We start from the raw sequence: 57,671 nt of genomic DNA, 5'->3' as shown, positions 1-57,671 counted from the left end.
GAGTCTCTCCATATTCAGATAAGCCTCCATAACATCCGTTCCCCAAGTAAGTGCTCCGTGATTTTCGAGCAGGACTGCTGTTTTTTTGCCAAGGAAAGGCATCAGTGAGTCCGGGATTTCTTCTGTTGAAGGTGTTCCGTATTCCGCCAAAGGAATATCCCCGATCATGATAACCGACTCTGGCATCATCATTTTATCGAGCGCCTCACCTTTAATGGCAAAAGCGGTAGCATACGGGGGATGTGCATGAACCACACCATTCATCTCAGGTAGCTCATTATAAATTCTCAAATGCATTTTGGTTTCCGTTGAAGGTCTGTATCCTTCCGCCGCTTCAAGAACTTCACCTTGCAAGTTTACTTTTACAATCATATGTGGCTCTAAATATCCCTTGCTAACCGCTCTGGGGGTAGTGAGAATTTCATACTCTGATAACCGTGCTGAAATATTCCCATCATTGGCGGCAATGAAATCTTTATTAAACAAATTTCTGCCAATATCACAAATCTGCGAACGTAGTTTTTGTTCCAAGTTATCCATAAGTTCTCTCCTCGTATCCTATTTTTTAGAGTTTTTCACCAAAGAAGGCTGGTATGTCTTAAAGGTAAAAGATCGTGCCACGAACTCTTTCGCCTTAGAAACTTCCAATTTCCCCAGGGCAGCCAGCTGGACAATGATATTGCCAATTCCGCTGGCCTCCACTGGCCCTGCAACGACTTCTCTACCCGTAGCATCAGCGGTGAGCTGGCATAATAGCTCATTTTGAATCCCACCGCCAACCATATGAATGATAGTGATGGTCTTGCCGGTGATCTCTTCCATTTCTTCAATCGTTCTACAGTATGATTGCGCAAGGCTCTCAAGGATAACGCGTATAAACTCAGCTTTCGTATTAGGCGACTGTTGCCCCGTTCGCTCACAATATTCCTGAATCCGCTGCATCATCACACCAGGTGTGCTGAAAAGCTGGTCATTCGGGTCAATGATCGCTGGCGCCCCATTAATCGTTTGGGCTAATTCAACCATTTCACTTTGACTAAAATTCTCTCCTGCTTTCGCCCAATTCCTTTGGAGCTCCTGTAGAATCCATAGTCCCGTTGTGTTTTTTAGCAAACGATTAGAATTACCGTAGCAACGTTCATTTGTGAAACCATATTCATAGCTTTTCTCTGAAATGACCGGCTCAGGCGTCTCCATACCAACCAACGACCACGTACCACAGCTTAAAAATGCTGCTTCATCCTTACGAGTATAAGGGATCGAAGCTACTGCTGAAGCCGTGTCATGTGAAGCGCCGGCTATCACTTTCATCGGGCCTATATTAAGCTCCTCTTGAATAATCGGAAGGATAGATCCAATAACTGTTCCCGCATGAACCTGTTGTGGAACTAGACTACTCGGAATCCCAAGCCTGTTAAATAATTCAGAGGAGAGCTCTCCCGTTACATCCACTAAGCCGCTTGTACTCCAGATCGTGCTTTCTGCTGCTTTTATACCAGAAAACAGGTAATGAAATAGATCTGGCATCATTAAAATCGTATCCGCGGTCTCCATAAGAGAATCATTATCCTGAAAATCAGAGAACAGCTGATAAAGTGTATTAATCACACTTGGCTGAAGACCGGTCATACGGAATTGCTCTGCCGGTGACAGTAACGCTTCCAATTTGAGACGGTGAACCTCCATCCTCCGGTCCCTGTAATGATGGGGGGGATAGAGCATCATTCCTCTTTTATCAATAAACCCGTAGTCAACTCCCCATGTATCCACACTTAATGACGTCAATTCTCCATGTTGCCTAAAGGCTTTTTGAACCCCTTGCTTCATTTCATGGAAGAGCCTTAGAGTATCCCAATATAAATGCCCGTTGACCTGTACCGGCGTATTCTCAAACCGATGAATTTCTTCCATTTGCAGCTTATCGCCATCATATATCCCCAGCATAACTCTTCCGGAACTGGCGCCGAGATCTATGGCTAGAAGCTTAATCGTATCATCCATTGTTCACCTCACCTGCTTCACAGGAAGATTTTAATAGAGGGGTCCAAAGTTCTGACATGCTCTGTAATCTGCTCCTTCCAGATCTTCGGTACCAAATAACGACCATACCCGAGGTCTAAAAATACGTGATTCCTCAACGTTATGCATGCTGACCGGAATGCGTAGAATAGACGCCAGCGTAATCAAATCCGCTCCAATATGCCCATAACTGATCGCTCCATGATTTGCGCCCCAATTATTCATGACATCATACACTGATTGGAAAGAACCACTATTGGTTAACTTAGGCGCAAACCAGGTAGTTGGCCAAGTCGGATCTGTTCTTTGATCCAGTGTATGATGAACATCTTCAGGCAGCTCAACCGTGTGACCCTCTACAAGCTGAAGAACAGGTCCAAGCCCTTTAACCAAGTTCATCCGTGCCATAGTAACTGGCATCCCGCCTTTAGTTAAATAATCCGTAGAGAAGCCGCCCCCGCGGAAATATTCTTGAGAAGCCGGGCGGAATTGGGTATGGCTCAAACATGCTTCTACCTCATCCTCCGAAATTTCCCAAAAAGGTTTAATCGCAGGTTTACCGTCTATCGTCTGCTCACCCGTGCCATCCAGAGCAGCCGAACCCGAGTTGATCAAGTGAAGTATTCCGTGTGCTGCCTCACCTTCCAATTGATGACCCGTTACTCGCTTAACTGCATCTGGACTCCAAAAGGTTCGAACATCCGCAAAAATTTGTGCAGTATTCGTAAGCAAATAATTGAACAGCATCGTTACTCCGTTCAGGCTATCATTCTCTGTCGCTACGATATAAGGTGTACGTTTGCCATTCCAGTCAAAAGAGGAGTTCAGTATCGTTTCCATGAAATCCCCATTAGGAAAATGATCTGTCCATTGGCGCTGACCTTGGAACCCACCCACAATCGCATTATGACCGTTGGCCTCTTCCTCAAAGCCCAGCTCAGCGAGAACAGGATTTCCGATCATCAGATCACGGGCGATCAATGTCATTTTCACACAAGTCTCCCACTGCTTCTCTTTCTCATCATCACTTATTTGCAGATGCTTCGGATTATTATCGGCACCAACTTGGCAGTTTTCTTTGGTCCACGCGAGTGCTCGCTTATATTCCTCTTTATCATAAATTTCCTCTTCAAAGCGGCGTACATATTCTGACATATCTATATATTCATTACGCATTCCCAGATACTCTTGGAAGAACTGTTCATTCACAATCGATCCAGCAATCCCCATCGAAACAGAACCCATTGATAAATAGGATTTCCCTCTCATTTGAGCGACAGCCAACCCAGCTTTGGCGAACTGCAGCAATTTAGTCTGCACATCCGCTGGAATCTCCTCACTGCTAGACTCCTGAACATCCTCACCATAGATACCAAACGCCGGAATTCCTTTTTGTGCATAAGCAGAGAGAACAGCAGCTAGATATACCGCACCTGGGCGTTCCGTTCCGTTAAATCCCCAAACCGCATGTGGGATTGAGGCATCCATATCCATCGTTTCAGAACCATAACACCAGCAAGGGGTCACAGTAATCGATACGCCAACATTAGCCCCAGCAAATTTCTGAGCCGCAGCAGCAGCTTCTTTAACACCACCAATCGTAGAATCGGCAATGATGCACTCTACGGGGCGGCCATCCGGATAAAATAAGTTCTCTTCAATAAACTTAGCTACCCGCTGAGCCATACCCATGGTTTGAGCTTCTAACGATTCGCGAACCCCTCTTCTTCTGCCATCAATGGTCGGGCGGATGCCAATTTTCGGATAGTTTTCTATCACTGCTGTTCCTCCTCAAGATCATCTTAGTATCATCGGTAATGGACCTATTTCTCCTTCATCATAAAATATGGAAACGCTTTAGTCAACATAAAACAACATATTTATAGATAAATTATGTGGTTTTATGTGGTATTAATATTATTATACTGTGGTATTATGTGAATATGAGGTTATTTCTTTGATTTATACAACAATGTAGTAAACTAGGAAGTAGATGATGATAGAGGTGAGTGAACGGATGAAAGCATTTGAACGGCGGGATCTAATCATTAATGAGCTGTATAGACAAAAGAAAGTCCATGTCGCTCAGCTGGCGCAACAATTCAATGTCTCGGAAGAGACCATTCGGCGGGATCTGGATAAACTGGACAAGGAAGGACTTGCCAAGAAAAATTATGGCGGGGCAATCCTTAATGCCCACACGAATGAGGACCCTCCCTATGTGAGTAGACATCAGGTAAATATAGAGGCCAAACGTACGATAGCTGATCATGTCCTCCAATTAATTAATGATGGGGACAGTTTGGTGACGGATACGAGTTCAACAGTTTTTGAGGCTTTACGGAGAATTATAGAGGAGAAAAACAATCTGACGATTATTACGAATTCTTTGGTTGTATTATCCGAATTTCAACATTCTGGGCAAAAGCTAATTTCTACTGGTGGAATACTAGGCCCCGAGACTAGCTCCTTCGTTGGACATACCGCCTCACAGACTATTCAAAAATATAATGTGGACGTAGCCATATTCAGCTGTAAAGCGTTGTCTATGACTGGTGGGCTCAGCGATTCGAATGAAGAAGAAAGTGAATTGAAGATTCTCATGCAACAGCAGGCGAATAAAGTAGTTCTGCTCGCAGATCACTCTAAGTTCGACAGGACTGCGTTCATTAAATTATTTAGTTTCGATCGAGTGGATTATATCGTTACAGACGAGAAGCCTTCTGAGGAATGGATCGAGTTTCTGAATAACTATCATATATCTCTTATCTATGCACCCGCTGAGTAATCAGTAGGTGCATAAATAAAGATAAGGGGGCATCTTTATTTCACTAGTCGTTTAAAAGACCACTTTTCTCTACGATCTTCAGCCACTCCCCAGCAATCAGATCATGCCCAGCCGCTGTCGGGTGAACGCCGTCCCACAGCCAGTAGGCTGCATCTATTCTACGAGTACCTGCATCAAATGCTTCCTGTAAAGGAACAAACACAGCATTAAATTCCTCTGCAAGCTGCTTAACAACACCCTGATAATGAGTAATCCGCTCTTTCCATTCGTCCCATTGTTCTGCCGGAGCTCCGGTATTTAGAATAAAAGGCTCACACAAGACCAGCTTCGTTTGCGGAAGTACTTCCCCAGTTTCTTCAAGCACATGACGGTACGCACGTTCAAAACGGTCCGTTATACCACTTGGTTCCCCTTTCATTGTTCTCCAAAGATCATTAACACCAATTAAAATACTGATGATATTCGGCTGAAGGTAAATCGCATCCTCATTCCAGCGTGCATATAAATCGGAGATCCGATCCCCACTAATTCCACGGTTATAGAACACGAGATTCTGCTCAGCCCGTTCGTTGCCTAGCTTACCGCCAATGATATATGCATAGCTATGTCCTAGAATATGATTGGGATCTTCATCACGACCACGGTTTCCATCCGTAATAGAATCACCCTGAAACAAAATCACTTTTTTAGCTTTAGAAGTTGGAATAGTCATTACTACGATTCATCTCCTTGATCTCGTCTTTTACATGAAACATTCAAGTTGAATGTTCCATAGGATACAAGTAAAGTTAACATATACAACTCAAGGAGGGAAGAAAATAATGAAATACAGAAGACTAGGCAATTCAGGACTAAAAGTCAGTGAAATCGGCTTAGGCAGCTGGCTTACATATGGAACAGCAGCAGAGCAAAAGGCAGCAGACGCCTGCATCAGCAAAGCTTTTGAATGCGGTATCAATTTCTTTGATACTGCTAATGCTTATAACCGTGGTGAAGGCGAAAAAGCAATGGGCGCTGCTCTTCGCGCCTATGAAAGATCATCTTATGTGCTGAGTACAAAGGTATTCTTCCCCATGGGGGATGATGTGAATAATCGCGGTTTGTCACGCAAGCACATCATGGAGCAATGCGAAGCTAGCCTTCGCCGTTTAGGAACCGATTATATTGATGTTTATTTTTGTCATCGCTTTGACAGAGAGACGCCTGTGGAGGAAACTTTACGCGCGCTGGACGACCTAACTGCACAAGGTAAAATTCTGTATTCAGCAGTGAGCGAATGGAGCGCAGCTCAAATTTCTGACGCCACCGGCATTTCACGCAGACTAAATTTGCGTCCGCTTATTTCCAATCAGCCTATCTATAACATGTTCGAACGTTACATTGAAGATGAGGTACTTGAGGTCTCTCAGCGTGAGGGCCTGGGACAAGTGGTCTTTTCCCCACTCGCCCAAGGCATTCTGACAGGTAAATACAAACCTGGACAACAGCCTCCGTCAGGAACCCGCGCAGCTGATGATTCGGTAAATGGCGTCATTCGCAGCTACTTCCGCGATGATGTACTGACTGTTGTCGGACAGCTGGATGAACTAGCTAACAGTCTTGATTTGAAGCTGTCGCAACTAGCGTTAGCTTGGACCCTACGGCAACCTGGTGTAAGTTCTGCAATTATTGGGGCCAGTAAGCCGGCGCAGGTGGAAGAGAACGCCCAAGCTGTTGATGCCGTTCTATCTCTAGATACATTGGAGAGAATTGAAGAGATTCTAAAGCCGGTAGCCGATTTCGCTCCAGCGAGATAATCTAAAAGAGGTTGTACCAAAAGCCACAGCAATTGGCTTAGGTACAACCTCTTTTTTTCTTAAGAAATCAATTTGGATTCTTCGGCTTGTTCAGCCGCCTTTTCGATATAACGCTCCAGCGGCTTCTTGAGCGTTAGCGCCAGTAAGAGTGCTATTACACCGAATAGGATCAAATAAAGACAATCGCGAATCGCCACTTCCGGCAGAATCCCCCCTACCGCCTCCCGCATCAAACTAATCGCATAAGTAAATGGCATAAACGGATTCAATATTTGAAAGAAATGACCTGTTGTACTGATTGGAAACGTACCGCCAGAGCTTGAGAATTGAAGCACCATGAATACGATTGCTATCCCCTTCCCAACATTGCCGAATACGGAGACAAGGGTAAAAACAATCGTCACGAATACGATACTAATTAATACTGCAAAAAGGACAAACCACACCTTGCCCACCACATAACATTTCAGAATAAAGATATTACCAAGTACAGCCACCAACGCTTGCAGAATCCCAACCGTAAGAAACGTCAGCAAACGTCCAAAATACAATTGATACCGTTTGTACACAATTCCCTCAGTATCCACTCCCGTTCGGAGAAGTGAGATTAGGAGTGTGCCACCTACCCATAAGGAAAGTACAACATAAAAAGGAGTCATAGCCGAACCATAATTCGGAATAGGATATAACTTATTCTCTTTTAATACTACCGGATTGGCTAAAAAATCACTTTTGCTCTTAATATCCCCTCCGATCAGCTCAGCAATCTCTCCCAGATCCACCTCATCTTTGATCTGACGGATGGTAGCTGCCGCTTTACGAATCGAATCTTCCAGTATCGGAAGATCATTTCGCACCATATCCGCTGCGACCGCTACTCCCTTATCCGCACGGGGGAGACCTGTACGTATCAGATCAGAAATCTGGTGCACCCGTTCCTCGACAGCCGGCAGATCCTGACGGACGAAATTTGCAGCTTGTTGTATTTTTTCTCCTGCAACAGGCAAGCTGCTCTGAATTAGTGGAAGTGTATCGCGAACAAAAGTACCAAAGCTCTGTGTCTTATCTGCGACACCGCTAGCTGCTGTATATACCGCTTCACGAATAGCTGGTAAGTCCTGCTGTAGACTAGCCAAGCTTGATTGTCCGAACTCAATTGCTGCCATAGTCTCCTCAAGCAGGGTACCCAGCGCCGATAGACGATCCGGAACTTGATCCAGGGCAGTGGCTGTAGTCTCAGCAGCAGTGGATATTTGCTCTAATGTATTTTTTATAGCAGGGATAGTTGCCGCTTCATATTCGGAAATAAGCTTCGAAATGGCTACGTTCCCTTCGCCAGATTTAAGACCCAATTGCTTAACATTACTCGGATCAGGCTGACCCTCATTTTGTAGATCCGTCGCCAGTGAGTTTACCAAAGAAGTCTGTCTGCTCAAGGCATTGTTTACAGCCTTCAAGGTGCCAATCTCAGCATTAGTTACTGTTCCTGGTGAGAATGTATTCAGTGCCGATAACAAAGAAAGCGTATGATCCATCACGTTACTTCCCGACACCAGCTGAGCGGAAACTGACTCAAGTTGCTCGCGTACCGCTTGCGGGTCAAGATCTTCTCCCTGCAGCAGTTCAGCAAGCTGAACTACTGCGTTCTCCGTATTTTGCAGCAGGTATATATTTTGTTTGAGGGCGGCAGGTACCGCTTCAAATGCAGCATTACTCTTCTCTAAGAACTGTTGAAGCTCTAGAACAAAATCATTTCCAGCAGTTACAATTTTGTCGGCCTTAGGTAGCGCAGTTAGAGCAGTGTTAACAACTTTATTTGCTTCCGCAAGACCTTCCGACGCCTTGTCCATGATTTGTTCCACTTCTCCAAAATGATTATCAAGTTGAACGATTAGCTGTGCTGCTTGTTCAATTTTGGGTAGCTTATCCTGCAGCTCCCCTAAATGATCTGCAACATTGGCAATTTGAGGCCAATGTTCAGCTATTTTTTCTAAAGCCAATCCCGCCTTTTCCACCTCAGGCAGCTTATTCTCCAGCTTAGAGATACGCGTTGCCGATGCATGAATTTGCGGCCATTGCTCCTCAATTTTCAATACATATTGGCCTGCCGTTTCAATCTCGGGGAGACTTGCCTCTAACTTAAACAACCCTTTTTCAACCTTGCGTATAATAGGCAATTCAGATTGGAATTTTGAATCAATTTGCTTTAAAGCCGTAAATACGGTTTCGCTAATGGTTTCCGTAAAATTCTCACTGATCTGTGTTGTAATTGAAGAGGCACCTTTATCTGTGATTTTAGGGGCAATCGCATTTATCTTCTCATTGACGGTATATTCAATCTCTGGTTTCACGATCCTGCCTTCGAGGATTCCTGTCATTCTTTTGGAGAAATCAGCAGGGATAACAATACTAGCATAATAATCTCCACGCTTCACACCGTTATGCGCAGCTTCTGCATCTACGAAGGTCCAGCCTAAGCTTTTATTATTCCGAAGACTTTCCATGACATCATTGCCGATATTGAAGCTCTTATCCTTCACAGTGGTCCCTTCATCCAAACTGGTTACAGCAATCTTAATACCAGAGGTATTACTGTAGGGATCCCACACCGCCGCAACGTTAAACCAATCATACACAGAAGGTAACACCACCAAAGCAGCGATCAGGAACACGGCCACAGGAACCTTAAATACGTTGCGCCAGTCGTTCCTATAAATCCGTAGTATTCCACCCATTCGTTGCTCCCCCTAATCTGTATGTTTTGACATTTTAATATGCCCGAGGAGACAAACTTTTACTATCATTTTTAGTGGATTCATGACCGGCATCGTTTTTCAGAAATATTTTAAAAAAATTGCAACAAAACCTGCTCGTTTAACGTAATAGAAGTATATAGCCCGTTTAGGAAAAAACGTAGCGGGTAATAAGATATATACAACCTTTTTACATATCTCAAGGGGGAGATTTCTAATGTTTAAGAAAAAGTCAGCGTATGTGTTACCGGTTGTTGTTCTATTGTTTCTTTCCCTAATTACTACTGCTAGTACCGTTGGAACACGAGTAGATGCGCAAGATAGTGGCAAGACTCAGCAACAGACGGTATATATCCATACTATTCAATCCGAGAATGGCAAGCTTTCCATTACAGCCGATGAAATAAACTGGTATCAGGGTGCTGATGCTGACCGAATCTTTGCTGAGAGAGACCCAGAAGGTGCAGCAGAAATTGGCGGAGCTCCAGACGGATATTATGTTGTTAATGATGTTGATACACTGACAACCTATCCGATCGCGGATAACGCAAAAGTCACCATGCAGATCTTTGATCACACTGGTAACATTGAGGACTTAGACATTCAGTGGAACGAAGCCGTTACCTTACAGCAATTTATCGATCAATTTAATAAAACGGATATTTTCGATCTAAGCCAGTTCCCTTATCACCTTACGATTCAGGACGGCGTAATCACCTCCATCGTGCAACAATATATACCTTAAGCAGCAACACGTAACATATGAAAAAGAGGGTTACCCAGCGGCCATTTACGTGGCTAATGAGTAACCCTCTTTTTTTTGCAAAACGGATTGTTTTTATTGCGCATCCCTAACAGGAACTCCAAAATTCGGCGTGCCATCTTCATTCCAATGGAAGACCTGAGCACGAGTATGACGGTTTGGATCATAAAGAGGATCGCCAGTAATTTCTTTATAATTGCGGCAGTGGTAGATGAGCACATCTTCCCCATTTTCATTGACTGTAAAGCTATTATGACCTGGACCGAATTGTCCATTTTCTTCATTCGTTTGGAATACTGGATTTGGTAGTTTAGTCCATGAAGCTGCCTCCAGAAGTTCGCTGTCTTCATCCGCTACTAAAAGTCCCATGCAATAATTGAAGTCTGTAGCACTCGCCGAGAAGCTGATAAAGATACGACCATTTCGTTTCAGTACTGCTGCGCCTTCGTTTACTTTGTACCCAATAATTTCCCAGTCATGCTCTGGAGTAGCAATCATAGTCTGAGGACCTGTGAGTGTCCACGGATTGCTCATTTCAGAAATATACAGATTAGAATTACCCTCAATATTCAGGTCCTTCTGAGCCCATACGTAGTACAGTTTTCCTTTATGCTGAAACGTTGTCGCATCCAAAGCGAACGATTCCCAAGCAGTCTTCACTTGACCTTTTTCTACCCATGTTCCTTCTAAGGGATCAGCAGATGCATTCTCGAGCGCAAACATACGGTGATCGAACAAACCATCCGTCGTCTCCGTAGTCCGTGCTGCAGCAAAGTAAATGTACCATTTTCCGTCTATGTAATGAATTTCCGGCGCCCAAATGTTAGCACTAAGTGGCCCCGTCTCATACTTGCGCCATGCTACAACTGGTTCTGCAGTAGTTAATCCTTCGATGGTTGTCGATCTTCTTACTTCGATCCGGTCGTATTCTGGAACAGAAGCTGTGAAATAATAATATCCATCCGTATGTTTATATACCCATGGATCAGCACGTTGCTCCACCAATGGGTTGTTGTACTCTCTACTCGTATCCATAATCTCTCTCCTCTATAAAAGCTTTAACAATGCAGAACCATGCGGTGGAAGAACCTGCGCAACCCCTTCATTAGTAACTTCCAGGTCATGGCTTTGCCACAGATTACGTATCGTTTTTGGAACTGAAACATTTAGCTTTTGGAACGATACCTGGAGTGTCGACTCTTTGTCACTGAGATTAAACAACGCTACATAGTGGTTACCTTGTTCATCCTCAGAAGTCCAGATCGCATACTCTTCGTTCCGCTCTACTTGTCTACCACCCTTACCAAAATGATGCAGATGAAGCACTTCCCTATTGGTTAACAAAGATAATGTCCACTCATCATTGTCTCTAAGCTCTCCCCCGAACATTAAAGGCGAACGGAAAATAGTCCAGAGCGTCATCATGGTAACCTGTTCGTCAGGAGTAAACCTTGTAAATCGGTCTCCCCCGCCATCAACGGAACGAATCCCAAGATGACCTAGCGGGAGCATATCACAGTCTGGCCAATGGCCTGGCTGAACGTAAGGAGCCCATTTTTCGCAGCGCTCGAACATTCCACGCAGCAAATGCCAATGATCCCAATAATCGTCGGTCATTCTCCACAGGTTAGCATGTTCAGCTAAGTGTTCAGCCTCTTCTACCGGAGCAGGTCCAGGTGAAAGACTAAGCACCATTTCACGACCACAGCGGTCGATAGCCTTACGGATCATGGCAACTTCGTCTTTGTGGTATCCATAAATACGTGAAGCGGCAATATCATCCACCTTCACATAATCTACACCCCAACTGGAATACAGCTGGAAGAGAGAATCATAGTAAGCCTGACTGCCTTCTTTAGAAGCATTTACTCCATACATATCTGTATTCCACGGACATATAGAATTGGGATGTGCGATATCATGTGCGGTTTGTTCAGAATCTAGAATGGAACTTGCCGCATGAACGGCCTGTCGAGGGATTCCACGCATAATATGGATGCCGAATTTCAACCCTAATCCATGCACATATTCAGCGAGTGGGGCAAATCCTTTGCCTCCCTTTGCGGAAGGAAAACGATTTTCTGCTGGTTGAAGTCTGGAATACTCGTCCATGACCAACGGTACAAAGTTACGATATTGCGAAGAGTTCGCTCCAGGCTCATACCACTGAATATCCACAACAACATATTCCCAGCCAAATTCCTTCAAATGAGCAGCCATATATTCGGCGTTGCCTCTTACCTCTTCTTCATTAACACTAGCTCCGTAACAGTCCCAGCTATTCCAGCCCATTGGGGGCGTTGCAGCTAACATAATGATTTTCACGTCCTTTTCTAAGACTTTCAGTTTAAAAATAGCATAGACAAAAAGACTTGTAAACACATTTATTTAAACCTTTTAATACTTTTATAAAATAAATATTGAAAATAACATGATTCCGGTTTAAAACCATCTTATTTCGTGAATTAGTTTCATTAATTTTTAAATTAAATTAGATTAAATGCAAAAACAGGAAAAAAACTCCCTTATTTTTATCATTCTACAAAATAAGGAAGGATGCTTTATTTATATGCTATATTAGTTTATAATTTCATAAAACAGTATTCATTTATGACCATTTGGAAGAAGGTATTGATAAAATGATCTATATTAAAGATTTAATGAGTGGTCTTGAAATATTCAAGGCGCTTAGTTCTGAAATCAGAATCCTCATACTCGAACTTTTAGCTACCAATCAAGCACTGAATCTGAATGAAATTGCCAAGAAGCTGAACCTCAGCAATGGCGCAATCACGATGCATATTAAAAAGTTAGAAGAAAGCGGTCTCATCGAGATAAACACATCCGTGGGTAAACACGGTATTCAGAAGGTCTGCTATTTAAATAAGGATAAGCTTATTGTTGATCTTCGCAGCAAGGATGTTGATAATCTCTACGAAGTAGAAATCCAAGTAGGACATTATAGCAACTATCAGGCTGTTCCGACCTGCGGACTTGCTACCAAAGACAGCATTATCGGCGACTTCGACGAACCCCGTTATTTCGCTGATCCTCAGCGGATTGAATCCGAGATCATTTGGATGGCTGAAGGCTTTCTCGAGTATAGAATTCCGAACTATCTTAAAGCTAATCAAACGTTCCGCGAAATCCAATTCTCGATGGAGATTGGCTCTGAGGCCCCTGGATCTAACGATAACTATCCCTCCGATCTTTATTTCTACTTAAATGGAATTGAAATCGGCTACTGGACTAGTCCTGGAGATTTCGGAGACACGCGTGGAACGTTTAATCCAGACTGGTGGCCTCCACATTTAAACCAATATGGTATGCTCAAACTGATCCGTATCAATAATGAAGGTAGCTTTATTGACGGTTGCCGAATTTCTGACGTGACCCTGGATGATATTAAGCTTGATTACAAGAGCGAGCTTACTTTCCGGATAGCCGTAACGGACAAGCCTGTAAACAAACGCGGGCTCACCATTTACGGCAAACATTTCGGCAACTATAGCCAGGACTTACTGGCGCGTGTACTATATGATGTTCATGAAGTTGAAATTGGCGCTTCTCGTACTGCCGTTACCTTATCAGAGTAAAACATTCCCTAAACAAAAAGACCTTAGAACCAGCAATAACTGGTCTAAGGTCTTCTTTTTCTTTGTATATTTTTTTGAGTTTGACTCATAATAACCTTGTCTCCCAAACCACCGAGAAGGAGTGTTTCGAATGCGTGAAGGTCTAATTCCCGCTGTTCTTGGAACCGTCGTAACCGCTTCTAGCGCCGCTTTTCTTGGAAGCAAGTATAAGATGGCAGCAACAGGCGTACTTGGATTTGGTCTGGCTCATGTCGTATTGGGTGCCATTGATCTGTTTGAGCATCGGTAAGGATTGGAAGATGCCGGGTGGCATAAACACTACCCGGTTTTTTAGATATACATATTGGCGCAATTACAGCTACTTCTTCATACCCGAAGCATACGGACTCAGATGACGTTATTTGCTTATTTTTAGCCTCTCGTTTTCAATAGCAGGAACCACACCAAACTCATAAAAAGAAGGGCTGTCCCATCAGCTATTTTCATAGCTTTTGGGACAGCCCCTCTTAGTATGTTGAATATTTATTTTATAGCAATATAAAATAAACGTTCCGCATCATCATCCGCCTCTATCCACTCGAAATCGGCGTAGGTCTTCACATCACTAAATCCAGCCTTAAGCAGTTCATCCTTCATCCACTGGGGATCGTAGGCACGCTGAATATGCGTCTCTTCGAAACGGCGATATACATCACTCCGTCCCTCTTCGCGAGCGAAAATGGACAGATGATGTTCTATTTCGCGGCGTGGAACATCCATCTCACAAGTCCAAATATATGACACCGATGGTTCGTCCAGAATAAAGGGCTGCTCTTCTTCATAACGGATCAGTGTGTTTGGGTGATGCACATCGAACAGAAAGGTGCCACCTTGCTTTAGTCCTGCAAAGGTACTAGCAAAGACAGCTCTGATATCGTCTTCTTCCAGCACATAATTCAGACAATCACAGAAAGAAATCACAGAATCCACAAGCTCTGGAAGCTCCCATTCCTTCATGTTTTGTCTAATCCAACGAACACTACCTTCGCGCAAGAAACGCCGTCCCTGGGGATGCTCTTCCATTTTGCGCTGTGCCACTGAGAGCATATCTGAAGATAGATCGATTCCGGTCATATGATACCCTGAACCCGCCAAAGGAATAGTGATACTCCCGGTGCCGCAGCCAAGCTCAGCCACGGTTACAGGCTTACCGTATTTGCTCCATGCGGTTTCAGCAAAGGAGATCCAATCAGGATACGGCATATCTGCCATGAGCTCATCGTATACATAAGCAAATTTCCCATAGGAAGACACTAGTACACCGCTTTCTATTACAACATTTAATATGATTCTATTATTGACCCATCAAGCCTAAACGCTCTAGGCGTCCCCACAAGGTCTTTTATATTTTTAATTATTCGGTTGTTTCTTCATTTCCCTCGGTTGAACCTTCCTCTTCCTTAGGAGCAAGATACGTCCAATTCTCTTTTTGGGTAATATGGCCTTCCTTCATCAGCTTTCCAAGCGCACGCTTAAAGGCTGATTTGCTAATTCCGAAACGCTGCTTGATAATATCCGGTGGTGTAGCATCCGAATAAGGCATCGCTCCACCCGGACGGGCATGCAAGAATTCCAAAATCGTGGCAGAGTCTACATCCATGCCTACTTCTTTACGGAGACCCATAGAAAGGTTAACACGACCATCCTCGCGAATATGGGAGACACGTGCTTCGAACTGCTCTCCAAGACGTAGTAGACGACTCCGTTCAGAGGAATGGACCATACCGATAATACCAAAGCCTAAAACCCCAGCATCTACAAGAACAAAAGTCCCCATCTGCAGCGGTTTGTACACCCGGGCTGTCACAGTCTGTCCCATCCAGGATTCAGGCGCAGGAAGAGCTAGCGGAGCTAGTTCCTGTTCTCCAGCTAATTTAGCACGAAGACGCCCCTGTTTATCATGCTCCATAATCGCATACACATAGTCGCCGATCTGAGGGCGCAGCTCTGGAAGCTCTGGAAGCTCACGAATGGGCAGCAGCAGCTGCCGTCCGAGACCCATTTCCAAGAAGCAACCTAGACGCGGATGGATATCAGCCACTTCCAATAAGGCCATTTCGCCCAATGTCAGAAACGGTTTCTTCATCGTTGCTGCTAGACGATCCTCGGTATCGAAGAAGATAAAGACTTCAACTTTATCGCCTGTCTTAACCTTCTCGGTAAGCTCAGTATAATGCAGCATAACATCCTGATCTCCTGCATTCAGGAAAAATCCGTATGGGGATACCTCTCTTACTACATTAAGTGTAACTGTAGTTCCTGCAATCAGGCTCATACAGTCTCCACTACCTTCGCATCCGACCACAGACGCTCAATATTGTAGTATTCACGTTCATCGCGGTGGAAAATATGAACAATAACATCTCCAAGATCCATCAGCACCCAGCGTGCTGAATCCATTCCTTCGATCCCCTTAATTACTCCGCCGGCTTCATGGACCACTTTGCGGACTTCGGTGGCGATGGACTGAACTTGGGTATCCGAATTACCGTGACATACAACAAAGTAATCACTAATCGGTGAAACAGTACGCAGATCTAATGCCACTACGTTCATTGCTTTTTTATCTTCCACAGCCTTAAGGGCCAGTTCTAACAGCTTGCTTGGTTGTACACTCATATTTTATCCTCCAATATTCTAACTAAATCATTACGCGCCAATACCGTTAACGGAAAGATCACTCTGCGTTTTTCCAGTAGCAAACTAATCGTAGAATCAAATCCAGCGACTAGTCCTTCTTCCAAACTTACTTTAGCCAGCTTACGTATCTTATCAACCCCTGGAAAATCTCGGCCAGGCTCGATATAGTCGGCGAGACAGACAATTTTCTCAAGTAAACTCATGTCTTCACGACCTGAGGTGTGAAAACGGATCGCATTCAGAATATCTGGATCTGTGATCCCATAATCTTGCTCTGCTACAAAGGCACCTACTTCTGAATGCCACAGCTGCTTGTCATGCTTCAGAAGATTCAAGTTCAGATGATTCTGCTCGATAATCTCCTTCATTCTCTCCACAGGCCAATACTTGGCCACATCATGCAGAATTGCCGCTGTCTCCGCACGCTCAGGATCAGCGCCATATTGCTCCGCTAGTTGAATGGATGACTCCATGACGCCCAGTGTATGCTTCCAGCGTTTAGCAGGCATTTGTGTCGAGACCGCCTCAATCAGAGCTTCGCGGCTGTATGCCATACAATCCACTCCTTTGAACATAATCGAACACTGCCTCAGGTACCATATAACGAATGGATTTTCCAGTTGCAGCCCGTTCTCTTAACATCGTTGACGAAATATCAACCAGAGGCATATCTGCTAGCAATACCTTTTCTGCTATATAAGTTGGCAATGCGTCTAGATCAAGAGGTGTTCCCGGACGACCTACGCCGATAAATGTAAGCCGCTGCACAAGCTCTTCAATCTCGTTCCATTTCGGTAAATACTGGACCATATCCGCTCCGATGATGAAATAAAGATCGAAATGCGGATACGCCTCTTGCAGCCGTCTTATGGTCTCATACGTATAGGAAACGCCACCTCTGACAACTTCCCAATCTAATGTGCGAAAAGCTTCATGATTGTGTATCGTTTCCTGCACCATTGCCAGCCGATCTGCTCCAGATACCCCTGCCTCATGTTTATGAGGCGGAATATGTGAAGGCATAAACCATACTTCTTGAAGTCCATAAGTTTCTCTAGCTGCTTCCGCTGCCATCATATGACCAATATGAAGAGGATCAAAGGTACCTCCCATAATTCCAACTTTCAAGAGGACGACCTCCTTGGTAGTATGCTTTCAGGTATTAGCGGGGCAGCTCAATGGTCTTGTTATCACGCGATTCTTTGTACAAGACAATGGTCTTTCCGATCACTTGTACAAGCTCAGAACCCGATTGTTCGGCAAGTTGTGCACCGATTTCTTTGGGATTCTCAATATTGTTGCTCAGTATACTAATCTTCATAAGTTCACGCTTCTCAATAGCTTCTTCAATGTGGCGTACGAGGTGATCGTTTACTCCACCTTTGCCCACTTGAAAAATAGGATCGAGGTGATGCGCCAATGAACGAAGATACCGTGTTTGTTTACCAGTTAACATAAATGAATAACTCCTTAATTAACATATATTATTACCCTAAATTGATAAATCCATTTCTTACTCTTCTCCACCCAGACAATGGAGTATGGTCTGTCGCATGATTTCCGTAGGAGCAGGTTGTCCTGTCCAGTACTCCAGTGCATAAGCCCCCTGATAGACAAACATCCCGAGCCCTCCATGAATCGTACAGCCTCGTTCAAGTCCTTCTAACAATAGACGCGTGCGCAGTGGATTATAAATCAAATCACTTACGACCATCCCTGCACGAAGCAGTTCAGGATCTATAGGTGTCTCATCCATATGAGGATACATTCCTACGGAGGTTGTATTGATCAGTACATCAACACCATCTAACGTTTCCGCTACTTCGTTCATGCTAATCCCGATCACATTCCCTTTGCTCTGGCATACTGCAGCCAAGTCCTGTGCCTTATCAACACTGCGATTAGCGATAAGGATAGAAGAAGGCTTCTCCTGAAGCAGTGCGGCAACAATTCCTCTTGCTGCTCCACCGGCTCCAATCACCATTATCTTCGTACCTGACAAATCAGAAATGGCTTCCGCTTTAAGCGAACGTACATAACCGATTCCATCCGTATTATATCCGGTGAGTATCCCGTTATTATTAACAATCGTATTGACTGCACCAACGGCTACCGCACTTTCATCTAATAGATCCACATAAGCCATCACCGCAACCTTATGCGGAATCGTCACATTTACCCCACGGAATCCAAGCGTGCGAATCGCTTGCACCGCATCCTCCAGATTCTCTGGAAGGATATGAAGCGGCACATAAGCACCCGGAATTCCCAGTGCTTGCAGTGCTGCTTCATGCATAATAGGAGATTTTGATTGTATAATAGGATCTCCCATTACGCCCAGTAAAATATTCCCGGTATTGTAGCCCTCGGTTGCAGTTATCAAAGACACTGTAATAGCCTCCCCGTTAGATCATCGAAGGGCGGGTAAGCACCTTCACACCACGCGGAACGTGGATAGCCACGACTGCGCCTTCTGTCCCGTTGACCTTAATCCAGCCCAAACCTGAAATATATAGATCGCTCCGACTGCCTTTATTAATTCGGAACTCATGCCGTTGCCATGGTGGCAGCTTGTCCATCCGGTCACTTCCTGGAGGAGACAACATTTCACCACGATGGTCCGCATAAAGGGAATCTGCACGTTCCAGTTTGGTGCGATGGATTTTTAAAGTACCACTAATAAAGCAAGTGAACGATTGATGCGGACCTTGTACGAAATCAAAACGTCCCAGTCCACCGAAAAATAGCGTCTGTCCTTCATTCAACTGATAGACAGCAGGCTTCAACGGATTGGCTGGCATAACTGCATCCAGATCCTGACGCTCAACTAGTTCACTATAACGCCATGGATACACGATCCCTGGCGTATCTATAATATAGTGGCCATCATCTAGTGGGATTTTGACCGTATCGAGTGTTGTACCAGGGTAACGCGAGGTGGTTAACTCCTGCTCCAAATCACTATAGTCCGAAATCAAACGGTTGATAAGCGTGGATTTCCCTACATTCGTAGCACCCACTACATAAACATCACGTTGACCACGCAGTTCTGTTACGGCTTCCAGTAAACGGTCAAAGCCTTGATTACGTTTCGCACTACAAAGTACGATTTCAGCTGTCCGCAATCCTTCTTCTTTACAGCGTTGTTGCATCCAGTTACGCAGTTTATTCCAGTTCGTAACCTTAGGCAGCAGATCACATTTATTCACTGCAAGAATAACTGGGTTATTACCGACAAACCGCTGAAGGCCGGAAATCAAACTGCCTTCAAAATCAAAAATGTCAACAATATGAATAACAAGTGCATTCTTCTCCCCTACTCCACTCAGCAAGCGAAGAAATTCATCCTGGTTCACAGAAACAGATGAAGCCTCGTTATAATTCTTAATCCGGAAACAGCGTTGGCAAATCACAGGGTCCCGATCTAGTGCGACTTCCGGAAGGTATCCTGGTTGATCCTTATGCTCCGTCTGAAGCTTGATACCACAACCGCTACACTTCTCAGTACGCTGTGTTTCACTTTGTTCGTTCATTACTATTTTTCCTCCTCGTGCCACAATCCTTTTTTACGAAGCCGTGTCAGAGCAACTCGCTCTACCCGACGATTAAATCTTGTGCCGAACCCTTCATCCTTAACGGAGATTGGCAGCACCAATACGGTATACAGGCCAAGCCGATTGCCGCCGTATACATCTGTAAGCATTTGGTCTCCCACCACAATCGTCTGCTCCGGTGGCAACTCCATCTGCTTCATCGCTTTGAGAAAAGGAGCATTACTCGGTTTACGAGCCTGATGCACAAATTCAATATTAAGCGGTGTAGCAAAGCGTGACACCCGTTCCATGTTGTTATTGGATACGATGATGAGCTTAAAGCCCACTTCCTTCACCTTCTCAAACCATAACAACAGCTCCGGAGTAGCCACAGGCGCTTTGGCACCGACCAGTGTGTTATCCAGATCCGTAATGATTCCACGGTATCCCTGTCGATACAGCTCTTCTAGAGAAATATCGAATACCGTATTCACCCGGAGTTTGGGAACTAACATTTCAAACAATACGTTCACCTCGATTTCATACAAAAAACTATAACATACTCCATGCGCTACGCAAATAAATCTATAGCAATGATTTACTGTATAAACGCTATTTCTTGGATCTTATCGTTCTCCGCAGCCGCAAAGCTTCAGTATACACGCTCTGCCAGTCTTTGTCTTCAATAACATCAGGGCTATACTTCGCTTGTTCAAACATCGTTAGCAGTGAAGAAAGATGATTGGCCACAGCAGGTCGTTCCTTACTCCAGCGGACTACGGCTTCACGCAATGTTTCATGCTCTTCCTTCATCATTCCCTTACGATGCAAATACCTTACCCAACGCTCAGTTTCAGCCACAACTTTCTGATCAGGCGTTAAAGGCCGGCCCATTCGCATCTGTTGAACGAAGAAGCGAAGCTTAAAGCGAATATGCCAAACTTTAAAAATAGTCCAGGATAATAATACAACCACTGCCGCCAAAATTACCCATAAACCCACATGGAAGCCTTGATCTGCTTGTGCATTAGTCACAGGTGCAGGTGTTGGTTCTGCCATTTCATCTTGATCTTCCGGGTCTGTCTCAGGTATTTGCTCATTCTTAGTCAGGAGAGGAGCATTAAACCCCGGTGTAGCTTCAACAGGAATCCAACCATACTCACCAAAATAGACCTCAGCCCAGGAATGGGCATCTGCATTGGTAATCGTGTAATTATTATTTGCCGCACCCACCTGCTGCGCCAGATTCATAGGCATTTCTGGCTGTTCTCCAGGTGCATAACCCTTAACCCATCTTGCAGGGATGTTTAGGGAACGTGCCATAGTGACTAGTGCCGTAGAATAATAATCACAGTAACCTTCCTTCAGCTCGAACAAAAATCCATCTACAAAATCCTCACTTGAAACACGTGCTATATCCGGCTTGTTGGTATATGGAAAGGTTTGTTGTAAGTATTGTTGCAAAAGTGCTGTTTTTTCATACGGTGTTTTTCCTTGTGCTGTAATTTCCTCGGCCAGATCTTTAACCCGTTGAGGGAAGTCATCAGGCAGCTGAAGGAAGCTTTCCTCCAGATCATTACCTTTGTATAGCTCCTCATAGGTCTTTGCTGTCAATTCCTGAACAGGAATGACGGGAACTTCAGAAGTCAGCTCGAAGGTCGAGGGATAGTCTGGTTTCTTCTTATCCATATCCCATAGAAGCTCACTATCACGATCTCTCCAGAAAAGACCCTTCCCGGCTGCCTCACCATTCAATGAATCCACCGAAGTTACAGAATAAGCACCGAATAACACCGGAAATTCATTATTGTTAAGCACTTTAACCGTCTGTTTCAGTGTGCGGGTAGTGACCTTAGAAGCCACACTTTGCTCCAAGGATTTCCCCGTCTCCACCTCTTCTATAGGTCCTCGCTTCAATCGATCCTTATCCGACCATCCACTTCCAGAATAGATTCTGCGTGTTTCTCCTCGCATATAAACACGCAAATCTGAAACCACTGTCATCACCGGGGTATAATCGAAGTTAAAGCCCCCGCCCAGGTTGTCATCATTCAGACTATAGCCAGACGAAGTATTGTTAACAGAGGAACCTGAGCCCGTATTGGAATTCGTTGTTCCAGTTGTGCTCTTACCAGAAGATTTCCCAATTCCATTCCACTCTTGCCACGCTGTATAAGGATCCGTCAAAGTAGGCCTTACATCCGGCATATTCACACCGATTAAAATAACCAGAGAGAAGACGATTGCGATATTCATGACTATTTTTGAGGGATATTCCAGCAAATGTACCCATCCACGCGGATAATGTAGCTGAAAACTTCTCAGGTGTTGGCTGACAAGCCAGCCCATACCCGCAAATACCGTCCAAGCCACTTCCTGCCACAATACAATAGATGTAAAGGAATCAAGAGCTGCCAGTGCTACAATGTTCATTCCTATAAACCATAAAATACGCTTCTTCGAGGATACCCACCAAGACGACAGCAACAGCAAGGCAGAGGCACCAAGAGCAAACCAGATATACGGAACCATATACACACTAATATCTTGGAGCTTATCCAGAAGGGTTGTAGCCCATGGATCAGGAACATAAATTCCGTAATTAGAAATGATGCGATAAACGATATAGATAATAGCTACTGCTTCCATAATCAGTCTGAATTGAACTTTAACAGGGATAAAAATCTCAATGACGGTGATCGTTAATAGGGCAGCCCATACAGAAGCAGTGGTTTGATTTAACCAGATGGGTTCCGTATAAGAAATCCACTGCTGTGCAATAATCAATAGCCAAAATAGGCCGACGGAACGGTGCCAAGAGAATTTTATCTGATTCCACCAGGTTCTCATATCATCCTTCCCCTCCTAACACTGAGGGAAGCTCTTGAAGCGAGCTAATACCATAACCGGTTATTCCACGAGATCTAAGGACGTCTATCCAATCGTTACCTCTATTTACCTCTGCCGAATTTCGCACATGAATGTGAGAAGCAGTCATTCCTCTGCTGTCAGCCCAACGTAGTGCATCAAGTACAGGCTGTCCACGCTGTGGACTAATTAACACGAAGTAAGAGCCTTTAGGAAACATACGGTATCCTTTTTCCAATCGGGAGATAAGCGGACCGCGTCCCTCAGCGTTTAGATCGATTAAATATTGAATCATCTTCTGACGCTCAGCAGCACCTTCAACTGGTGCGAACACCTTCGTCGTCTTATCCAAACAACACAGTCCAATTCCAATTCTCTCCCGAATGCCGAAGCCGAGTAGTGATGCCGTCACTGAAACTGCTAGTTCGAATTGATTCGTATTCATATAAGCTGATGTGCTTCCATCAAGGACTAGAATGGTTTTGGGAATCGACTCATGCTCAAACTCTTTGGATTTCCAAGAGCCTGTCTTAGCAGTAGCGTTCCAGTGAATTCGCGTCAAGCGATCACCATATACATAGTCACGGACGCCATTAATCTGTGTGGTTTCACGCCGAGATTGAACAACGGATGTCTGCGGTCCAGATAGCCGAGATTTTCTCTCATATAACTGCCAGCGCGGAACGTAGATCGCACGAGGCAAAACCTGAAATTGTCCTTCCGATAAAAATGTTCCCTTATGCTCGACAAGCCCAAATATATCTTGGCTGATAATATCCGTATTAGCGAATGTGTATGTTCCACGCTCTAAGGCTGGTGTCTGAAACTTTAGTTCCCCAATGCCTCTGAGGCTTGGGATCACACTTTCTTCAAATACCCACGATTCTCCATTATGCCGCTTAAGAACTTCCCTTACAACAACGTAAGGCAAGGGCAAAATCCCAGGGATTGTAACCTTTAGTTTTACACGAAGATGCCCTCCGGCAGAGAGCAAATCTCCCTTGTCTTGTTCAGAATAAAGACTGCGAGTGCCCTTAGCTCGCCGAACGCCTCCTAAACCTCCAGCAATCAAATATGCAATAAGTACAGAGACCATGATAAACAACATAAATGCTGTTTTCCCGCCCTGAAAAAGTACATATAAGAGTGTAATACTCCAAATTACAAGGATGCTTGCAAGCTTAGAGGGCTGAATGATGGCTGCCACCGACGACAAATAACGTCTCATATCATTGCCTCATCGTAACAGGCACATGAATGCTCTGCAGAAGCTTTTGAAGCAAAGATTCTACGCTAATATTATCTAGGCGCGACTCTGGACGCAGCAATATTCGATGACCCAAGGCAAATGGAGTAAGGATCTTCACGTCATCAGGCAGAACGTAATCTCGTCCTTGCAAAAAGGCATAAGCTTTACAAGCCATCATAAAGGATAGTGAGGCACGTGGACTTGCACCCAGCATTACAAGTGGATGTTCTCTTGTCTGCCGCACAATATCTAACAAGTAATTCAGCACAGGATCACTCATGAAGATGTCGCGAATTTCTTCCTGAATCCCTGCAATTTGTTCCATGCTTGTTACGGGCGAAAGCCTGTCCACCGGTTGGCCTTCCTGATGGCTCAGCAATAAATTTTTCTCCGTCGCTGCATCAGGATATCCAAGGCTAATTCTCAGCATGAATCGATCTAATTGGGCTTCAGGCAGTGTATAGGTTCCCTCAAAGTCTATCGGATTCTGGGTAGCGCATAACATGAAAGGGTGCGGAAGTGGATACGTCTCACCATCTACGGTAACGTTTCGTTCCTCCATCACTTCCAGAAGTGCAGATTGTGTCTTCGTAGTAGCACGGTTAATTTCATCGGCTAGTAAAATATTCGTCATCACCGGACCAGGCCGGAAATGAAACATCTCATCCCTAGGATGATAGACAGAAACACCTGTAATATCACTCGGAAGTATATCTGGATTACACTGAATACGGCGATATTCACCGGACATTGATCTTGATAGTGCGCGAATTAGCTGGGTTTTTCCTGTTCCCGGTACATCCTCGATCAATACATGACCACCAGCAAGCAGAGCGGTTAACAATAATTGTATTTCAAATGATTTTCCAAGTATGCAGGATTCCAAATTAGTGCGTACAGCATTCATGGTGTGCATCGATTCTTGACGTACGGGCATATATAATCCTCCTAGCCAGAATAAGCAGTATTATTTATATTTTACATGATTAGAGGACCCAAAGTACATTGTTGAAGATCACGAAGTGAGGATACAAAAAAAACCATAAGATGAAACATCCTACAATTTAAAAATAACAAAAAAAGATTGCCGTCTTTTTCTGACGACAACCTTTTCATATAGCATCAACTTTACCCCTTCGGCCGTACAACTAAAGCTGCCAAAAAGGAGAACACAATAGCTGACGAGATGCCGGCACTTGTAATATCAAAAATACCCGTAACTACACCGATCCAGCCATCCCGCTCCAGCTCCGTTAATGCCCCGTGAACCAAGGAGTTCCCAAAACTTGTGATCGGAATGGTTGCCCCAGCACCCGCAAATTTCACAAGCGGGTCGTAGATACCAAAAGCATCAGCAATCGCTCCGGCTACAACTAAGGTACTCATCGTATGTGCGGGTGTCAGCTTCAATACATCGAACATCAGCTGCCCTATAACGCAAATGGCTCCTCCAATCAGAAAAGCCCATAAGTAAATCATCATTATGCTTCACCTCCACTCTCTATGGCTACGGCATGAGCAACACATGGAATACTCTCTCCCTGCTGATAAGACAAAGGTGATAAAAGTGCACCCGTTGCCACTATAAGCACCCGTTTAAGTTCACCTTTTTTTAACCGCTTAAGGATATGACCATAGGTTACAACCGCTGAGCACCCGCAGCCGCTTCCTCCAGCGATCACATATTTCTGTTTCTCCAAGTCGTAGATAAGCAAACCACAATCGTCAAAGGTTGTTTGCTCCATAGGAATTCCTTCTTTAGCCAATAGGGTCTTGGCTATAGGTAACCCTACGGATGCCAGGTCGCCGGTAACAATTAAATCATAGTGCCCGGGCGATAGACCTGTATCCCGAAAATGCGCAGTAATGGTATCCGCCGCCGCAGGTGCCATAGCCGTCCCCATATTAAAAGGATCTGTCAAACCAAGATCCATAATACGTCCAAGCGTGGCCGAAACCACGACTGGATAGTTACCCGAACCGTCATTCTGACCCACTACAGCACAACCCGAACCTGTAACTGTATATTGCGCCGTTGGGGGTTTCTGCGAACCATATTCCGTTGGATAACGAAACTGCTTCTCCACCGTACAGTTATGACTTGATGTTCCCGCTAGCGCATACTTACCGCCTCCAGAATCAACGATCATTGAGGCAATCGCAAGGCTCTCCATAGAAGTAGAGCAAGCACCAAAGACTCCGAGATAAGGCACACCTAATTTTCTTGCCGCGAAGGAGCTGCTGATAATCTGGTTCATCAAATCTCCGCCGACAAAAAACTCCAGCTTTTCTTTATCGATATTTGCATTAATCAGAGCCAGCAGGGAGGCTTTCTCGAAAAGAGCACGCTCAGCCTTCTCCCATGTCTTCTCGTCCATTTCCAGCGAATCAAATATAAAATCAAAGTCTGAAGCTAAAGGACCTTCTCCCTCTTCTGGCCCTACTACAGCGGAAGAACCCAAAATAACGGGACGGTTCGTGAACTCCCAGGTCTGACTACCAAGCTGTTTCATGTATGTGCACCCCCGTCTACGCCCAAAAAGAGATAGACGATACCAATAATGAAAGCAGCTACGGCACCAAATACGATAACCGAACCTGCAAGCTTAAACATATTGCCGCCTACACCAAGTACAAGGCCCTCAGCGCGGTGCTCTAGAGCTGCAGAGCACATACTGTTTGCGAACCCGGTCACTGGGACTGCAGTTCCTGCACCAGCCCATTGAGCCATTTTGTCGTACACGCCAAAGCTGGTCAGAATTACAGAGAGTAGGATCATCACCGCGACTGTCGGACTGGCGGCTTCCTTGGAGCTCATATCGAAAATTGCCATAAAAGCCTCCTGAACACCTTGTCCAATAACACAGATTATGCCGCCAGCAATAAACGCTCGTATGCAGTTTTTGAATACGGGCCTGGCAGGAACAAAGGGCTTGGACAATTTCTCGTAATCTTGTGGAGTCAGGGTGTCAAGCTTCAGCTTGACACCCGATTTCTTAGTTTTCGCCGGCAATGAGGCACCTCCTGAAAGTTAGGCGAAGGGGGCTGACAAGCATCATAGTACTCACTTTTAAGCCCCTTAAGTTTTTCTTCGCTTAGAAGTTTTCCTTATTGTTTGCCATCCTCCGCTTCGTTATGTCCCTCCAGTTCAGGAAAAATACAGTAACACAACAATCAACAGTAAGAAGAGAACAAAAATAAGTACTGCTTCTCTTTCCCTTGGATTGTGGCGCCAGTATCGTCTGCGCGTTCCGTTTACTTGTAGGCTCCTACTTGACAATCCTCCCTGCACCCTTCTTTTGGGTACGCTGCCCGCAACCCTCATTCGTCTTCGCATCCTTTCTAAGGCTCCTGCCACCAAAGCCTCTAATGCATAGTATTCGTGGAGCTCGTGCCCGGTGTTCATTGTCTCTTGTCATGGACAAGTGAGCCCAGAATGTTCATACTAGGTTGCAGGAAGAAATAACGATGTGGTCCATTATGGATAACATCCGTTTCTCGTAGAAATATAAGAATGATGTATAAATGAGTTCTTATATTTTAATAAAGGAGTGAATTCATATGAATCAAGAAACATTGGACATGTTCAAAACACTTACCGAATTTCCCTCAGCCCCAGGATTTGAGCGCGAACTCCGCGCTTACGTCAAGGATGCTATGACTCCTTATACTGAAGAGTTCGTACAGGATCGTCTCGGTAGTTTGTTCGGCGTACTGCGCGGCGAAGAGAACGGGCCAAAGATTATGGTCGCTGGCCATTTTGACGAAGTAGGTTTCATGGTAACTGGAATTACTAACACCGGTATGATCCGTTTTCAACCACTTGGCGGCTGGCTTGCCTCTGCTGTTGCATCCCAGCGCCTACATATCATTACACCTAAAGGAACACTGACCGGAGTTGTTGGCAGTACGCCTATCCATTTGCTAAGCAATGAAGAACGTGGTAAGACTGGCGAAATCAGCAAAATGTATATTGATATCGGTGCAGACAGCCGTGAAGAAGCAGAAAGCTTTGGCGTTAGACCAGGCCAACAAGTTCTGCCGATTTGTCCTTTTACTCCCCTTGCTAATCCCAAAAAAATCTTGGCGAAAGCTTGGGACAACCGTTACGGCGTAGGTCTCGCCATTGAACTAGTTAAAGCATTGCACGGTAAAAAGCTGCCGAATACCGTTTTCGCTGGTGCCACTGTACAAGAGGAAGTAGGTCTTCGGGGTGCGCGTACTGCGGCTAATCTCCTGTCACCTGACATCTTCTTCGGTCTGGACGCGAGCGCTGCTGCCGATATGACTGGTGACAGTCAGGCATTTGGCCATCTGGGCAAAGGAGCTCTCTTGCGTATTTTTGATCCTACGATGGTTACACATCGCGGTCTGATTGAATATGTACAAGATACAGCGGATACCCACCGGATCAAATATCAGTATTTTGTATCCCAAGGCGGAACAGATGCAGGTCAGGTTCATGTTAGTGGAATTGGCGTTCCTTCCGCAGTCATCGGAATATGCTCCCGCTACATACACACAGCTTCATCAGTGATTCACAGTGATGACTACGATGCTGCTAAAGAGCTTCTGATCAAACTGGTAGAAGGCCTTGACCGGACTACACTACAGACAATTATTGAGAACAGCTAATCGCACAAGAAATGACAGAAGAAGCCCTCAAACACTTTTACAGTGATTGAGGGCTTCTCTTTATGTGAATAAAACGGATTTAAATCATATCTAGCGGTACTTTCCAAGAAGGTATTGGGAAAGCTTCGTCCAGCTTCCAAATTTCATCGTCACTTAGCGTAATCAAGCATGCAGCAGCATTCTCAATGACGTGCTTACGAGAAGAAGCTTTTGGGATAGAAATAACATCCTCTTCACGCATCGTCCAAGCTAGCATAATCTGAAGCGGAGTTGCCTGATGTGCACTGGCGATTTCCTGAACGACTTCACTCTCGATGACTCCTTTTCGAAGTGAACCAGCTTGAGCAAGCGGTGAGTAAGCCATTACCGGGATCTTGTGACTTCTCTGCCATGGCAGCAGTTCAGTTTCAATTCCTCTGGACCCTAAATGATATAGAATCTGATTGGTTGAACAATGAGTTCCCCCAGCAATACCAAGCAGATCTTTCATATCGTCGACATCGAAATTGGATACACCCCATCTTGCTATTTTTCCTTGAGAGACTAGTTTCTCCATACCTACAACAGTCTCTTCTAGTGGAATATCTCCCCGCCAATGCAGCAAATAAAGATCCAGATGATCCGTATTCAAGCGTTTCAAGCTTTCTTCACAGCTGCGGATAAGGTGCTCATTCCTGGCATTATGTGGATAGACTTTTGACACCAAGAAAACTTGATCCCGAATACCTTGAATAGCCTCACCTACTAAAAGCTCCGAGCGTCCGTCCCCATACATCTCAGCCGTATCTATTAAATCCATGCCTAGTTCCACGCCTAATCGCAGGGCAGCAATCTCTTCCTCCCTACGGGAATTGTCATCACCCATATTCCAAGTTCCCTGCCCAATTCTGGGAAGTGACGTTCCATCTGGAAGCAGCATGCGGTTAGATTGGTTCATTCTTGCGATTTCAGCCAAATGTTCGATTGAATCCTTAGTCATATTAAAAATCCCCTTATTGAAGTATTGTATACTTACTTTATACGACCTATAAGAACCTTTCTAAACATCTGAATCGTGTCCAATTTATAACTAATCTCTCTTTTGAAGAGAAAAAGTAAAGAATAAATACCAGCCTAAGCTATCAGCTTTAGTCCCACAGCGGCCCCCAGAATCATAATAATACAGACGATCCGGCGCCAGTCTTTGGCCTCTCCATACAATATCATCCCCAGAATCGCTCCGCCGGATGCGCCGATCCCCGTCCATACCGCATAAGCTGTTCCCATCGGCAGACTCTTCATTGCTAAAGACAGAAACAGAAAGCTTGCTCCGAAACCAAGAAAGAGCAGCGCGAACGACAGGAAATTCCGGTGTTTATTCAACCTATTAATCATAGCTACTCCAAACATTTCAAACAAACCAGCAACGACCAGAAATACCCATGCCATTTAAGACTCCCCCTTTACTTCGGCTTCTTTGGTCACCATTTTCAATCCTATAACGCCTGCCAGCAAAATAACCACTAGAACCAGCTTCATCAACTTGAACGGTTCTCCGAATAAAACCATGTCCGCAACTACTGTACCTGCAGTTCCTAGACCAACAAACACGGAATATACCGTGCCGACCGGCAATTTGGTACTCGCTGAAATCATCACATAGAAGCTTATTATTATAGCTACCACAGTTATCAGCCACTCCCACATCGTGGAGGCATGTTTTAAGCCGATGACCCACATGACCTCGAAAACAGCTGCCCCAACTACCTTTAACCACTCTGAATTGTTCTTCATTCCAAGCCCTCCTTCAATTCACTAACTTTATAATTGCCCACGAAACAAACAAATAAGCCCGGAAGGTCATCGTCATTTATAACGATACCTCCCGGGCTTTTATCCCTCCGTGTAGACACGAACAATGCTGTCCGTGCGTTTTCCCTCGGACCAGACCAGCTGTGCACCAGCTGCGGAACCCTAGAAAACAATAACTATTAAGTTACATCGTATGGTAGCAAATCGGGGTGATAAAATCAACCTTTTCTAAATAAAAAAGAACAAACTCATAGCAACTATCAAGAATGGTTGAAGATAAGCGTTAATTTTATTTCTTCAAATCCATTTATTCAATATTATGGTACAATTTAAGAGAATACAGCTTATAATGAACAACTAGGAGGGCGATCTAATGGTCTTTGGGATACTGTTTATTGGAGTTATTGTATTTATAATCATACAGTCCGTAGTTCGTAATGGTTCAAGCTCGAACAGTAACAGATTTGAGAGAAATAGACGAGATGACGCCGCCAGCATGTCTTTTATGGCAGCTAGCCATCCAGATCTGCTGGATCCAAATAACCCGAATCATTCTAATCACCAACATCACCATCAACACCATCACGGGAGCGACTCCCATCACCATTCTGGACATGACAGCGGTCATAGCTGGGGCGGAGATAGCGGGCACAGCAGCGGGGGAGATTTCGGTGGCGGAGATGCTGGCGGCGGTGGCGGATGTGATTAGAGCGTTACTCTATAACAAAAGGAAAAGGGCATCCCTGATATTGCTTCAGGAATGCCCTTTTTATGTTTATTACTTTTTTAAAACACCAATAATCTTTGCTTGCGTGTGACTTAAAAAATTCTCAGCACCGTGCGGGTGTAGTGGTTCACTCCAAACAAATCCGTCTCCTTCGTATCTAGGGATGAGGTGCATATGGTAATGGGTCAGGTCGTTAAACTTCCCGCCATTTTGGCAAATGCTTATACCATCTGGTTCGAACAAAGTCTTCAGAACAACTGACAACCTCTTCGCCCCGTCCATTATCGCATAGGAAGTCTCTGAGTCGATGTCTTCGAGATCCCAATAATGCTTTTTAGGAAGGATCAGGAGATGTCCTTCGTTAAACGGAGCGATATCTAGCACACAAGTAATAAATTCATTCTCATATACTACTTTTACGTTAGGCTCAATTCCGTTAGCAATCCGACATCCCAAACACTCCATATAGCACACTCCATCCCATAATCAAAGGTCATCTCTATTATTGATTAAATTGAAACCGGCTGATAAGCACCTCACCGTTAAAAACTACATAAACAACGCTAGTACCCGTCTCCACGGATACTTCGCCTTTCAATGTGCTCCACTGTTGCAGAACTCCACCAGAAGGGACGGTCACGGTTCCAACCAGTTTCCCAGCTGCGCTTCCGGTTCTGATCTCAATGCTACCACCTTTTGCAGAGGAGACCAGAGCTTCAATTGCTACTGCTCCATGATCGAACAATACGTCATTAAAAGCAATCCAAGCGCCCTCTTTTACCGGATGTACCGAAGCCCCGCCTGCTTTGCATTCGTCCAGATATACGCCTTCGTAGTCATCATAGTTCTCTGCTTTGGTGTTGTTATATAAATTACGGGAAGGAATGATGTCCCCTTTCACCGTTACTACTGAAGATAATTTAATATCAGCAGAAGAACGGCCGATCAGAATTGCGTATTCTCCATTTTCGACGCAATATTGTTCGCGTGTAACATCCCAGAATGCTAACTCTGTAACTGGTAATGCAAACTCTATAGTATTCGATTGACCTGCGGCGGTGCTCACTTTTTCAAAACCCTTCAGCTGCTTAATCGGACGTTTGACCCGGGAATTCAAAGCTTGCACATATAACTGAACAACCTCGTCCCCATCGACTGCTCCAGTATTATCCACTTGAACGGAAATGTTAAGCGTATCGTCTTGCTGCAGTTCCTTTGTGCTCAAATTTAGATTCTTGTAATTCACTTCAGCATAACTTAGGCCGTGACCAAAAGGATACAATGGCTCACCGTCAAAGTACATATAGGTTCTTTTACCTTTGATAATATCATAATCCATCAGCTCAGGCAGCTGCTCCACAGAACGGAACCAAGTCATATTCAGCTTGCCAGAAGGACTGTAATCTCCGAACAACACTTCTGCAACCGCATTGCCAAGCTCTTGTCCACTGTGGGATGTATACAAAACTGCCGGGATATTCTCGTCAATCCAAGTGGATGAAATCGGATAACTGCCGACAATAACTACCACTGTATTTGGATTCGCTTCATAGACTGCTTTGACCAGGCGCTCCTGCTCCTCCGGAAGTACAATATCAGGTCTGTCGATTTCTTCTTTTCCGTTAAGGAGTGGATGATTACCGACAAAAACCACTGCTACTTCAGCTGCTTTGGCAGCTTCTGCCGCAGCGTCCAGTCCGTTTGTAACGATGTTCTTTTTGAAAAGACGAGCGTCCGCACTTGCGACCTGATCAGCAACCTGCAGCGTGCCATCCTCAGCATTCACAGAGATCAATTTGTCATTCCAAGTCCGCAAAGAGACTTTACCCTCAGCTTCCGGGACGATGTTCAGGGATTCTTTTACAAACCAGCCGTAGATTTCATCAGCAGATGCTGTAAGTGTCTCCGCTTCGCTTAAAGTTACATACTGTCCACGACTTGTCGCCTTCAGAGTATTGCTAGTCCAGCCCCAAGCGGTATGTTGGAACAATTCTCCGTGCTCTGCTATGTCATGTTGTACAGCCAGTCTTCCATCCTCCCCCGTAATTCCAATGGCTTGGCCGTTTGCAGCTGAGGTAAGAATGATTTGATCTGCGCCGCTCTCAAAAGTAACGTGTTTACCAGGCAGCTTTTTGCTAACACCCTGCAGCGGGGTCACTCCATAAGGTAATGTGCCGGAATACCAGTCTCTGAAAGCTTCATCGCCAAGTGGACCAATAATCGCCACTTTGTTTAATTCAGTCTTGCTCAGTGGCAATGTTGCCTGATCATTCTTCAGCAGCACAATGGATTGTTTGGCAGCTTCCAAGGAAAGTGCGGCATGTTTTTTGCTAAGAATTACGGAATCGTCGATTGCTGCGTATGGATTACCTTCAGCGGGGTCAAACTCTCCCAGACGGAAACGAACTCTAAATGTGTTAGTTAGTGCACGATCCAGATCTTCCTCTGATAGTAGGCCTTGGTCTAGTGCTTCATGAAGAACCTTGATCGTCTCTTCAGTTTCTTCTGTTACACTGTCAATTCCGTTTTTGATAGATTCCGCCATCGACTGTGCAAAAGATTCATAATACTTATGATCCTTCACAATCCCGAATAAATCACCAGCATCACTGACGATAAAACCGTCCATGTCCCATTCGCCTTTGACAACATCCATCACTGCCGGATGAAGAATAACTGGCACGCCATTCACCGAGTTATAGGCGGTCATCATAGACTGTGCGCCACCTTCTTGAAAAGCAGGCTTGAATGCTTCCAGATAATACTCACGCATATTTCTTGGATCGATGCTGGCGGAACAATTTCCGCGTTCGATCTCGTTGTTGTTCCCTAGGAAGTGTTTAAGCGTTGCGACCGCTTTCAAATAGACCGGGTGATCGCCTTGGATTCCTTGCACAAGTGATGTGCTGAGTTGTCCAGTTAACTCTGGATCTTCACCGTAAGCTTCTTCCGTTCTACCCCAACGTGGGTCACGCTCCATATCCACCGTTGGTGCCCATAACGTCAGGCCATTCACCGTTGGATTCTTTTTGTAAAATGCTCTTGCTTCATCTCCAATGGCCGAGCCGATTTCCTTCATTAGCTCTGGGTTCCATGTACAAGCCAGTCCGCTTGGCTGAGGAAAAGAGGTCGCTTTTCCAAGCCAGGAGATTCCGTGCGCCGCTTCTGTACCATGCTTATAGGCTCCAACACCCAAACGCTCTATGGCCGCTTGATACTGGGGGATCAGGCTTACTTTTTCATCAAGCGTTAATCTGGAGATCAAATCCTGCACTCGGTCATTTAAGGGTAAATCAATCTGTTGAAATGGATATTTAGATGTCACTGTTTCCATCATAATCACTCCTTCGATTCGAGTTGATAGCGGTTTCATATGTTCTCAAGGTAGTTGTCTGTGTCTAACACAAATCTGGTCTATCAACATAATCATAGAAGATTAGCTCGATAAGTAACACCTTAACAATCTAAGTGAAAATCAGGTCAAAATTAGAGATTTATCGTATGCTTCGCTCGCTCGTCTCCCTTGGTGAAGTGATGCGGATGATAACGGGGCGTTCTCGGCCCTCTTTCGCTAAATTCCAGCCTTTTGGGTCGCATCTGGGGTATTTTTACCCCTCTTTTGCTCGTTTCCAGCCTTTTGGGTCGCATCTGGGGTATTTCTACCCCTCGTTTGCTCAATTCCAGCCTTTTGGGTCGCATCTGGGGTATTTTTACCCCTCTTTCGCTCAATTCCAGCCTTTTGGGTCGCATCTGGGGTATTTTTACCCCTCTTTTGCTCATTTCCAGCCTTTTGGATCGCATCTGGGGTATTTTTACCCCTCTTTTGCTCAATTTCAGCCTTTTAGGTCGGATCTGGGGTATTTTTACCCCTCTTTTGCTCAATTCCAGCCTTTTAGGTCGCATCTGGGGTATTTCTACCCCTCTTTTGCTCAATTCCAGCCTTTTAGGTCGCATCTGGGGTATTTTAATTGCCTTACCATAACTGAATATCCTTTAAGGAATGGATATATTCATATTTGCAGACTCTACCGCTCTCCTGAGAAACTATTGGGGAAAACTTTCCTTTTTGGCTGAGAGCACTCAGTCCTTTTCGAGCCGTACGCTTATCAATCCTAAGCTCCCTCACCAAATCAACCGGTCGAATGCACTCATTCGTGCGAACCGCAATCCGCAAAATATCACGCTCCAGTCGGCTAAACTCCCCCTGCTCCTCCATCTTCACAGCGAGGTACGGCATCAGCAATGTTCTTAACAAAGTAATCGTAAGTTCAGGACTCGCATCCAGATCATCATAAGGAATCGCCACGACCCGATAACCCGCGATTTGCAGATAGGTCTCTCGATTCAGCTCCTGCCTGTAGCGTGTTCGGTCGGTATTTTGCACATGTGGACCGTAGCCTTTAACTTCAAACGCAAACTTAACCTGGCCAGGCTTCCACACAAAATCAACAAAGTAGGGCTTGCTACGCCAATCCAATACTTCATATTCAGGATGAAGGTCATTGAAATTCCCCATCATAGGCCACCATACCTTCTCCAAAAACATCCGCTCACCATGGCCATGGCCGCGCTCCAATCTCCCCCGCCGTTCTCCCGTTCTTCTACTATTATGATCCTCTACCCACTTACGATGCTCCTCCGTAAATCCCATACGTCACCCTCCTCCTTGGCATAAAAAAATCCCGCACCCAATATGGGTACGGGACGTGCTTCGTCCTATTACTCAAAAGTATAGTATTCGCTTTCTAATACTGTCAATAACACTCAAAAGCCAACACTAGATCCAGCTAAATAAAACTTATCCAGCAAAAAAGCTAATTAGTTTAAAGTACGTAGCGATAAAGTAAGGTCAGCTGAGTTAGCTAACTACCCTAGTTAGCACTATTAGAGTAATTCATCTACATTTGCCTCACCACAGCATTCATTTCAATTAAAAAAGCTAATTAGTTTAATTACGTTGCGATAAAGCTACCCCAGTTGAACTATACTCAGTACGAAATCCACTAAAACCTACCGTCGACTCAACTTCCCATCCCAGCTACTTACCCCGCCCTGCAAATGTGCAAGCCGAGCATACCCCTGCTTACTCAGAATCCGCGCTGCACTTTTGCTTCGCATACCGCTGCGGCAGTAGAGCAACACATCCCGATCCTTAGGGATTTCACCGAGCCGCTTTTCCAACTGAGACAGCGGGATGTTTTTCGCCCCCGGAATAAATCCACTCTTGTATTCATCCGGTTCGCGGACATCGATCAGCAGCCTATTTTTGGATTGCTCCATTTCGCTCCGAAACTCTGTCACCTTCAACGTTCTTACACTTACACTTGCGCTTTTACCAAATCCGAGACGGGACATTAATGAGCTTAAATCCATTATCCTTCACAACAACCTTTCACCGAAATGTCGGAGAGTGTTCTTTTACTTCCTAAAAAATCACCATTTACCGCATATAACTTTCGAAAGCCCTGCTTATACAGAATTCTCGCAGCTTTGTTTCTTTTATAGTAACTATCAGCAAGGATTAGAACCGAATCGTCAGTAGATAGACAATGTTGCCAGACATAGGCTAACCGCCCGATCGATATATTTATCGAACCACGGATACTATCCTTCTCATAATCTACGGCATCTCTAACATCGAGCATTTTCATGTCCAGTGATTGATCTGCTAATTCGCGAACGTCACGGGCTTCTACATAGGAGAGTGAACGGACTGGCCAAGCGGAACGTAAGAACCTTACAATACTAAAAGCAATTACTATACTCAGTAGGATCCTAAACATCATGTTCATGCTGTTACCCCCGTACCAAAAAATCATCCGTCCAAGCGCTTAATCCGCCCATCATATTCACAACGTTATATCCTTTTTCGCTCAGCAGCTCACACGCCAGTCCACTTCGACCACCACTTAAGCACATTACAATCATCTCTCCATTAGGATCTAGTTCATCTATACGCATTAACAGCTGCCCAAGCGGAATATGCTTCGCACCGATCACATGTCCCTCCACCCATTCGGCGGGTTCGCGTACATCTAGCAGCGTAGGAGCCTCTCCATTCTTCAGACGTTCCGCCACTTGCTGAGGGGTAATTTCCTTTGAAATTTTAAAAGACATCGAGCATCTCTCCTTCTCTTTTTTTTAAAAATAACTTGATTTTAATATCACTATATCATAATATTACGATATAAGGATATTGTAAAGCGAGGAGTTCATAACCATGGACAAAAATTTCAAAGCCTATAATCAAACCGCCGAAACCCTAAAGGCTATCGCTCATCCCGTTCGCTTGTGCATCATTAAAGGTCTGCTTGAAAAAGGCAGCTGCAACGTTAGCTTCATGCAGGACTGTCTCGACCTTCCACAATCTACGGTATCCCAGCATTTGCAGAAGCTTAGAGCTCTAGGCATTGTCGAAACCGAACGTAATGGGCTGGAAATTAACTATTCTGTTAAAGACGAGAAAATCAAACATCTAATTCAGCTATTTTTAGGGGAGGAATAAAACATCATGAGTAAAAAAGTACTGATTGTCGGAGGAGTTGCAGGAGGCGCATCAGCGGCCGCCAGGCTTCGGAGATTAGATGAAGAGGCTCATATCATCATGTTTGAGCGTGATCCGTACATTTCTTTTGCCAATTGCGGACTGCCTTATTATATCGGAGGTTCCATTCAGGATCGCTCCAAGCTGCTGGTTCAGACACCAGAGGCGATGCATAAACGTTTTAACATCGATGTTCGGATTCAAAGTGAAGTGGTGTCTATCGACCCTGTGAACAAGAAAGTAAGAGTAGAAAGTATAGAAAAAGGCTCCTATGAAGAGAGCTATGATGCGCTTATTTTATCACCCGGCGCTAAACCGATTCGTCCGAATCTACCTGGTATCGAGAGTTCCAAAATTCACATGCTGCGCAACATTCCCGACACCGACAAAATCAAAACCAAAGTCACAGCCGAAGGCACTCGTTCCGCCGTTGTGATCGGTGGTGGGTTTATCGGTGTTGAGATGGCGGAGAACCTCAGAGAAGCAGGTCTGGAAGTAAGCTTGATCGAGGCGGGTCCACAAATCTTAGCTCCGTTTGATACTGAAATGTCTTCTATTTTGGCAAAAGAGCTCGACGAGCATGGCGTTAATCTTATTTTTTCCGATATGGTCCAGGGGTTTGCAGAAGTGGGTGAACAAATAGAGGTTCAGTTGGCAAGTGGCACTGTGCTTCAAAGTGATATGGTTCTGTTGGCCATCGGCGTTTCGCCGGATACCTCTTTCCTGAAGGATAGTGGTTTAGAGTTCGGTCCACGCGGCCATATCTTGGTCAACGAGCGCATGGAAACAAATTTGGATCAGGTCTATGCTGTAGGTGACGCGGTCGAGGTGGTTGATTTCGTGAACGGAACTAAAACTGCTATTCCACTAGCTGGTCCTGCCAATAAGCAAGGACGGATTGCTGCGGACAACGTCAGCGGTCTAGGGACTACTTACAAAGGATCACAAGGGACTTCTATTATTAAGGTTTTTGGAGTCACGGGTGCTTCTACCGGCAATAACGAAAAAACATTACAACGTTTGGGCTTACCATATCACGTGATTTACGTACATCCAAGCTCTCATGCAACTTATTATCCGGGGGCAACTCCAATATCTATGAAGCTGATTTTTGATCCAAAAGGTACAGTACTCGGCGCACAAGCTGTGGGTTACAGTGGAGTAGATAAACGTATCGACGATATCGCTACAGTGATTCGTTTTAGAGGTTCGGTCACTGATTTAACGGAATTGGAGCTTACTTATGCCCCTCCTTACTCTTCTGCTAAAGATCCAGTGAATATGGCTGGCTTTGCTGCTGAAAATATTTTGAAAGGCATGACTACAGTATTCGTTCCTAAGGATTTAGAAGGTCGTGACAACAACAATACCATTTTAGTTGACGTACGTTCGGAAATCGAGCATGCCAACGGTCATATTGAAGGGTCCATTAACATTCCTGTAGATGATCTGCGTGGTCGTCTAGCCGAGCTTGATCCTAGTAAAGAAATTTGGGTGTATTGCCAAGTTGGACTTAGAGGCTACACAGCATCCCGGATTTTGCAGCAAAAAGGTTTCCGTGTGAAGAATCTGACCGGAGGCTATAAGACATATCAACTGAGTAAATATTCACCTAAAAAAAAAGATAGTCTGACGCCAAACGCAGGTATTTCAGCAGCCCGTAAAGAAATCGCAGCAACGGGAGCACCGGCGGGAACTGGCACTGCTTCAGCTGCAGGCAATACCAACGCTACAGCTTTCGCAGCCAACTCTAGCGCATCTGTATCCACTCCTGCCAAACAAGAATCGGATCTAACACCTGATTCCGTGCTTGATGCTTGCGGACTATGCTGCCCTGGGCCGCTGATCCAAGTCAAGATGAGCATGGACCCGCTCTTGGACGGCCAAGTCTTGAAGGTAACGGCTTCCGATCCGGGATTCTATGAAGATATTAAGGCATGGGCTCGCATGTCTAAGCACACGCTTTTGCAATTAACGAAGTTGCCTACTGGCATGATTGAAGCTTATCTGCGCAAAGGCATTACCGCGGATTCCGTACCAGCAGGAGCACAGCCTGTCCAAACTAGTAATGCAAGTACGATGGTGGTATTCAGCGGTGATCTGGATAAAGCGATCGCTTCCTTCATCATTGCCAACGGAGCAGCCTCCAGCGGCAAAAAAGTGACGATGTTCTTTACCTTCTGGGGTCTCAATATTATCCGCAAGGATGAGAAAGTGCCTGTGAACAAGAATATTATCGGTAAAATGTTCGGAGCGATGATGCCCCGCGGCAGTCGGAAGCTAACGCTTTCGAATATGAACATGATGGGCATGGGCTCCAAAATGATCCGCTCTTTAATGAAGAACAATAATGTCTCTTCTTTGGAAGAATTGATTCAAATGGCTGTCGACCAAGGCGTCGAGATCGTTGCCTGCCAAATGTCCATGGATCTTATGGGCATCACCCGTGAAGAACTGATCGACGGCGTGGGGATCGGCGGCGTAGGTTATTACCTCGGTCAAGCCGATCAATCTAGTCATAATCTATTTATCTAAATACCTTAACACCGCAAAGAGACTCCTCTATTTATATAGAAGAGTCTCTTTGTTATATAAAAATGAACTCACCAGAATCGGTGATATAGATTTGAATAACCAAAATGCAGAAATTGGCTGGATCTGGATACAGAATCTAAAACCTGCTATCCTATTTAATAGGCATTCATCCGAATAATGACCTATTTTAGGTGGAATAAGGAGATTAAATGAATAACCCGATACATATTCTCGTTGCTGAGGACGACAGCGACATCAACCGATTGCTGTGCAACATTATTAAGAAAAGCGGCTACATCCCCCAACCTGCTTACTCGGGAACGGAGGCACTTCTCTATCTGGAGCAACGTCAATGGAGCATGTTGCTACTGGATCTGATGCTGCCTGGCATGTCGGGAGAGGAACTACTTGAGAAGATTGCCGGGCGGGACGATATGTCGGTAATTATCATTTCAGCCAAGGGTGAGCCCCAGACCAAGGTATCTGCCCTGCGGGCGGGGGCGGATGATTTCATTACGAAACCCTTCGACGTTGAGGAAGTCTCTGCACGGATCGATTCTCATCTACGTTTGTATTCGCGGATTGCGCAATCGGCTTTGCCTAACGTGCTCCAGCATCAGGGCCTTGTACTTCATCGAGATGCGATGTCGGTTACGGCAAATGGAGCGGAACTGACGCTCACAGCTCTAGAGTTTGAGATTCTCTCGTTGCTTTTGTCGGCCCCTAAGAAGGTGTTCACGAAAGCGAATTTGTACGAAAGGGTCTGGCACGAGCCATATTACGGGGATGACAATACGGTCAATGTCCATATGAGCAATTTGCGCAGCAAGCTAACCAAGGCCGCACCAGGAAGCGAATTTATCGAGACAGTATGGGGCATAGGTTATCGGCTCAAGCCTTAAGACATTCTTAAGATTTGGCTTTAGCTCTTCTTATGTTTTCAATTCTATACTTGGTCTATCACGAAAAGGAGGCCAAGACGAGATGTACGAATATGTATTAAAAACAAATCAACTATCCAAAAAGTTCAAGGGCCATACAGCGCTGGACAAAGTCAATTTGTCAATCCGTAAAGGCTCTATTTATGGTTTTATTGGGCAAAACGGAGCTGGAAAATCAACATTAATCCGGATTGTGACCGGACTTGCTTTTCCGACTCAGGGGACGATCGAGCTGTTCGGAGCCAGTGAAGAGCAGGCCTTGATCCAGGCTCGTAAGCGAATCGGCTCGATTATCGAGAGTCCCGCTTTGTTCCCCCATATGACTGCGAGCGAAAATTTAGAAGCAAACCGGATTCTACGTGGTATTCCCGGGAAAGATTGCGTTCCTAGAATGCTAGAGCAAGTTGGACTGCAGGGCGCCGGCAAGAAGAAAGCCAAAAATTTCTCACTTGGAATGAAGCAGCGGTTAGGTCTTGCCATCGCCTTGCTGGGAGATCCAGAATTTCTGATTCTGGACGAGCCGACCAATGGGTTAGATCCGATGGGTGTCGTCGAAATGCGCGAACTGCTCAAGCGACTAAACCGTGAGCTTGGCATTACGATAATGATCTCAAGTCATATTCTAAGTGAGCTGCATTTAATGGCAAGTCATTATGGCATTATTCATCGCGGTCAGTTGCTTGAACAACTCACTGCGGAGGAATTAAACGAGAAATGTCAGCAGTATTTGTTTATCAAAGTGGATGATCCGGGCAAGGCAACAGCCGTCATTCAGAATGAGCTGGGTACGGCCGATTTTGAAGTGATGCAGGATGGAACCATCAAGTTGTATAGCCGTATTGAGCAGCCAGGCAAAGTATCAACAGCGTTATTCTCTGCCGGCCTCGAGATCGAGAAGTTTATGCCTATGGGTGAAGACTTGGAAAGTTATTTTACGAAGCGAATTGGGGGGAATCCAAATGTATAATCTGATCAGAGTGGAGTTTTTCAAGCTCCGTAAGAATAGATCATTTTGGACTTTTCTATTGGCACTTTCCGTACTCTCGCTTGCTTACCCATTGCTATATTATTTTGATCATCGCTCCAATGGGGAACCTCAGATCACCGGCGCTGAATTTCTGACTACCTTTATTTCAAGCAATGCCTACATTATTAAATTCGGCGTAGCCATTCTGGCTGGATTCTTTATCTCTAACGAATATTCCACAGGGGTCATGAAGACGATCGCATCTTCAGGCAACACCAGAGGCCGGCTGTTCGCAGCAAAACTAATCGTATTCGCAGTTGGGGCCATGGCGATTTCGCTCGTCTTTCCTATTGTCAGCACAGTCGAAGTCACGCTGCTTTCGGGCTTCGGTCATCTGCCGGAAGGAAGCACTACACTTTTTATACCGCGAGCCCTCGGGCTAACGTTGTTGTACACAGCTGGTTACGCAGCCATCGGGGCGCTGTTCACCGTAATCCTAACCGACAGCGGCAAAACTATCGGCTTCTCAATGATTTTCTTCCTTATGATCGATACGGTTTTGGCTAGTATAGGTTCGAAGATCTCTTTCTTTAGTAGTTTGTACGATTATTCCATCTTCAAACGGGTGAGCGATATCGGTAAGCCCAGTATCGACAGTGGAGATTGGCCAGCGCTTTTACTTGTACCGTTGTTGACAATAGCCGTTTCCGGGGTACTCGGTATTCTCGTATTCCACAGAAAAGAAATCAAATAACAAATAGGAGGTGCAGGAGAGTGTTGCTTATTCTGACAATCATATTGTTTGCGGCAGGAGCTCTCCTGCTTTTCCGTTTGTTGATGTTAAGGCGAGAGCTAGGGCGGATAACAGAGCAATTGCATACCTACAACGAGCGAGCAACCGGCAAAAAAATTGATGTGGCTCTATTCGACCAGAAGCTTGAGGCGCTTGCGGGACAAATCAATCGTCAATCTGATTTAATCGTCGAAGCGGAAGCCCAGCGAATACGTGTCGAACAAGAATTCCGTCAGGCTGTAGCGAATATTTCACATGATATCCGTACACCCCTCACCTCCATCTTCGGTTATATTCAACTGTTGGAGGATGAGTCAATTACCCCTGATGAAAAACTTGAATATGTTGCCATCGTTAAAAATCGGACGAAACGGCTGCAGGCACTGCTGAATGATTTTTTTGAGCTTTCCTTGATCGAATCGCTAGATTATCCTCTACATACAGAAAAGCTTGGGATGACGGCCCTACTCTCGGAAATTCTGGTCGGATTTTACGATTCCTTCAACGATCGCAATATTACACCGGATATACGGCTACCTGAGGAAAATGTATCCCTATACGCCGATGAATCCGCTGTGCGGAGAGTTGTCGAGAATTTACTTGTCAATACGGTCAAACATGCGACCGGGTATGTGGAAATCCGTTTCGAACGACAGCAGGAAACAGCTGATTTAACGATAGTAAACGATGCGAAGGAACTAGACGGAAGCGATGTTAACCTCTTATTCGACCGATTCTATACCGCAGACCGTACCCGATCTTCTCAAGCCTCCGGGCTGGGTCTCTCCATCGCCAAAAGTCTGATGAATAAAATGGGTGGCACGCTAACAGCCGAACTGGAGGGTGAGAAGCTGATAATGACTTGCCGTTGGAAACTAGGCGATGCTGGCATTAACTTGGCTACTTAATTCACTTTATATTTGGACTAGACTAACCATTGTTCTAACCCGTTTATGGAATGTAGCCCATCCTCGATATTCAATGGCCTGCAGGTTCCAAAAAGACTCTTCTATTCATATAGAAGAGTCTTTTTGGTCGTTAAGAGCTAGCAGAGTAATGTTCAAATCTAACTCAGCAAGTTGATGCTTGCTTCTTCAAGCGATGGTATAAGAAATTTATGATCGATTGGCGATGACATCACGATTAGAATCGTATAGGTACCGTATTTGTCACATTGATTACCGAACTCCTCGAGGGCTCGTGTAGAGTCGGTTACTACTTTCAATAAGTAGTTGTGTTCCCCACTTATACGGTAACATTCGACGACATCAGGACTGGAGCGGCAGAAATCAAGAAATGCGTTACAATCCCTAGAATGAAATAACATGTAGGCAGCAGCATGTTTTCCAATCTTTTCAGGTGAAATGATGGTGCGATACTCGTTGATGATGCCTTTCTCCTCCATACGCCTAACTCTTTCCGTAACTGCAGGTTGCGATAAACCGACACATTTTCCCAGCTCTGTCATAGAAATTCTCGCTTGATTTTGAAGATGAAAAAGAATTTGCTTATCAATATGGTCCATCAAAATCACATCCTTTAAATTTAAGGTTCCCCCTATAAACTAGCTTGTAATTAACCGTTATAAGGCTAATTTAACTTAGTTGCCTTATGTAATCAAGATAACTTGTTATATATAATAACCCTACAATAGTAAAGTGTTCCTGGCTTTAACTATTCCGAAGGGATGAAGAATGTTGAGTATATTGGATTCAAACAAAATAAATACAGAATGGTTATCAGGTCGCATCGATGAAGTAATTGATCGAACCCTTGCTGACAAGCGCCTGGTCGGTGCTGTCATTAAAGTGGCGATAGATGGGGAACTGGTTTATAGCCGCGCTGCCGGTCTTGCCGACCGCGAGATGAGCAGACTTATGCAAGAAGACGCCTTATTCCGGCTCGCCTCAGTTAGCAAACCTATCGTTTCAACGGCAGCCCTAGTATTAGTTGCGCAAGGTCGACTACAGCTGGATGACCGCGTTGATCGTTGGCTCCCAGAGTTTCGGCCACGTTTGCAGAATGGCGAGTTCGCGACATTGACGATTCGTCATTTGATGACGCACACAGCAGGCCTTTCTTACCGATTTTTCCAAGAAGAGAATGGTTCCTATCAGTCAGCAGGGGTATCAGATGGTATGGATCAGTCCGGCATCACATTGGAAGAGAACTTGCGTCGTCTTGCCTCTGTCCCCCTCCTCTATACGCCAGGTACCGAGTGGAAATACTCCATCGCGACAGATGTGCTAGGAGCAGTAATTGCAAAGGTCACAGAAGCACCGCTCAATGAGGCCGTACATTCACTCGTGACAAAACCGCTTGGCATGAGCGACACGGGTTTTATTGCAGTCAATCGAGAACGACTGGCTACTTCCTATGCCAATGATACTCCAGAGCCACGGCCTTTACATGATCCCGACAGTATTGCCTTTATGGAGGGAACGGCTGGATTCCTGCTTGCCCCTGGTCGAGCACTTGACGATACTGCCTATCATTCTGGAGGAGCTGGCATGGTCGGCAGTGCTGGGGATTTTTTGCAGCTGCTGGAAACATTACGTAAGGGCGGAGCACCGCTGCTACCAGAGTCTCTGGTTCACGATATGACGACCAACCAGATCGGTGATCTACCAATGGCCTTCTGGCCAGGACGAGGCTTTGGCCTAGGCATTACGGTACTGAAGGATCCTGTCGCCGCAGACACTTCGGAATCCCCGGGTACATGGCGTATGGGTGGCACCTATGGTCATTCGTGGTTCGTCGATCCCGAGCAACAGCTCAGCGTCGTGGCATTTACTAATACTGCACTAGAAGGTATGTCGGGTCAGTTTACCGTTGACCTTTGTGATGCCATTTATGATAGACGTAATAAATAAAGAACGAACACAAAGAGCCTTGGTCCGGAATGAACCGGTCTAGGCTCTCTGTCTAGTAAATCCTATTCGAGTGTGTATCATTGAGTTTTTTACAATTTAAAAGAGAGGTGCTTCTCCAATGACCCAAAACACAACTTCTGCCACACAAAGTGCCTCCAGTACTCCCTCTTCTGAACATTTACCATGGGCAGGATTACTCGCCCTTGCTATGACGGGGTTTATCTGTATTCTTACCGAAACGATTCCGGCCGGCTTGTTGCTCCAAATAGGTGATGGGCTTGGTGTCTCCGAGGCCCTTGCGGGTCAACTTGTCACTTTGTACGCCCTTGGTTCACTGTTGGCCGCGATTCCCTTAACCACCATGACGCGTGGATGGCGGCGGCGACCACTGCTACTAATGTGCATCCTTGGTTTTCTCGTATTCAACACCGTCACCACTTTTTCTTCCAATTATATACTTACGCTGGCAGCTCGGTTCTTCGCAGGCGTATCCGCTGGAGTCTTATGGGGCATGATAGCAGGTTATGCCCGGCGCATGGTGCCGGAGTCACTCAAGGGACGAGCAATGGCGGTAGCGATGGTTGGCACGCCTCTCGCTCTGGCACTCGGAGTCCCTGCTGGAACACTTCTTGGCACTCTTGTGGGCTGGCGCTCCATCTTCGGGATCATGTCGCTACTGGCTCTGATGCTGGTCGGCTGGGTACTTTGGAAGCTACCGGACTATCCAGGGGAGGCTCCTGATAAGCGGCTCCCTCTCTACAAGGTTTTTGTTATTCCAGGGGTACGGCCGGTACTGTTTGTCGTTCTGACATGGGTGCTAGCACATAACATCCTGTATACCTACATTGCACCCTATCTTACTCAGGCTGGGCTTACCCAGCGCGTTGACTTGGTACTGCTTATTTTCGGCATTACTGCGCTTATTGGCATCTGGGTCATCGGTATTTTGATCGACCGTAAACTACGTCCATTGGTTCTTAACAGCCTCGTTGCTTTCGCCTTGTCATCCATTGCACTGGGCATTAGCAGCAGCCAACCCATAGTGATCTATCTAGTGGTTGCTGTATGGGGGTTGACGTTCGGAGGAGCGGCTACTTTGCTACAAACAGCAGTTGCTGAAGCAGCTGGCGAAAGTGCAGATGTGGCCCAGTCGATGTTAGTGACGGCATGGAACCTAGCTATCGGCGGTGGCGGCGTGATGGGTGGGATTCTTATTGAAACAGTTGGTGTCCGCTCCTTCCCGTGGGTACTGTTTATTCTATTAATTCTTGCGCTACTAGTAGCGTGGCGCTCTAAAGAATACGGATTTCCTTCTAGAAAGCGTTGAAGCACACCTATGAAATCATGCCACAATCATCAAGTTTACGGATCACGGTAGCCGAACACGAAATATAAAAAAAGCCAGTGGTGCATATTATAAATGAGTAATATGAACTACTGGCTTACTTATATTAGATTTTTATTAAAGATCAGACTAGGCCTTTTCTGATCTCCTAATCTACAGCCAAAGCATTAAATTCTTGCAGATCCTTGGCTAAATCTTCTTCTGTGTATTTCCCTTGACCGAACCCAACCAGCGCCCGTAGCGGCATATATTTCATCATCGCCATGAACATTTCCGGATTATCATCCATCGCACCTTCCATGCCAAAAATACTGCTGAACTTCTTCACTTTATCTGCCGTGCGTGGATTGTCCAGCAAATCACCAACGGTACTGTTGCGATGATAACTTAATGCAAGCGGAGCAGTCGATTCCACTTCAATAGAAGCAGTCAGACGAATATCCCGCGAAGATGAACCGATAGCAATCTCAAAGACTCCACTTTCCACATGCCAATCACCAATGTTGACGTTGTAATAAGCAAAGGAGCGTTTATCCAGTTCAAAAGAAACCTCTTGCTCTTCACCAGGCTGCAGCGCTAGCTTCTGGAAGCCCTTAAGCTCCTTAAGTGGACGGATCACGCTGCTCTTCACATCGCTAACATAGAGCTGAACGATTTCTTTTCCTGCGCGAGTACCCGTGTTTTTGACGGTGGTCGTAACTTGTATGTTCTCGGTATCTTTTATGCTGCTCTTGGAGATTCTCAAATTGCTGTATTGAAACGCTGTGTAGCTTAGTCCGAAGCCGAAAGGAAACAGCGGTTCAAGCTCTTTTTTATCATAATAACGATAGCCTACAAACAAGCCTTCTTTGTACTCAACCGTATCCCCTTCACCTGGGAAATTAAGAAAGGATGGATTATCGCTCAGCTTCATCGGAAAGGTCTCTGCCAGTTTACCACTTGGACTAACCTCTCCAAACAGTAAATCTGCCACTGCACCGCCAAAAGCCTGACCGCCTAGATAACCTTCAAGAATCCCCTTAGTTTTATGAATCCAAGGCATTTCTATGGGTGAACCATTGCTGAGTACAACAACGATATTGCTTTGCACCTCAGACACTGCTTCGATCAACGCTTTATGGCTCTCTGGAAGCGACAAATGACTACGATCATAACCCTCTGATTCATAGTTATCCGGAAGTCCAAGGAACAATACGGCTACATCACCTTTTGCCGCTGTATCCCGTGCCTCTTGTAACAAAGCTTCATTAATCCCGTCATGATTCAGTTCATATCCTTGCGCATATAGCAGCTCGGCAGAACCTGCAAGGGCCTTCATCTCTTCAAAAGCATCGTCCAATTTCGTCGGATTCACATGTGAGCTGCCCCCGCCCTGATAACGTGGATTTCTAGAAAACTCGCCAATGACCGCAATCGTTCCTTGCTTTGACAGCGGCAGAATGCCTTCCTCATTTCTAAGGAGAACCATGCTCTCCCGCGCCACTTCACGAGCCAGACGGTGATGCTCATCAGCATTAAATGAAGCATTATCTTTACGGTTCTCCACTGCCTTAAAAACAAAGGTAAGTAACCGTTCCACTGCAAGATCTAACGTTTCTTCAGACAGCTCGCCACTTTGTACTGCTGCGACAATCTTGGCATCACCAATGCCTCCGGTAGACGGCATTTCCAGCTCCAGTCCTGCTTGTAGAGCCTTCACCCGTTCATTAACCGCTCCCCAGTCGGACACGACGAATCCCTCGTAGCCCCATTCCTCTCTAAGAATCTTTGTCAGGAGAAATTCACTCTCGGAGGCATATTCACCATTTACCCGATTGTAAGAGCACATCACGCTCCATGGCTGACTCTGCTTAACTGCGCCTTCAAAGCTAGCCAGATAAATCTCCCGCAGCGTCCGCTCATCAATAACAGCATCAACAGACATTCTCCGGTGCTCCTGATTATTAGCGGCAAAATGCTTAAGCGAGGTGCCTACCCCTTCACTTTGCACACCTTTGATATGATTCCCACCCATCTCCGAGGAAAGATAAGGGTCTTCCGAAAAATATTCGAAGTTACGACCGTTCAGCGGGGAGCGCTTAATATTCGTTCCCGGTCCGAGCAGAACAGCAACGTTCTCTGCTTGACACTCTTTCCCGAGTGCTTTACCTACACGACCGATTAACTCCCGATCCCAGGAAGAAGCCATCCCTGCTGCCGAAGGAAAACAAGTCGCGGGTACACTGTTATGGAGTCCGAGGTGATCGGCGCTCTCTTTTTGCTTGCGTAAACCATGGGGTCCGTCCGTTACCATTAAAGAGGGGATTCCGAGTCGTTCAATGCCCTTTGTATTCCAGAAATCAAGCCCTGAACAGAGTCCTGCTTTCTCCTCAAGGGTCATTTGTGATATGAGTTCATGAATGTTGGTTTTCATAAAAATACCTCCTCTGAATGTATACTATCCCCATTTTAATCTACTTCATGTTAGATTTATGGCATTATCATTGTATTTTTGGTATTCTGGTTGGGCGAGGGGGTTGAAAGAATGTTGAATCATTTGGACGGTCATGAAGGAGCTCAATATATTTGTAAAGTGTTGTATGAATCGCTGCAAATTCCTGTGTTTCTCCTAGATGCCAATCGGAGAATTGAGCTAGCACTGCCTTCCTCTTCAGAGAGCGCCCCGTGGGTTCATAACCTCAACGAGCTTCTTTCAGAAATTGCAGACTCTACTAAAAGCGAGAACAACTCTAAGCACGATAGCTCAAATGCCTCTATACCGATCATTCGCACCACTAACTTCCTAGAGAATTACATCCTTCTCCATCTGCCCTCAGGCAGCAGTAACGGGGGAAGCATTGTGATCGGTCCTACACTTTATACTCACCTTTCAGAGGACAATATGACAAGTCTGATGCGTGACCATGAAGTTCCATTAAAGCTTCAAGAGCAATGGATGAAATACTACCGCAGCTTGACCGTGCTAAATAAAATGAGACTCTACCATACCGCTATGCTGATGTACTCGCTCGTCACCGGAAAGACGTTATCTCTTAGCGAACTGCTACTCGACACCCGAACTCTTGAGCATAAACAGCCTCCCGCAGGCAGTCTGGACTTGGATGTTTCCTATCGACGTGAGAATACATGGCTGCACCACGAACCCATGCTGGAAAAAGCTCTATTTCACCATATCAAAAATGGAAATAAGGCTGAGCTACTTCGTGTCCAAGCAACCTTCTCTGAAGACAATTACGGAGTACTCTCCAAGAAGAGCCATTTACGCAACAAAAAGAATCTGGCGATCTCCTGTATTACGCTCGCTACACGAGCTGCTATTGATGGAGGGCTGTATTGGGAGATTTCTTATACCCTAAGCGACTTTCATATCCAGCATATCGAAGAACTAAAGGATGTTCCGGCTGTAGATCATGCTATTCTTAATGCGCTTTGCGATTTCGCCGACCATGTCAAAGAGAGCCGGATGGCGAAACTTTCGCGCACCGTGGCCCTCAGTCAGAACTATATTTTTAATCACTTATATGAGGAACTCTCCTTAGATAAGCTGGCTGAAGTCGCTGGATTGAACAGAAGCTATCTCTCCCTATTATTTAAGAGGGAAACAGGATTCACGATCAGTGATTTTATTCAATTCGAGCGGATTGTAGAAGCCAAACGATTAATCGAATTACCGGGCATTAGCTTATCTGATATCGCTACGAGGCTACATTTCAATGACCAGAGCTATTTTACCAAAGTGTTTAAGAAATATACCGGCACCACCCCTAAACAATTCAGAAGAAACTGGGAAAGCACGCTTTAACTATAGATGACATGACAAAAAAAACTAAAAAGAGGATTAAAGATCAGTGATGGCTGCCAGAACAGTATTATTGAAGTAATCCACATACATATTTTTAAATGGCTTCTGGTGATCTAGCTCTACGGATAAATGCACCGTAACTGTCTGATAAATCGGATCAACGCAGAGGAAAGGACCTGCCGCGCCCCAGTGTGAATAGGCTTCTGGAGAAAACAAATCTCCACCATCACGCTTCGAGCCGTTAATCGCCCATCCGTACCCCCAATACGCTTCTGGAAAAACCTCGTCTCTATATTGTGAGGATACGCCTGGAATTTGGTTGCGGGTCATTTCTTTTACGGTTACCGGACTAAGAAATCGTACTCCGTTATATATCCCGCCGTTAAGAAACATCTGGCCAAAGACAGCCAAATCCATAGCCGTCGAGTAAGCGCCGCCCCCCGCAGATACGGAATTCAAATTATACTCGCTGTCCACCCATTCCGCGCACGCTGCTTCTGGTGCACGTCTTACTACTTTGTCCCGCACGTCCATGGGTACACGATAATATGTATTTTCCATACCAAGCGGTTTAAAAATGGTTTCCTTTACGAATACATCATAAGCCTGTCCGCTAACGCGCCGGATGATTTCACCCAACAGCTCATAGCCATACCCGCAATAAGACATGACCGTACCAGGTTCGTTACTAAGCGGTGCATCATAACCGCCATATAAGTACTTATGCTGATCTGGATCTTGATTAGGTTCGTGTGGAGGGTACTCTCCTTGTTCCTTTTTCAACTGTCCGTTCTGCCAAATCACCTCACCCTCCAGGCCAGAGGTATGTGTCAATAAGTGATGTACGCATACCTTAGTTTTGCCTTCACCTGTAAATTCGGGGATGTAATCGGAAACAGGTCTGTTTAGACCAATCTTCCCTTGTTCCATTAACATCATTATAGCGGTTGCCGTAAACAGTTTTGTTATGGAACACAGTGGATAAATAGCATCTACAGTTAATTCCGCTGCGCCTGGCTCTGGACCGAATTTCCCGTTCGCTTGATGGACCAGTAGCATCCCCTTTCTCGCAGCAACAATAACTTGTGCCGGTGTGATGTTGTCTTCAACCATTTGTGCAGCTGCTATACGTATGCGCTCTATACCGTAAGCCGACACACCCGCCTGTTCTAAAGAATGAAATAATAGTTCTTTCATGGGTAGCCCTCCTAAATAAATTTATTCAATACATATATAAACTATTATATAAATATGTTAAATAATCCTGCTTACTTACTATTTACCTGTGACTCCATGGTTAATGAGCTATTCTTAATAAAAGAAAAACGCTAATCTCGGTTATTTCCCGAAAATTAGCGTTTTATTTTAACCGCATCCACTTCTTCACTAAGTGACCGCTACCTTAAAAGCATCGACATTTAATGCCGTACCATTGATGGTTAATGTGGCGTTGTAATAACCGCGATCACCACTCGGCTTACATTTATAATCACCCGAACATCCGCACACAAAGAATTTTGTATTTGTATAACCTGGATATATATTAGTAAGCTTTCGATAAAACAAATGTCCATGATGTGTGAAAATAGCTAGCACCTTATCCCTCACTTTCGTAGGAATAGCTGCAAAAAACTTAGCAGTCTCCGCCGCGCTTAATACATGGCTAGGATCGACCGTGATCCCGCTCACTTTTAAAGGCCAATGAAAATCAATAATATAAAAATGCTGATCATCTAAATTTTTCAATATATTTATACTTCCCGGAGTGAACAGACCCAGAGCACAATTAAGCCACACGTACTTCACCTTACCCTGTGTCCCAGGGAAATTCATTTGCCCTTCTACTGCACCTAAATATTGCGTGAATAAGGACTGGGTACTTGCCTCCCAATTTCCTATCGATGCTTTATAGGGGATACTTCCGAGCGTGCTAGTTACTGTATCCTTGAAGTCCTTGTAATAGGCATTTGCATTATTTCCATGATTCGCTCCCGCTTGCGTGTTATCTCCTCCAAAAATAACAAATCTCTTATTCCCGCTCCCTACAGCCTTTGGCAAAAGATTTCTAAAAATGCTTGCGCTATTCCCATATCCCACATGACTATCCCCAATTACCGCGAAGTTGATAGTCTGGGATGTTGCTTTAGGATTCAGATTACGTTTGGGCTTAGGACTGGCGAGAAGCCTTCGCTTCTTAGTGGAGGCTGTCTGCTTTTTCATCTTAATCACCTCTTTAAAATGGATGAAGAATACCTGGTAGTATATATATTCGATCCAATGTGCTTTCTCTTGGACAGACGTATCCTTTAAAAAGAATAATAGGGCAGATAATTAACAGGCTTATCTAAAAAGGTAAGATGTTATAATTAGTTCCACAGACGTCAATAATACAGTTCGATCCATAGCATTATAGTTTGAAAATATATTCAAGTAACGGAGGCCTTATTTTGAATAACGTTATCCCGGAATGGGCCGAATCTCATTTTCCTTTATATAGCGCTGGCAGCATTCAATCGATGTATGGGACCTCAAATCTACCAAGAGTTCAGATTCATGAGAATCTAACCGTATTACTGGCCGTTGCCGCTGGTAAAGGGAGCCTTGAGGTTAATAATCTGATTTATGAGCTTACGGAAGGAAGCGTACTCCTTCTCCCCGCTAATACGCATGCCTCTTTAATTACAAATCTCCAGCAGCCGCTTCATGCCTATAAGCTCACCATCTGGATTCAAGAGCAGACTCAGGCTATACCTGGCGGTGCGATGATACGGAAAAGCGAAATGGCTTCGAGTTCAAATATACTGTTGTTTCCTTATGAGCCTACCATTGTATCCAGTGTCAAGGAATTGTATCTTCACCGACTGCCAGATCGAGAAACACGCCATGTACAGAATCAAATGCTCTTTCATCAGATTATTCTACAATTGCTCGAACAGCAGGAAGCCAGATATACAGTTAACGAGCAACCATCGATGGAACGGAGCATTTCATACCTGGAGAATCACTTTAGCGAAAAAATAACACGTGAGCACTTAGCCGCCATTGCGGGTGTAAGCAGCTCGCATTATTCAACGCTGTTCAAGCAGGTGACAGGCTTCAGCCAGAGCGAATATCTGTCGCGGCTACGGGTTCATAGTGCCAAGGAGCTTTTGCTTAACGGTTCAGGCACACTTAGGGAAATTGCGCTAAAGGTAGGCTACAAGGATGAATTTTATCTCAGTCGTCGTTTTAAGCTGCAGACAGGCGCATCTCCGTCTGGTTACAGCCGAAGCTCTTTCCAGCGAGTTGCAGTAATGCTTACCCCTTATGCAAGCCATTTGCTGTTACTTGGCTTAGAACCTGCGGTTACCATCTCTGAAAGCAGTGAATATTTGAATCTTTCGGATCAGGAGCCACCGCAGTCGATGAAGTTTATCAATACAAACAGCTCGGCTGAACAGATCAGATCGCTATTACTTGATGCCAACGTTGAACTGATTATTGCGGCCAAAGAACATCTGGAGGAATACGGATTGAAGTCCGGGCAGCTGCGAGCTGTAGCACCTATTATGGAGATCTCTTGGAACGAAATCGGCTGGAAAGATCAGCTACGCCTAATCGGCCGAGCCATTCAGCGGAGTGAACGGGCGGAGCAGTGGCTGAAGGATTTTGAACAAGAAGAGCTAGAAGCCCGAGAAATAGTACAGCACAGCACAGTAGCTAACGATATCATCACCATTCTGGTAATCAAACCTGAGGAGCTACTCGTTTACGGAGCAAGGAATGTAGGTTATGTGATGTACCAATCCCTTGGACTTAGAGCACCGACCTTGATTGACAACGAGATAAAAAGATTGGGAGATCAGTTCCATTCGATTTCGATCGGGGTTTCAGATCTTGCAGATTATGCAGGAGACCGAATTTTAGTCATTGTATTTCCCGATGCCAAAGGCTCTACTGCGCATACTGAAGCGATCTTTCAATCCCCTTATTGGAGCCAGCTTCCCGCAGTGCAGCAGAAGAAAGCCCATATTCTTGATCTGGATGATTGGGTGCCTTATAACCCGGCTTCGATTCGCTTACAACTAGGACGAGCGGTAGCTTTATTCGGAGGCAAATAATAGTCCAAGTCTTTTTTCCAACAAAAAGGCATGGTTAGGCACATAAGTGATCCCTATAATGATTACAAATGCGAATGATTCTCATAATCACTCTAAGGCATAGGCTGAAGATTGATTTACACTGTTTGAATTGTTCAAAGTAACACTGTCATACAAAAAAGGGGAGAATTATTTAATGAGAAAGATATTTATTCCGTTTGTACTTATTATGGGGATTGCACTTAGTGCTTGTGGGGGAAATCAGGCGAAGAATGATGCTAGTCCTACAAACAGCCCATCTTCTACTCCTGCTGCGGAGTCAGAAAGTGCGACTTTTACGTATCAATCCGAAGATGGACCTGTTGAGGTTCCAACACATCCTCAGCGTGTTGTTGTACTCACCCGTTTTTTAACAGGTAATGTCATGGCACTGGGTGTACCTGTTGTGGGCGTAGATGAAATGTCTAAAACTAACCCACGCTTTGAAGAGCAACTAAAAGACGTAGAAGCGGTTAGCGATGAAAGTCTGGAGAAAATCATTGAACTGCAGCCGGATCTGATCATCGGACTCTCCGATATTAAGAATATCGATAAATTCAAGCAAATCGCACCAACCGTTACTTATACTTATAATAAAGTGGATTACTTAACCCAACAGCTGGAAGTCGGCAAATTGGTAAACAAAGAAAAAGAAGCTCAAGCTTGGGTCGATGATTTTAGTGCCCGCACCAAAAAAGCGGGTGAAGAAATCAGAGCGAAGATCGGTGATAATGCAACTGTCTCTGTTATTGAGACCTTTAATAAGCAATTGTATGTATACGGGTATAACTTTGGCCGCGGAACTGAACTCCTCTATGGGGACTTCAAGCTTGGCATGCCAGAAACAGTAAAAGAAAGCACCAAAACGGATGGATTCTTTGCTGTCTCGACAGAAGTGCTGAAGGATTATCTGGGCGATTACGTTATTTTCAGTAAAAATGCGGATGAAGATAATTCCTTCCAGAATACAGAAATCTACAAGAGCATCCCTGCCGTCAAAAACAATCGTGTTTTCGAGGCTGATGCAAAAGCATTCTATTTTAACGATCCGCTTAGCCTTGAGTACCAGTTGGAATTCTTTGAACAACAATTTCTTGGAAAATAAAGATAATGACTACGAAGCAAACTTCCATTCCATTTTTATATAAGCTGCTTGGTAGCGTGCTGGTAATGGTTATATGCCTCGTGATTGCTATGCTATTCGGGGCTAAAGAAACCACTTTCAATGATCTGTGGCTTGCCATCACCTCTAATTCAAAGGCAGACAATGTCCTTATTCTGCGTGAGATCCGGCTACCTCGCGAACTCGCCGCCATGCTGATCGGTGCTGCCTTTGCCGTATCCGGTGCTATCATGCAGGGGGTTACACGCAATCCATTAGCCGACCCAGGCCTGCTCGGTCTGACCTCGGGCGCGAATATGGCGCTGGCTCTTACGTTTGTATTTCTGCCGGGACTGAATTATTTTGGTACCATGATCGCTTGTTTTTTTGGCGCTGCCCTAGGAGCCGTGCTAGTGCTTGTTCTAGGTTCTGTGCGCCAAGGTGGCTTCTCTCCGATTCGAATCGTACTCGCCGGTGCAGCGGTATCTGCCTTTCTGTATGCTATTGCAAGTGGTGTAAGCATTGCCTTCAAAATATCCAAGGATGTATCCATGTGGACAGCGGGTGGATTGATCGGCACAACCTGGGGCCAGCTTCAGGCTATCGCACCCGTTATTCTCATCGGCATTGTGGTGGCATTAATATTTTCAAACCAGTTAACCATTCTTAGCTTAAGTGACGAGGTAGCCATCGGATTAGGACAAAACCTTGCTGTGGTTAAAGGGATTCTATTCACTCTTATTATTCTGCTGACTGGAGCATCGGTCGCTCTAATTGGGGATATGGCTTTTGTAGGGCTGATGATTCCGCATATTGTCCGTAAGATTGTCGGTACCGATTACCGGTATATTTTGCCGATATCGATCTTTACGGGTGCATCGTTCATGCTTCTCGCGGATACAATTGGACGGACAATCCATGCACCTTATGAGACGCCAGTGGTCGCCGTCGTAGCTATGCTTGGGCTACCTTTCTTCTTGTTTGTTGTTCGGAAAGGAGGTAAAACACTCTCATGATTTCCTCTGCACCCGTGCGAAAACAACGTATTATCCTATGTGTATGCACCGGATTGATTCTGCTAACAGCAATCGTCAGCATGGGAATCGGGTACTCTTCCCTATCTTTTGACAGACTGCTCCCGGTTCTGTTCGGGCATGGAACCTTTAAAGAGGACTTTGTATTATTCTCTGTAAGATTGCCGAGGATTCTGATTACACTGCTGGCAGGCATGGCCTTGGCGTTATCCGGTTCCATTCTGCAAAGCGTTACACGAAACGATCTAGCCGACCCCGGTATTATTGGTATCAACTCTGGTGCGGGTGTGGCTGTCGCTGTTTTCTTTCTTTTTTTCCCGGTTAGCGCTGGATCATTCATTTATGCGCTGCCGCTGGTTGCTTTTATAGGGGCATTACTTACGGCAGCGTTAATCTATCTATTTTCATATAGTCGGACTA

The 57,671-nt window shown here is 45.1% G+C and carries 56 protein-coding genes and 1 riboswitch (2 of these 57 running past the window's edge); of the genes, 21 read left to right on the top strand and 35 right to left on the bottom strand.

The window, feature by feature from the left end:
* The 3 genes in view from MKX41_RS00685 to MKX41_RS00675 are tightly spaced (at most 30 nt apart) and all read right to left on the bottom strand, a layout consistent with a single transcriptional unit that may run on beyond the window.
* On the bottom strand, positions 1-540 hold the 5' portion of the coding sequence (locus MKX41_RS00685; RefSeq protein ID WP_340968131.1) for a class II aldolase/adducin family protein. It extends 111 nt beyond the left edge of the window; the window shows 540 of its 651 coding nt (coding positions 1-540); it begins with the start codon at positions 538-540; its stop codon lies off the left edge, out of view.
* A gap of 18 nt (positions 541-558) precedes the next feature.
* The gene (locus tag MKX41_RS00680; RefSeq protein ID WP_340968130.1) at positions 559-2,001 is read right to left on the bottom strand and encodes a rhamnulokinase; all 1,443 of its coding nucleotides are present in this window, start codon (positions 1,999-2,001) and stop codon (positions 559-561) included.
* A 30-nt stretch (positions 2,002-2,031) separates the two neighbouring features.
* A complete protein-coding gene (locus MKX41_RS00675) occupies positions 2,032-3,798 on the bottom strand; it encodes an L-fucose isomerase (protein WP_339801738.1) in 1,767 nt (588 codons plus the stop codon).
* A 238-nt stretch (positions 3,799-4,036) separates the two neighbouring features.
* Here MKX41_RS00675 and MKX41_RS00670 point away from each other — a divergent pair, with 238 nt between their 5' ends.
* Positions 4,037-4,807, top strand: coding sequence for a DeoR/GlpR family DNA-binding transcription regulator (locus MKX41_RS00670; RefSeq protein ID WP_340968128.1), 771 nt, complete (start codon positions 4,037-4,039; stop codon positions 4,805-4,807).
* A gap of 43 nt (positions 4,808-4,850) precedes the next feature.
* Here MKX41_RS00670 and MKX41_RS00665 read toward each other — a convergent pair whose 3' ends face one another.
* Positions 4,851-5,519, bottom strand: a complete 669-nt coding sequence (locus tag MKX41_RS00665) for an SGNH/GDSL hydrolase family protein (RefSeq protein ID WP_076284308.1) — start codon at positions 5,517-5,519, stop codon at positions 4,851-4,853.
* 109 nt (positions 5,520-5,628) lie between these two features.
* Between MKX41_RS00665 and MKX41_RS00660 the strand changes: the two genes are divergently transcribed.
* Positions 5,629-6,603, top strand: coding sequence for an aldo/keto reductase family protein (locus MKX41_RS00660; RefSeq protein WP_340968126.1), 975 nt, complete (start codon positions 5,629-5,631; stop codon positions 6,601-6,603).
* A gap of 59 nt (positions 6,604-6,662) precedes the next feature.
* Here MKX41_RS00660 and MKX41_RS00655 read toward each other — a convergent pair whose 3' ends face one another.
* The gene (locus MKX41_RS00655; RefSeq protein WP_340968125.1) at positions 6,663-9,338 is read right to left on the bottom strand and encodes a YhgE/Pip domain-containing protein; all 2,676 of its coding nucleotides are present in this window, start codon (positions 9,336-9,338) and stop codon (positions 6,663-6,665) included.
* 235 nt (positions 9,339-9,573) lie between these two features.
* Between MKX41_RS00655 and MKX41_RS00650 the strand changes: the two genes are divergently transcribed.
* Positions 9,574-10,101 carry a hypothetical protein gene (locus MKX41_RS00650; RefSeq protein WP_149647879.1) on the top strand — a complete coding sequence of 176 codons (528 nt, stop codon included), beginning with the start codon at positions 9,574-9,576 and terminating at the stop codon, positions 10,099-10,101.
* Positions 10,102-10,194: 93 nt separating this feature from the next.
* Here the strand turns inward: MKX41_RS00650 and MKX41_RS00645 are convergent, their stop codons facing one another.
* The gene (locus MKX41_RS00645; RefSeq protein ID WP_339246059.1) at positions 10,195-11,154 is read right to left on the bottom strand and encodes a glycoside hydrolase family 43 protein; all 960 of its coding nucleotides are present in this window, start codon (positions 11,152-11,154) and stop codon (positions 10,195-10,197) included.
* Between the two features lie 12 nt (positions 11,155-11,166).
* Positions 11,167-12,432: a glycoside hydrolase family 27 protein gene (locus MKX41_RS00640; protein ID WP_445671301.1), complete on the bottom strand. Its 1,266-nt coding sequence runs from the start codon at positions 12,430-12,432 to the stop codon at positions 11,167-11,169.
* A 326-nt stretch (positions 12,433-12,758) separates the two neighbouring features.
* Between MKX41_RS00640 and MKX41_RS00635 the strand changes: the two genes are divergently transcribed.
* Positions 12,759-13,715, top strand: a complete 957-nt coding sequence (locus MKX41_RS00635; RefSeq protein WP_339246058.1) for an ArsR/SmtB family transcription factor — start codon at positions 12,759-12,761, stop codon at positions 13,713-13,715.
* A 130-nt stretch (positions 13,716-13,845) separates the two neighbouring features.
* Positions 13,846-14,004: a hypothetical protein gene (locus MKX41_RS00630; RefSeq protein WP_036675694.1), complete on the top strand. Its 159-nt coding sequence runs from the start codon at positions 13,846-13,848 to the stop codon at positions 14,002-14,004.
* Between the two features lie 233 nt (positions 14,005-14,237).
* On the opposite strand, the gene MKX41_RS00625 is transcribed toward MKX41_RS00630, so the two are convergent.
* The 15 genes from MKX41_RS00625 to spoVAC form a co-directional block, all read right to left on the bottom strand.
* Positions 14,238-15,008, bottom strand: a complete 771-nt coding sequence (locus MKX41_RS00625; RefSeq protein WP_042185976.1) for a class I SAM-dependent DNA methyltransferase — start codon at positions 15,006-15,008, stop codon at positions 14,238-14,240.
* Between the two features lie 100 nt (positions 15,009-15,108).
* Positions 15,109-16,029, bottom strand: coding sequence for a CvfB family protein (locus MKX41_RS00620; protein ID WP_042185974.1), 921 nt, complete (start codon positions 16,027-16,029; stop codon positions 15,109-15,111).
* On the bottom strand, positions 16,026-16,373 hold the full coding sequence (gene rsfS, locus MKX41_RS00615) for a ribosome silencing factor (RefSeq protein WP_042185972.1): 348 nt from the start codon (positions 16,371-16,373) through the stop codon (positions 16,026-16,028). Before rsfS ends, MKX41_RS00620 begins: the two co-directional genes overlap by 4 nt.
* Positions 16,370-16,948: a bis(5'-nucleosyl)-tetraphosphatase (symmetrical) YqeK gene (gene yqeK / locus MKX41_RS00610; protein ID WP_042185970.1), complete on the bottom strand. Its 579-nt coding sequence runs from the start codon at positions 16,946-16,948 to the stop codon at positions 16,370-16,372. Before yqeK ends, rsfS begins: the two co-directional genes overlap by 4 nt.
* Entirely contained in the window at positions 16,920-17,522 is a 603-nt protein-coding gene (locus tag MKX41_RS00605) for a nicotinate-nucleotide adenylyltransferase (RefSeq protein WP_340968119.1), read from the bottom strand. Before MKX41_RS00605 ends, yqeK begins: the two co-directional genes overlap by 29 nt.
* A 34-nt stretch (positions 17,523-17,556) precedes the next feature.
* The gene (gene yhbY / locus MKX41_RS00600; protein ID WP_076284314.1) at positions 17,557-17,850 is read right to left on the bottom strand and encodes a ribosome assembly RNA-binding protein YhbY; all 294 of its coding nucleotides are present in this window, start codon (positions 17,848-17,850) and stop codon (positions 17,557-17,559) included.
* A 57-nt stretch (positions 17,851-17,907) separates the two neighbouring features.
* Positions 17,908-18,783, bottom strand: a complete 876-nt coding sequence (gene aroE / locus MKX41_RS00595; protein ID WP_340968117.1) for a shikimate dehydrogenase — start codon at positions 18,781-18,783, stop codon at positions 17,908-17,910.
* A 16-nt stretch (positions 18,784-18,799) separates the two neighbouring features.
* A complete protein-coding gene (yqeH, locus tag MKX41_RS00590; protein ID WP_076284315.1) occupies positions 18,800-19,927 on the bottom strand; it encodes a ribosome biogenesis GTPase YqeH in 1,128 nt (375 codons plus the stop codon).
* A gap of 2 nt (positions 19,928-19,929) precedes the next feature.
* Complete coding sequence (locus tag MKX41_RS00585) at positions 19,930-20,451, bottom strand: YqeG family HAD IIIA-type phosphatase (RefSeq protein WP_042193454.1); 522 nt, start codon at positions 20,449-20,451, stop codon at positions 19,930-19,932.
* A gap of 88 nt (positions 20,452-20,539) precedes the next feature.
* Positions 20,540-22,777 (bottom strand): DUF4129 domain-containing transglutaminase family protein, encoded by a 2,238-nt coding sequence (locus MKX41_RS00580; protein ID WP_340968116.1) that lies wholly within the window; start codon positions 22,775-22,777, stop codon positions 20,540-20,542.
* Between the two features lies 1 nt (position 22,778).
* Positions 22,779-24,023 (bottom strand): DUF58 domain-containing protein, encoded by a 1,245-nt coding sequence (locus MKX41_RS00575; protein WP_340968114.1) that lies wholly within the window; start codon positions 24,021-24,023, stop codon positions 22,779-22,781.
* A 1-nt stretch (position 24,024) separates the two neighbouring features.
* Positions 24,025-24,981 (bottom strand): AAA family ATPase, encoded by a 957-nt coding sequence (locus MKX41_RS00570; RefSeq protein WP_076284318.1) that lies wholly within the window; start codon positions 24,979-24,981, stop codon positions 24,025-24,027.
* Between the two features lie 191 nt (positions 24,982-25,172).
* Positions 25,173-25,523, bottom strand: coding sequence for a stage V sporulation protein AE (gene spoVAE / locus MKX41_RS00565; RefSeq protein ID WP_036675923.1), 351 nt, complete (start codon positions 25,521-25,523; stop codon positions 25,173-25,175).
* Positions 25,524-25,525: 2 nt separating this feature from the next.
* On the bottom strand, positions 25,526-26,557 hold the full coding sequence (gene spoVAD / locus MKX41_RS00560) for a stage V sporulation protein AD (RefSeq protein WP_076284319.1): 1,032 nt from the start codon (positions 26,555-26,557) through the stop codon (positions 25,526-25,528).
* Positions 26,554-27,057 carry a stage V sporulation protein AC gene (gene spoVAC / locus MKX41_RS00555; RefSeq protein ID WP_076284320.1) on the bottom strand — a complete coding sequence of 168 codons (504 nt, stop codon included), beginning with the start codon at positions 27,055-27,057 and terminating at the stop codon, positions 26,554-26,556. Before spoVAC ends, spoVAD begins: the two co-directional genes overlap by 4 nt.
* A gap of 548 nt (positions 27,058-27,605) precedes the next feature.
* Here spoVAC and MKX41_RS00550 point away from each other — a divergent pair.
* Positions 27,606-28,679, top strand: coding sequence for a M42 family metallopeptidase (locus MKX41_RS00550; RefSeq protein ID WP_042185952.1), 1,074 nt, complete (start codon positions 27,606-27,608; stop codon positions 28,677-28,679).
* A 79-nt stretch (positions 28,680-28,758) separates the two neighbouring features.
* On the opposite strand, the gene MKX41_RS00545 is transcribed toward MKX41_RS00550, so the two are convergent.
* The 3 genes from MKX41_RS00545 to MKX41_RS00535 form a co-directional block, all read right to left on the bottom strand.
* The gene (locus MKX41_RS00545) at positions 28,759-29,658 is read right to left on the bottom strand and encodes an aldo/keto reductase (RefSeq protein WP_340968107.1); all 900 of its coding nucleotides are present in this window, start codon (positions 29,656-29,658) and stop codon (positions 28,759-28,761) included.
* A gap of 134 nt (positions 29,659-29,792) precedes the next feature.
* Complete coding sequence (locus MKX41_RS00540; RefSeq protein ID WP_042125359.1) at positions 29,793-30,107, bottom strand: DMT family transporter; 315 nt, start codon at positions 30,105-30,107, stop codon at positions 29,793-29,795.
* Positions 30,108-30,452 (bottom strand): DMT family transporter, encoded by a 345-nt coding sequence (locus MKX41_RS00535; protein WP_042125357.1) that lies wholly within the window; start codon positions 30,450-30,452, stop codon positions 30,108-30,110.
* A gap of 86 nt (positions 30,453-30,538) precedes the next feature.
* Positions 30,539-30,647: riboswitch (guanidine-I (ykkC/yxkD leader) on the bottom strand.
* Positions 30,648-30,843: 196 nt separating this feature from the next.
* On the opposite strand from MKX41_RS00535, the gene MKX41_RS00530 reads away from it, so the two are divergent.
* Complete coding sequence (locus MKX41_RS00530; protein ID WP_340968101.1) at positions 30,844-31,179, top strand: hypothetical protein; 336 nt, start codon at positions 30,844-30,846, stop codon at positions 31,177-31,179.
* A gap of 69 nt (positions 31,180-31,248) precedes the next feature.
* Here MKX41_RS00530 and MKX41_RS00525 read toward each other — a convergent pair whose 3' ends face one another.
* Positions 31,249-31,662: an HIT family protein gene (locus tag MKX41_RS00525; protein ID WP_340968099.1), complete on the bottom strand. Its 414-nt coding sequence runs from the start codon at positions 31,660-31,662 to the stop codon at positions 31,249-31,251.
* Between the two features lie 37 nt (positions 31,663-31,699).
* Complete coding sequence (locus tag MKX41_RS00520; protein ID WP_340974780.1) at positions 31,700-34,531, bottom strand: glycoside hydrolase family 3 protein; 2,832 nt, start codon at positions 34,529-34,531, stop codon at positions 31,700-31,702.
* A gap of 252 nt (positions 34,532-34,783) precedes the next feature.
* Here MKX41_RS00520 and MKX41_RS00515 point away from each other — a divergent pair, with 252 nt between their 5' ends.
* Positions 34,784-35,179: a hypothetical protein gene (locus tag MKX41_RS00515; protein WP_340968096.1), complete on the top strand. Its 396-nt coding sequence runs from the start codon at positions 34,784-34,786 to the stop codon at positions 35,177-35,179.
* Here the strand turns inward: MKX41_RS00515 and MKX41_RS00510 are convergent.
* The 4 genes from MKX41_RS00510 to MKX41_RS00495 form a co-directional block, all read right to left on the bottom strand.
* Positions 35,171-35,848, bottom strand: a complete 678-nt coding sequence (locus tag MKX41_RS00510; RefSeq protein ID WP_340968094.1) for a hypothetical protein — start codon at positions 35,846-35,848, stop codon at positions 35,171-35,173. The genes MKX41_RS00515 and MKX41_RS00510 overlap by 9 nt on opposite strands.
* 359 nt (positions 35,849-36,207) lie before the next feature.
* Positions 36,208-36,570, bottom strand: a complete 363-nt coding sequence (locus tag MKX41_RS00505) for a rhodanese-like domain-containing protein (protein ID WP_340968092.1) — start codon at positions 36,568-36,570, stop codon at positions 36,208-36,210.
* Complete coding sequence (locus tag MKX41_RS00500; protein ID WP_052404194.1) at positions 36,570-36,989, bottom strand: rhodanese-like domain-containing protein; 420 nt, start codon at positions 36,987-36,989, stop codon at positions 36,570-36,572. The genes MKX41_RS00505 and MKX41_RS00500 overlap by 1 nt, the downstream gene beginning before the upstream one ends.
* A gap of 4 nt (positions 36,990-36,993) precedes the next feature.
* Positions 36,994-37,314, bottom strand: a complete 321-nt coding sequence (locus MKX41_RS00495) for a rhodanese-like domain-containing protein (protein WP_340968088.1) — start codon at positions 37,312-37,314, stop codon at positions 36,994-36,996.
* Between the two features lie 103 nt (positions 37,315-37,417).
* Here MKX41_RS00495 and MKX41_RS00490 point away from each other — a divergent pair, with 103 nt between their 5' ends.
* The 6 genes from MKX41_RS00490 to MKX41_RS00465 all read left to right on the top strand — a co-directional run bounded on the left by MKX41_RS00490 (position 37,418) and on the right by MKX41_RS00465 (position 43,885).
* Positions 37,418-37,702, top strand: a complete 285-nt coding sequence (locus tag MKX41_RS00490) for an ArsR/SmtB family transcription factor (protein WP_042185935.1) — start codon at positions 37,418-37,420, stop codon at positions 37,700-37,702.
* A 6-nt stretch (positions 37,703-37,708) separates the two neighbouring features.
* Positions 37,709-40,276: an FAD-dependent oxidoreductase gene (locus MKX41_RS00485; RefSeq protein WP_340968084.1), complete on the top strand. Its 2,568-nt coding sequence runs from the start codon at positions 37,709-37,711 to the stop codon at positions 40,274-40,276.
* Between the two features lie 209 nt (positions 40,277-40,485).
* Positions 40,486-41,178: a response regulator transcription factor gene (locus MKX41_RS00480; protein WP_076284332.1), complete on the top strand. Its 693-nt coding sequence runs from the start codon at positions 40,486-40,488 to the stop codon at positions 41,176-41,178.
* 82 nt (positions 41,179-41,260) lie between these two features.
* Positions 41,261-42,184, top strand: coding sequence for an ABC transporter ATP-binding protein (locus MKX41_RS00475; protein WP_036675740.1), 924 nt, complete (start codon positions 41,261-41,263; stop codon positions 42,182-42,184).
* The gene (locus MKX41_RS00470) at positions 42,177-42,938 is read left to right on the top strand and encodes an ABC transporter permease (protein WP_340968080.1); all 762 of its coding nucleotides are present in this window, start codon (positions 42,177-42,179) and stop codon (positions 42,936-42,938) included. The genes MKX41_RS00475 and MKX41_RS00470 overlap by 8 nt, the downstream gene beginning before the upstream one ends.
* Before the next feature lie 20 nt (positions 42,939-42,958).
* Complete coding sequence (locus tag MKX41_RS00465; RefSeq protein ID WP_256721625.1) at positions 42,959-43,885, top strand: sensor histidine kinase; 927 nt, start codon at positions 42,959-42,961, stop codon at positions 43,883-43,885.
* Positions 43,886-44,043: 158 nt separating this feature from the next.
* Here the strand turns inward: MKX41_RS00465 and MKX41_RS00460 are convergent, their stop codons facing one another.
* Entirely contained in the window at positions 44,044-44,502 is a 459-nt protein-coding gene (locus tag MKX41_RS00460) for an Lrp/AsnC family transcriptional regulator (RefSeq protein ID WP_076284335.1), read from the bottom strand.
* 169 nt (positions 44,503-44,671) lie between these two features.
* Between MKX41_RS00460 and MKX41_RS00455 the strand changes: the two genes are divergently transcribed.
* On the top strand, positions 44,672-45,850 hold the full coding sequence (locus tag MKX41_RS00455; protein WP_340968078.1) for a serine hydrolase domain-containing protein: 1,179 nt from the start codon (positions 44,672-44,674) through the stop codon (positions 45,848-45,850).
* A 118-nt stretch (positions 45,851-45,968) separates the two neighbouring features.
* A complete protein-coding gene (locus tag MKX41_RS00450; protein ID WP_340968076.1) occupies positions 45,969-47,177 on the top strand; it encodes an MFS transporter in 1,209 nt (402 codons plus the stop codon).
* Between the two features lie 166 nt (positions 47,178-47,343).
* Here MKX41_RS00450 and MKX41_RS00445 read toward each other — a convergent pair whose 3' ends face one another.
* Positions 47,344-49,608, bottom strand: coding sequence for a beta-glucosidase family protein (locus MKX41_RS00445; RefSeq protein ID WP_340968075.1), 2,265 nt, complete (start codon positions 49,606-49,608; stop codon positions 47,344-47,346).
* A gap of 111 nt (positions 49,609-49,719) precedes the next feature.
* On the opposite strand from MKX41_RS00445, the gene MKX41_RS00440 reads away from it, so the two are divergent.
* A complete protein-coding gene (locus MKX41_RS00440; protein ID WP_340968073.1) occupies positions 49,720-50,997 on the top strand; it encodes an AraC family transcriptional regulator in 1,278 nt (425 codons plus the stop codon).
* 36 nt (positions 50,998-51,033) lie between these two features.
* Here MKX41_RS00440 and MKX41_RS00435 read toward each other — a convergent pair whose 3' ends face one another.
* Together MKX41_RS00435 and MKX41_RS00430 are read right to left on the bottom strand one after the other, a co-directional pair.
* Positions 51,034-52,194, bottom strand: a complete 1,161-nt coding sequence (locus MKX41_RS00435) for a serine hydrolase domain-containing protein (protein ID WP_339269619.1) — start codon at positions 52,192-52,194, stop codon at positions 51,034-51,036.
* A gap of 189 nt (positions 52,195-52,383) precedes the next feature.
* The gene (locus MKX41_RS00430; RefSeq protein WP_340968070.1) at positions 52,384-53,217 is read right to left on the bottom strand and encodes a metallophosphoesterase family protein; all 834 of its coding nucleotides are present in this window, start codon (positions 53,215-53,217) and stop codon (positions 52,384-52,386) included.
* A 227-nt stretch (positions 53,218-53,444) separates the two neighbouring features.
* Here MKX41_RS00430 and MKX41_RS00425 point away from each other — a divergent pair, with 227 nt between their 5' ends.
* The 4 genes from MKX41_RS00425 to MKX41_RS00410 form a co-directional block, all read left to right on the top strand.
* A complete protein-coding gene (locus MKX41_RS00425) occupies positions 53,445-55,097 on the top strand; it encodes a helix-turn-helix domain-containing protein (RefSeq protein ID WP_340968068.1) in 1,653 nt (550 codons plus the stop codon).
* Between the two features lie 175 nt (positions 55,098-55,272).
* The gene (locus tag MKX41_RS00420; protein WP_042185910.1) at positions 55,273-56,220 is read left to right on the top strand and encodes an iron-hydroxamate ABC transporter substrate-binding protein; all 948 of its coding nucleotides are present in this window, start codon (positions 55,273-55,275) and stop codon (positions 56,218-56,220) included.
* Positions 56,221-56,225: 5 nt separating this feature from the next.
* Positions 56,226-57,233 carry a FecCD family ABC transporter permease gene (locus tag MKX41_RS00415; protein ID WP_149647855.1) on the top strand — a complete coding sequence of 336 codons (1,008 nt, stop codon included), beginning with the start codon at positions 56,226-56,228 and terminating at the stop codon, positions 57,231-57,233.
* On the top strand, positions 57,230-57,671 hold the beginning of the coding sequence (locus tag MKX41_RS00410) for a FecCD family ABC transporter permease (protein WP_042185906.1). 566 nt of this gene lie beyond the right edge of the window; 442 of the gene's 1,008 nt are visible here — the first part of the coding sequence; its start codon is at positions 57,230-57,232; its stop codon lies off the right edge, out of view. The genes MKX41_RS00415 and MKX41_RS00410 overlap by 4 nt, the downstream gene beginning before the upstream one ends.

The organism is Paenibacillus sp. FSL R5-0475 (genome assembly GCF_038004585.1).
Classification (GTDB): domain Bacteria; phylum Bacillota; class Bacilli; order Paenibacillales; family Paenibacillaceae; genus Paenibacillus_AQ.
The sequence above is the reverse complement of the archived record's forward strand: the minus strand, read 5'-3'. Positions and strand labels throughout refer to the sequence as shown.

What these genes read in the sequence shown, in the direction of transcription:
- MKX41_RS00680 (WP_340968130.1), bottom strand. Translation starts at nt 2,001, where the DNA reads ATGGATGATACGATTAAGCTTCTAGCCATAGATCTCGGCGCCAGTTCC.
- MKX41_RS00670 (WP_340968128.1), top strand. Translation starts at nt 4,037, where the DNA reads ATGAAAGCATTTGAACGGCGGGATCTAATCATTAATGAGCTGTATAGA.
- MKX41_RS00665 (WP_076284308.1), bottom strand. Translation starts at nt 5,519, where the DNA reads ATGACTATTCCAACTTCTAAAGCTAAAAAAGTGATTTTGTTTCAGGGT.
- MKX41_RS00660 (WP_340968126.1), top strand. Translation starts at nt 5,629, where the DNA reads ATGAAATACAGAAGACTAGGCAATTCAGGACTAAAAGTCAGTGAAATC.
- MKX41_RS00655 (WP_340968125.1), bottom strand. Translation starts at nt 9,338, where the DNA reads ATGGGTGGAATACTACGGATTTATAGGAACGACTGGCGCAACGTATTT.
- MKX41_RS00650 (WP_149647879.1), top strand. Translation starts at nt 9,574, where the DNA reads ATGTTTAAGAAAAAGTCAGCGTATGTGTTACCGGTTGTTGTTCTATTG.
- MKX41_RS00645 (WP_339246059.1), bottom strand. Translation starts at nt 11,154, where the DNA reads ATGGATACGAGTAGAGAGTACAACAACCCATTGGTGGAGCAACGTGCT.
- MKX41_RS00640 (WP_445671301.1), bottom strand. Translation starts at nt 12,432, where the DNA reads ATGTTAGCTGCAACGCCCCCAATGGGCTGGAATAGCTGGGACTGTTAC.
- MKX41_RS00635 (WP_339246058.1), top strand. Translation starts at nt 12,759, where the DNA reads ATGATCTATATTAAAGATTTAATGAGTGGTCTTGAAATATTCAAGGCG.
- MKX41_RS00630 (WP_036675694.1), top strand. Translation starts at nt 13,846, where the DNA reads ATGCGTGAAGGTCTAATTCCCGCTGTTCTTGGAACCGTCGTAACCGCT.
- MKX41_RS00620 (WP_042185974.1), bottom strand. Translation starts at nt 16,029, where the DNA reads ATGAGCCTGATTGCAGGAACTACAGTTACACTTAATGTAGTAAGAGAG.
- rsfS (WP_042185972.1), bottom strand. Translation starts at nt 16,373, where the DNA reads ATGAGTGTACAACCAAGCAAGCTGTTAGAACTGGCCCTTAAGGCTGTG.
- yqeK (WP_042185970.1), bottom strand. Translation starts at nt 16,948, where the DNA reads ATGGCATACAGCCGCGAAGCTCTGATTGAGGCGGTCTCGACACAAATG.
- yhbY (WP_076284314.1), bottom strand. Translation starts at nt 17,850, where the DNA reads ATGTTAACTGGTAAACAAACACGGTATCTTCGTTCATTGGCGCATCAC.
- yqeH (WP_076284315.1), bottom strand. Translation starts at nt 19,927, where the DNA reads ATGAACGAACAAAGTGAAACACAGCGTACTGAGAAGTGTAGCGGTTGT.
- MKX41_RS00580 (WP_340968116.1), bottom strand. Translation starts at nt 22,777, where the DNA reads ATGAGAACCTGGTGGAATCAGATAAAATTCTCTTGGCACCGTTCCGTC.
- MKX41_RS00575 (WP_340968114.1), bottom strand. Translation starts at nt 24,023, where the DNA reads ATGAGACGTTATTTGTCGTCGGTGGCAGCCATCATTCAGCCCTCTAAG.
- MKX41_RS00570 (WP_076284318.1), bottom strand. Translation starts at nt 24,981, where the DNA reads ATGCCCGTACGTCAAGAATCGATGCACACCATGAATGCTGTACGCACT.
- spoVAE (WP_036675923.1), bottom strand. Translation starts at nt 25,523, where the DNA reads ATGATTTACTTATGGGCTTTTCTGATTGGAGGAGCCATTTGCGTTATA.
- spoVAD (WP_076284319.1), bottom strand. Translation starts at nt 26,557, where the DNA reads ATGAAACAGCTTGGTAGTCAGACCTGGGAGTTCACGAACCGTCCCGTT.
- MKX41_RS00550 (WP_042185952.1), top strand. Translation starts at nt 27,606, where the DNA reads ATGAATCAAGAAACATTGGACATGTTCAAAACACTTACCGAATTTCCC.
- MKX41_RS00545 (WP_340968107.1), bottom strand. Translation starts at nt 29,658, where the DNA reads ATGACTAAGGATTCAATCGAACATTTGGCTGAAATCGCAAGAATGAAC.
- MKX41_RS00540 (WP_042125359.1), bottom strand. Translation starts at nt 30,107, where the DNA reads ATGGCATGGGTATTTCTGGTCGTTGCTGGTTTGTTTGAAATGTTTGGA.
- MKX41_RS00535 (WP_042125357.1), bottom strand. Translation starts at nt 30,452, where the DNA reads ATGAAGAACAATTCAGAGTGGTTAAAGGTAGTTGGGGCAGCTGTTTTC.
- MKX41_RS00530 (WP_340968101.1), top strand. Translation starts at nt 30,844, where the DNA reads ATGGTCTTTGGGATACTGTTTATTGGAGTTATTGTATTTATAATCATA.
- MKX41_RS00525 (WP_340968099.1), bottom strand. Translation starts at nt 31,662, where the DNA reads ATGGAGTGTTTGGGATGTCGGATTGCTAACGGAATTGAGCCTAACGTA.
- MKX41_RS00520 (WP_340974780.1), bottom strand. Translation starts at nt 34,531, where the DNA reads ATGGAAACAGTGACATCTAAATATCCATTTCAACAGATTGATTTACCC.
- MKX41_RS00510 (WP_340968094.1), bottom strand. Translation starts at nt 35,848, where the DNA reads ATGGGATTTACGGAGGAGCATCGTAAGTGGGTAGAGGATCATAATAGT.
- MKX41_RS00505 (WP_340968092.1), bottom strand. Translation starts at nt 36,570, where the DNA reads ATGGATTTAAGCTCATTAATGTCCCGTCTCGGATTTGGTAAAAGCGCA.
- MKX41_RS00500 (WP_052404194.1), bottom strand. Translation starts at nt 36,989, where the DNA reads ATGAACATGATGTTTAGGATCCTACTGAGTATAGTAATTGCTTTTAGT.
- MKX41_RS00495 (WP_340968088.1), bottom strand. Translation starts at nt 37,314, where the DNA reads ATGTCTTTTAAAATTTCAAAGGAAATTACCCCTCAGCAAGTGGCGGAA.
- MKX41_RS00490 (WP_042185935.1), top strand. Translation starts at nt 37,418, where the DNA reads ATGGACAAAAATTTCAAAGCCTATAATCAAACCGCCGAAACCCTAAAG.
- MKX41_RS00485 (WP_340968084.1), top strand. Translation starts at nt 37,709, where the DNA reads ATGAGTAAAAAAGTACTGATTGTCGGAGGAGTTGCAGGAGGCGCATCA.
- MKX41_RS00480 (WP_076284332.1), top strand. Translation starts at nt 40,486, where the DNA reads ATGAATAACCCGATACATATTCTCGTTGCTGAGGACGACAGCGACATC.
- MKX41_RS00475 (WP_036675740.1), top strand. Translation starts at nt 41,261, where the DNA reads ATGTACGAATATGTATTAAAAACAAATCAACTATCCAAAAAGTTCAAG.
- MKX41_RS00470 (WP_340968080.1), top strand. Translation starts at nt 42,177, where the DNA reads ATGTATAATCTGATCAGAGTGGAGTTTTTCAAGCTCCGTAAGAATAGA.
- MKX41_RS00460 (WP_076284335.1), bottom strand. Translation starts at nt 44,502, where the DNA reads ATGGACCATATTGATAAGCAAATTCTTTTTCATCTTCAAAATCAAGCG.
- MKX41_RS00455 (WP_340968078.1), top strand. Translation starts at nt 44,672, where the DNA reads ATGTTGAGTATATTGGATTCAAACAAAATAAATACAGAATGGTTATCA.
- MKX41_RS00450 (WP_340968076.1), top strand. Translation starts at nt 45,969, where the DNA reads ATGACCCAAAACACAACTTCTGCCACACAAAGTGCCTCCAGTACTCCC.
- MKX41_RS00445 (WP_340968075.1), bottom strand. Translation starts at nt 49,608, where the DNA reads ATGAAAACCAACATTCATGAACTCATATCACAAATGACCCTTGAGGAG.
- MKX41_RS00440 (WP_340968073.1), top strand. Translation starts at nt 49,720, where the DNA reads ATGTTGAATCATTTGGACGGTCATGAAGGAGCTCAATATATTTGTAAA.
- MKX41_RS00435 (WP_339269619.1), bottom strand. Translation starts at nt 52,194, where the DNA reads ATGAAAGAACTATTATTTCATTCTTTAGAACAGGCGGGTGTGTCGGCT.
- MKX41_RS00430 (WP_340968070.1), bottom strand. Translation starts at nt 53,217, where the DNA reads ATGAAAAAGCAGACAGCCTCCACTAAGAAGCGAAGGCTTCTCGCCAGT.
- MKX41_RS00420 (WP_042185910.1), top strand. Translation starts at nt 55,273, where the DNA reads ATGAGAAAGATATTTATTCCGTTTGTACTTATTATGGGGATTGCACTT.
- MKX41_RS00415 (WP_149647855.1), top strand. Translation starts at nt 56,226, where the DNA reads ATGACTACGAAGCAAACTTCCATTCCATTTTTATATAAGCTGCTTGGT.